This window comes from Mucilaginibacter sp. P2_D11 (assembly GCF_056404435.1).
Genome location: NZ_JBFUEA010000001.1, coordinates 115,344 through 173,014, shown reverse-complemented (window position 1 = coordinate 173,014; position 57,671 = coordinate 115,344). Strand labels below are relative to the sequence as shown.

At 47.0% G+C, this 57,671-nt stretch carries 52 protein-coding genes and 1 tRNA gene (2 of these 53 cut by a window edge); 31 read left to right on the top strand and 22 right to left on the bottom strand.

All coding sequences use genetic code 11. The features are described from left to right. Both AC1DXC_RS00690 and AC1DXC_RS00685 read right to left on the bottom strand, forming a co-directional pair. Positions 1-186, bottom strand: partial view of a TonB-dependent receptor gene (locus AC1DXC_RS00690; protein ID WP_477457197.1) — the beginning only. The gene continues 1,884 nt to the left of window position 1, outside the view; 186 of the gene's 2,070 nt are visible here — the first part of the coding sequence; the start codon lies at positions 184-186; its stop codon lies beyond the left edge, outside the window. Positions 187-433: 247 nt separating this feature from the next. Then, positions 434-1,750, bottom strand: a complete 1,317-nt coding sequence (locus AC1DXC_RS00685; RefSeq protein WP_477457196.1) for a PQQ-dependent sugar dehydrogenase — start codon at positions 1,748-1,750, stop codon at positions 434-436. A gap of 158 nt (positions 1,751-1,908) precedes the next feature. Here AC1DXC_RS00685 and AC1DXC_RS00680 point away from each other — a divergent pair, with 158 nt between their 5' ends. Next, positions 1,909-3,861 carry a gliding motility-associated C-terminal domain-containing protein gene (locus AC1DXC_RS00680; RefSeq protein WP_477457195.1) on the top strand — a complete coding sequence of 651 codons (1,953 nt, stop codon included), beginning with the start codon at positions 1,909-1,911 and terminating at the stop codon, positions 3,859-3,861. A gap of 17 nt (positions 3,862-3,878) precedes the next feature. On the opposite strand, the gene AC1DXC_RS00675 is transcribed toward AC1DXC_RS00680, so the two are convergent. Further along, positions 3,879-4,400 carry an NADPH-dependent FMN reductase gene (locus tag AC1DXC_RS00675; protein WP_477457194.1) on the bottom strand — a complete coding sequence of 174 codons (522 nt, stop codon included), beginning with the start codon at positions 4,398-4,400 and terminating at the stop codon, positions 3,879-3,881. A 344-nt stretch (positions 4,401-4,744) separates the two neighbouring features. On the opposite strand from AC1DXC_RS00675, the gene AC1DXC_RS00670 reads away from it, so the two are divergent. The 5 genes from AC1DXC_RS00670 to lepB are packed head-to-tail and all read left to right on the top strand — an operon-like array spanning position 4,745 to position 9,430. Next, on the top strand, positions 4,745-5,548 hold the full coding sequence (locus AC1DXC_RS00670; RefSeq protein ID WP_477457193.1) for a ParA family protein: 804 nt from the start codon (positions 4,745-4,747) through the stop codon (positions 5,546-5,548). 5 nt (positions 5,549-5,553) lie between these two features. Beyond that, on the top strand, positions 5,554-6,474 hold the full coding sequence (locus tag AC1DXC_RS00665) for a ParB/RepB/Spo0J family partition protein (RefSeq protein WP_477457192.1): 921 nt from the start codon (positions 5,554-5,556) through the stop codon (positions 6,472-6,474). A 3-nt stretch (positions 6,475-6,477) separates the two neighbouring features. Next, positions 6,478-7,179, top strand: coding sequence for a DUF5683 domain-containing protein (locus tag AC1DXC_RS00660; RefSeq protein ID WP_477457191.1), 702 nt, complete (start codon positions 6,478-6,480; stop codon positions 7,177-7,179). Positions 7,180-7,201: 22 nt separating this feature from the next. Further along, a complete protein-coding gene (gene dapB / locus AC1DXC_RS00655; RefSeq protein ID WP_477457190.1) occupies positions 7,202-7,951 on the top strand; it encodes a 4-hydroxy-tetrahydrodipicolinate reductase in 750 nt (249 codons plus the stop codon). 12 nt (positions 7,952-7,963) lie between these two features. Next, positions 7,964-9,430, top strand: coding sequence for a signal peptidase I (gene lepB / locus AC1DXC_RS00650; protein ID WP_477457189.1), 1,467 nt, complete (start codon positions 7,964-7,966; stop codon positions 9,428-9,430). A 209-nt stretch (positions 9,431-9,639) separates the two neighbouring features. On the opposite strand, the gene AC1DXC_RS00645 is transcribed toward lepB, so the two are convergent. The 3 genes from AC1DXC_RS00645 to AC1DXC_RS00635 form a co-directional block, all read right to left on the bottom strand. Beyond that, entirely contained in the window at positions 9,640-10,638 is a 999-nt protein-coding gene (locus AC1DXC_RS00645) for a Gfo/Idh/MocA family protein (RefSeq protein ID WP_477457188.1), read from the bottom strand. Between the two features lie 112 nt (positions 10,639-10,750). Further along, a complete protein-coding gene (locus tag AC1DXC_RS00640) occupies positions 10,751-11,812 on the bottom strand; it encodes a hypothetical protein (RefSeq protein WP_477457187.1) in 1,062 nt (353 codons plus the stop codon). A 96-nt stretch (positions 11,813-11,908) separates the two neighbouring features. Then, positions 11,909-12,799, bottom strand: a complete 891-nt coding sequence (locus AC1DXC_RS00635; protein WP_477457186.1) for a class I SAM-dependent methyltransferase — start codon at positions 12,797-12,799, stop codon at positions 11,909-11,911. Positions 12,800-13,243: 444 nt separating this feature from the next. Between AC1DXC_RS00635 and AC1DXC_RS00630 the strand changes: the two genes are divergently transcribed. Then, entirely contained in the window at positions 13,244-14,302 is a 1,059-nt protein-coding gene (locus AC1DXC_RS00630) for a DUF2157 domain-containing protein (protein WP_477457185.1), read from the top strand. A 21-nt stretch (positions 14,303-14,323) separates the two neighbouring features. On the opposite strand, the gene AC1DXC_RS00625 is transcribed toward AC1DXC_RS00630, so the two are convergent. Both AC1DXC_RS00625 and AC1DXC_RS00620 read right to left on the bottom strand, forming a co-directional pair. Further along, the gene (locus AC1DXC_RS00625; protein ID WP_477457184.1) at positions 14,324-14,650 is read right to left on the bottom strand and encodes a hypothetical protein; all 327 of its coding nucleotides are present in this window, start codon (positions 14,648-14,650) and stop codon (positions 14,324-14,326) included. Positions 14,651-14,756: 106 nt separating this feature from the next. Further along, positions 14,757-15,380: a LysE family translocator gene (locus AC1DXC_RS00620; protein WP_477457183.1), complete on the bottom strand. Its 624-nt coding sequence runs from the start codon at positions 15,378-15,380 to the stop codon at positions 14,757-14,759. 378 nt (positions 15,381-15,758) lie between these two features. Between AC1DXC_RS00620 and AC1DXC_RS00615 the strand changes: the two genes are divergently transcribed. Together AC1DXC_RS00615 and AC1DXC_RS00610 are read left to right on the top strand one after the other, a co-directional pair. Beyond that, positions 15,759-16,685, top strand: a complete 927-nt coding sequence (locus AC1DXC_RS00615) for a cobalamin-binding protein (RefSeq protein WP_477457182.1) — start codon at positions 15,759-15,761, stop codon at positions 16,683-16,685. A gap of 82 nt (positions 16,686-16,767) precedes the next feature. Further along, positions 16,768-19,326 (top strand): family 20 glycosylhydrolase, encoded by a 2,559-nt coding sequence (locus AC1DXC_RS00610; protein WP_477457181.1) that lies wholly within the window; start codon positions 16,768-16,770, stop codon positions 19,324-19,326. An 82-nt stretch (positions 19,327-19,408) separates the two neighbouring features. Here the strand turns inward: AC1DXC_RS00610 and AC1DXC_RS00605 are convergent, their stop codons facing one another. Further along, entirely contained in the window at positions 19,409-20,467 is a 1,059-nt protein-coding gene (locus AC1DXC_RS00605; protein ID WP_477457180.1) for a proline iminopeptidase-family hydrolase, read from the bottom strand. A 268-nt stretch (positions 20,468-20,735) separates the two neighbouring features. On the opposite strand from AC1DXC_RS00605, the gene AC1DXC_RS00600 reads away from it, so the two are divergent. The 4 genes from AC1DXC_RS00600 to AC1DXC_RS00585 all read left to right on the top strand — a co-directional run bounded on the left by AC1DXC_RS00600 (position 20,736) and on the right by AC1DXC_RS00585 (position 23,492). Next, positions 20,736-20,933 carry a hypothetical protein gene (locus tag AC1DXC_RS00600; protein ID WP_477457179.1) on the top strand — a complete coding sequence of 66 codons (198 nt, stop codon included), beginning with the start codon at positions 20,736-20,738 and terminating at the stop codon, positions 20,931-20,933. Positions 20,934-21,125: 192 nt separating this feature from the next. After that, the gene (nth, locus tag AC1DXC_RS00595; protein WP_477457178.1) at positions 21,126-21,884 is read left to right on the top strand and encodes an endonuclease III; all 759 of its coding nucleotides are present in this window, start codon (positions 21,126-21,128) and stop codon (positions 21,882-21,884) included. 216 nt (positions 21,885-22,100) lie between these two features. Continuing rightward, positions 22,101-23,108 (top strand): recombinase RecA, encoded by a 1,008-nt coding sequence (recA, locus tag AC1DXC_RS00590; protein ID WP_477457177.1) that lies wholly within the window; start codon positions 22,101-22,103, stop codon positions 23,106-23,108. Between the two features lie 135 nt (positions 23,109-23,243). Beyond that, entirely contained in the window at positions 23,244-23,492 is a 249-nt protein-coding gene (locus AC1DXC_RS00585) for a hypothetical protein (RefSeq protein ID WP_477457176.1), read from the top strand. Positions 23,493-23,550: 58 nt separating this feature from the next. Here the strand turns inward: AC1DXC_RS00585 and AC1DXC_RS00580 are convergent, their stop codons facing one another. Beyond that, a complete protein-coding gene (locus tag AC1DXC_RS00580) occupies positions 23,551-24,018 on the bottom strand; it encodes a DUF4293 domain-containing protein (protein ID WP_477457175.1) in 468 nt (155 codons plus the stop codon). A 367-nt stretch (positions 24,019-24,385) separates the two neighbouring features. On the opposite strand from AC1DXC_RS00580, the gene truA reads away from it, so the two are divergent. Next, complete coding sequence (truA, locus tag AC1DXC_RS00575; RefSeq protein ID WP_477457174.1) at positions 24,386-25,189, top strand: tRNA pseudouridine(38-40) synthase TruA; 804 nt, start codon at positions 24,386-24,388, stop codon at positions 25,187-25,189. A 133-nt stretch (positions 25,190-25,322) separates the two neighbouring features. Further along, positions 25,323-27,077 carry an ABC transporter ATP-binding protein gene (locus AC1DXC_RS00570; RefSeq protein WP_477457626.1) on the top strand — a complete coding sequence of 585 codons (1,755 nt, stop codon included), beginning with the start codon at positions 25,323-25,325 and terminating at the stop codon, positions 27,075-27,077. A gap of 2 nt (positions 27,078-27,079) precedes the next feature. Here AC1DXC_RS00570 and AC1DXC_RS00565 read toward each other — a convergent pair whose 3' ends face one another. Continuing rightward, positions 27,080-27,331, bottom strand: a complete 252-nt coding sequence (locus AC1DXC_RS00565) for a hypothetical protein (RefSeq protein ID WP_477457173.1) — start codon at positions 27,329-27,331, stop codon at positions 27,080-27,082. A gap of 349 nt (positions 27,332-27,680) precedes the next feature. On the opposite strand from AC1DXC_RS00565, the gene AC1DXC_RS00560 reads away from it, so the two are divergent. The 7 genes from AC1DXC_RS00560 (at position 27,681) to AC1DXC_RS00530 (ending at position 33,343) form a co-directional block, all read left to right on the top strand. Further along, positions 27,681-28,559, top strand: coding sequence for a cell division protein FtsX (locus tag AC1DXC_RS00560; RefSeq protein WP_477457172.1), 879 nt, complete (start codon positions 27,681-27,683; stop codon positions 28,557-28,559). 115 nt (positions 28,560-28,674) lie between these two features. Next, on the top strand, positions 28,675-28,953 hold the full coding sequence (locus tag AC1DXC_RS00555; RefSeq protein ID WP_477457171.1) for a DUF3098 domain-containing protein: 279 nt from the start codon (positions 28,675-28,677) through the stop codon (positions 28,951-28,953). Continuing rightward, a complete protein-coding gene (locus tag AC1DXC_RS00550) occupies positions 28,950-29,744 on the top strand; it encodes an undecaprenyl-diphosphate phosphatase (RefSeq protein ID WP_477457170.1) in 795 nt (264 codons plus the stop codon). The genes AC1DXC_RS00555 and AC1DXC_RS00550 overlap by 4 nt, the downstream gene beginning before the upstream one ends. Positions 29,745-29,956: 212 nt before the next feature. Beyond that, positions 29,957-30,697: a tRNA pseudouridine(55) synthase TruB gene (truB, locus tag AC1DXC_RS00545; protein ID WP_477457169.1), complete on the top strand. Its 741-nt coding sequence runs from the start codon at positions 29,957-29,959 to the stop codon at positions 30,695-30,697. Positions 30,698-30,762: 65 nt separating this feature from the next. Further along, complete coding sequence (locus tag AC1DXC_RS00540) at positions 30,763-31,713, top strand: bifunctional riboflavin kinase/FAD synthetase (RefSeq protein WP_477457168.1); 951 nt, start codon at positions 30,763-30,765, stop codon at positions 31,711-31,713. Between the two features lie 18 nt (positions 31,714-31,731). Next, on the top strand, positions 31,732-32,838 hold the full coding sequence (locus AC1DXC_RS00535) for an acyltransferase family protein (protein ID WP_477457167.1): 1,107 nt from the start codon (positions 31,732-31,734) through the stop codon (positions 32,836-32,838). Between the two features lie 103 nt (positions 32,839-32,941). Further along, positions 32,942-33,343 (top strand): hypothetical protein, encoded by a 402-nt coding sequence (locus tag AC1DXC_RS00530; protein ID WP_477457166.1) that lies wholly within the window; start codon positions 32,942-32,944, stop codon positions 33,341-33,343. Positions 33,344-33,455: 112 nt separating this feature from the next. Here the strand turns inward: AC1DXC_RS00530 and uvrA are convergent, their stop codons facing one another. Next, positions 33,456-36,407 carry an excinuclease ABC subunit UvrA gene (gene uvrA / locus AC1DXC_RS00525; RefSeq protein ID WP_477457165.1) on the bottom strand — a complete coding sequence of 984 codons (2,952 nt, stop codon included), beginning with the start codon at positions 36,405-36,407 and terminating at the stop codon, positions 33,456-33,458. A gap of 391 nt (positions 36,408-36,798) precedes the next feature. Between uvrA and AC1DXC_RS00520 the strand changes: the two genes are divergently transcribed. Continuing rightward, a complete protein-coding gene (locus AC1DXC_RS00520) occupies positions 36,799-37,383 on the top strand; it encodes an RNA polymerase sigma factor (RefSeq protein WP_133229196.1) in 585 nt (194 codons plus the stop codon). A 289-nt stretch (positions 37,384-37,672) separates the two neighbouring features. On the opposite strand, the gene AC1DXC_RS00515 is transcribed toward AC1DXC_RS00520, so the two are convergent. The 3 genes from AC1DXC_RS00515 to AC1DXC_RS00505 form a co-directional block, all read right to left on the bottom strand. Continuing rightward, positions 37,673-38,761, bottom strand: a complete 1,089-nt coding sequence (locus AC1DXC_RS00515; RefSeq protein WP_477457164.1) for an acyltransferase family protein — start codon at positions 38,759-38,761, stop codon at positions 37,673-37,675. 149 nt (positions 38,762-38,910) lie between these two features. Next, positions 38,911-39,177 (bottom strand): GIY-YIG nuclease family protein, encoded by a 267-nt coding sequence (locus AC1DXC_RS00510; protein WP_477457163.1) that lies wholly within the window; start codon positions 39,175-39,177, stop codon positions 38,911-38,913. 49 nt (positions 39,178-39,226) lie between these two features. Beyond that, a tRNA-Met gene (locus tag AC1DXC_RS00505) sits at positions 39,227-39,300 on the bottom strand. Positions 39,301-39,534: 234 nt separating this feature from the next. Here AC1DXC_RS00505 and AC1DXC_RS00500 point away from each other — a divergent pair. The 3 genes from AC1DXC_RS00500 (at position 39,535) to AC1DXC_RS00490 (ending at position 42,749) form a co-directional block, all read left to right on the top strand. Next, the gene (locus tag AC1DXC_RS00500; RefSeq protein WP_477457162.1) at positions 39,535-39,915 is read left to right on the top strand and encodes an START-like domain-containing protein; all 381 of its coding nucleotides are present in this window, start codon (positions 39,535-39,537) and stop codon (positions 39,913-39,915) included. Between the two features lie 99 nt (positions 39,916-40,014). Then, positions 40,015-41,439, top strand: a complete 1,425-nt coding sequence (locus AC1DXC_RS00495; RefSeq protein ID WP_477457161.1) for an LptF/LptG family permease — start codon at positions 40,015-40,017, stop codon at positions 41,437-41,439. Between the two features lie 95 nt (positions 41,440-41,534). Beyond that, a complete protein-coding gene (locus AC1DXC_RS00490; RefSeq protein WP_477457160.1) occupies positions 41,535-42,749 on the top strand; it encodes a bifunctional 3,4-dihydroxy-2-butanone-4-phosphate synthase/GTP cyclohydrolase II in 1,215 nt (404 codons plus the stop codon). Here the strand turns inward: AC1DXC_RS00490 and AC1DXC_RS00485 are convergent. Next, positions 42,746-47,227: a translocation/assembly module TamB domain-containing protein gene (locus tag AC1DXC_RS00485; protein WP_477457159.1), complete on the bottom strand. Its 4,482-nt coding sequence runs from the start codon at positions 47,225-47,227 to the stop codon at positions 42,746-42,748. The genes AC1DXC_RS00490 and AC1DXC_RS00485 overlap by 4 nt on opposite strands. 169 nt (positions 47,228-47,396) lie before the next feature. Between AC1DXC_RS00485 and tsaD the strand changes: the two genes are divergently transcribed. Further along, positions 47,397-48,446 (top strand): tRNA (adenosine(37)-N6)-threonylcarbamoyltransferase complex transferase subunit TsaD, encoded by a 1,050-nt coding sequence (gene tsaD / locus AC1DXC_RS00480; protein ID WP_477457158.1) that lies wholly within the window; start codon positions 47,397-47,399, stop codon positions 48,444-48,446. A gap of 62 nt (positions 48,447-48,508) precedes the next feature. Next, positions 48,509-48,712: a hypothetical protein gene (locus AC1DXC_RS00475; RefSeq protein ID WP_477457157.1), complete on the top strand. Its 204-nt coding sequence runs from the start codon at positions 48,509-48,511 to the stop codon at positions 48,710-48,712. A 95-nt stretch (positions 48,713-48,807) separates the two neighbouring features. Here the strand turns inward: AC1DXC_RS00475 and AC1DXC_RS00470 are convergent, their stop codons facing one another. Continuing rightward, positions 48,808-49,683, bottom strand: coding sequence for an alpha/beta fold hydrolase (locus AC1DXC_RS00470; RefSeq protein ID WP_477457156.1), 876 nt, complete (start codon positions 49,681-49,683; stop codon positions 48,808-48,810). A gap of 296 nt (positions 49,684-49,979) precedes the next feature. On the opposite strand from AC1DXC_RS00470, the gene AC1DXC_RS00465 reads away from it, so the two are divergent. Next, positions 49,980-51,830 carry a DEAD/DEAH box helicase gene (locus tag AC1DXC_RS00465; protein ID WP_477457155.1) on the top strand — a complete coding sequence of 617 codons (1,851 nt, stop codon included), beginning with the start codon at positions 49,980-49,982 and terminating at the stop codon, positions 51,828-51,830. Between the two features lie 115 nt (positions 51,831-51,945). Here the strand turns inward: AC1DXC_RS00465 and AC1DXC_RS00460 are convergent, their stop codons facing one another. The 5 genes from AC1DXC_RS00460 to AC1DXC_RS00440 form a co-directional block, all read right to left on the bottom strand. Beyond that, a complete protein-coding gene (locus AC1DXC_RS00460; protein ID WP_477457154.1) occupies positions 51,946-52,266 on the bottom strand; it encodes a hypothetical protein in 321 nt (106 codons plus the stop codon). A 65-nt stretch (positions 52,267-52,331) separates the two neighbouring features. After that, positions 52,332-52,670, bottom strand: a complete 339-nt coding sequence (locus AC1DXC_RS00455; protein WP_477457153.1) for a hypothetical protein — start codon at positions 52,668-52,670, stop codon at positions 52,332-52,334. 32 nt (positions 52,671-52,702) lie between these two features. Further along, on the bottom strand, positions 52,703-53,710 hold the full coding sequence (locus tag AC1DXC_RS00450) for an NAD(P)H-dependent glycerol-3-phosphate dehydrogenase (RefSeq protein ID WP_477457152.1): 1,008 nt from the start codon (positions 53,708-53,710) through the stop codon (positions 52,703-52,705). Between the two features lie 192 nt (positions 53,711-53,902). After that, the gene (locus tag AC1DXC_RS00445) at positions 53,903-55,246 is read right to left on the bottom strand and encodes an efflux RND transporter periplasmic adaptor subunit (protein WP_477457151.1); all 1,344 of its coding nucleotides are present in this window, start codon (positions 55,244-55,246) and stop codon (positions 53,903-53,905) included. A gap of 38 nt (positions 55,247-55,284) precedes the next feature. Continuing rightward, the gene (locus tag AC1DXC_RS00440) at positions 55,285-56,646 is read right to left on the bottom strand and encodes a TolC family protein (RefSeq protein WP_477457150.1); all 1,362 of its coding nucleotides are present in this window, start codon (positions 56,644-56,646) and stop codon (positions 55,285-55,287) included. Positions 56,647-56,736: 90 nt separating this feature from the next. On the opposite strand from AC1DXC_RS00440, the gene AC1DXC_RS00435 reads away from it, so the two are divergent. Both AC1DXC_RS00435 and AC1DXC_RS00430 read left to right on the top strand, forming a co-directional pair. After that, the gene (locus tag AC1DXC_RS00435) at positions 56,737-57,354 is read left to right on the top strand and encodes a polysaccharide deacetylase family protein (RefSeq protein WP_477457149.1); all 618 of its coding nucleotides are present in this window, start codon (positions 56,737-56,739) and stop codon (positions 57,352-57,354) included. A 159-nt stretch (positions 57,355-57,513) separates the two neighbouring features. After that, positions 57,514-57,671, top strand: partial view of a hypothetical protein gene (locus AC1DXC_RS00430; protein WP_477457148.1) — the 5' end (the start) only. The gene runs 493 nt beyond the window's last position; 158 of the gene's 651 nt are visible here — the first part of the coding sequence; the start codon lies at positions 57,514-57,516; its stop codon lies off the right edge, out of view.

Genomic DNA, 57,671 nt, shown 5'->3' with positions numbered 1-57,671 from the left:
TTTTAGCTGCTTTGCGGTTAATACGCTTACCGAGGCGGGTACGCTCAACACGGGCTGCTCGCTCAGGTAACCTTTTACGGTAACTGTTTGCAATTGCCGGGTGGTATCGGCTTTGGGCCTGGTTTGTGCGATGGCCTGGCCAGCTAAGAGGGAAAAGACAATTACGGCAGGGTAGATTTTCTTCATATCGATGCAAAACAAAAATGAGGCTCTATCATAAAACTGTTCAATAAAACCATTCGAAATAAAATTTGGCTTTGTGTTCTCTGTGTTTCTCCCTTTGCGTGCTTTGTGGTAAAAAAATTAACCACAAAGAGCACTAAGATTTTGCACAAAGGTCACAAAGATATGTCCTGCTCAAATTTTAATTTGTTGTCCAAAGTGGTTTTTATTTTTGATACAGCCTCATCTAAGCGCAACATTTACAAAAGTTTTACTTTGCTGCCACGCGCCATATTTTATTGCCGCTGTCATCGGCCACCAACAGGGAGCCATCGCGAGCGACCATTACCGCAACGGGGCGACCGTAAACTTCCTGTTTTACACTATCGGCAATAAAGCCGGTCAGGAAATCTTCCAGTTTATCGCCGGGCTTATTATTTGCGAAAGGTAGGAAAGCTACCTTATAGCCCGATAATTTAGAGCGGTTCCAGGAGCCGTGCTGACCTATGAAAGCGCCGCCCTTGTACCTGGCGGGGAATTTATCGCCACCATAAAATGTAACGCCAAGCGATGCTGTATGCGCGCCGAGAGCAAAATCGGGCGTGAGGGTCTTCTTTACCATATCGGGCCGTTTCACTTCGGGCCTTGGGTCTTCATGCTGCCCGAAATACGCCCAGGGCCAGCCATAAAAGCCGCCTTGCTTTACACTGCTCAGGTAATCGGGCACCAGTTCATCGCCCAGTTCGTCGCGCTCGTTCACTACGGTATATAGCGTGCCTGTGCCCGGCTGCAGGGCCATGCCCACGGGGTTGCGCAGGCCCGCACCGTAAATGCTTTCGCCGCTGCCGTCGGGGTTTATCAGCAGGATATTGGCGCGCCTGCGCTCGTTCTCCATGCCATGCTCAGCTATATTGGTACCCGAGCCTACCGACACGAATAGCTTATCGCCCGCTGCGTTGGCCAGCAGGTTACGCGTCCAATGGTTGTTATAACCGCCTGCGGGCAGGGACAGTATCATTTTGCCAGGTTGGTCAATCTTAGTCTGCCCGGTTTTATAAGGGTATTGCCATACGCCATCGGTATTGGCTACGTAAAAGTAATTACCCATAATAAGCATGCCGTAGGGCTGGTTCAGCTTATCCAGGAAAACGGTTTTGGTTTCGGGGATGCCATCGCCATTGGCATCGCGCAGCAAAGTAATGCGGTTGGCGCTTTTATTGAGGTTTTGCGCTGCCGCTGCGCCAATGATTTTGGCACCCAGTTTTTTGATGCCCTTCAGTTCGGTGTTAGCTTCGGAAACCAATATATCGCCATTGGGCGCGATGTATAAATTGCGCGGATTGCTGAGGCTATCGGTAAAAAGGGTCACGGTAAATCCCGCCGGGGCCAGGGGCGCTTTGCCCTTTGGCCAGCCAATTACCTTGCAAAAGTTTTGTACCGATTTGGTTTGAAAAGGAGCGGGGAGGGCAACCGTTTGGCTGTCGGGCGTTTGCAGGGTATCTTGTTTGCTCAGGTCGGCCTTTTTGTTTTGCCAGCATGCTGACAAAGCGATAGCCAATAGCGCAACAGGTGTTAATTTGATTTTCATTTTATATCTTATCCGGTAAATAAATTAATTCCTTAGCGTGCTCCCTTGTTTTGTTGATTGATGTTTTAGCTAATGTTAGCCAATATTGAGAATAAACATGTATCCTACCTTAAAAAGTTTATTTTTGGCGAATTAACTGTTTGTATAACAGTGCACCAATGCGACCAATAAAGCTACTTATATTTATTTTCCTGTTTAGTATCCTTAGTTTGCTCCATGCGCGCGCGCAAGTTTGCAAAGGCAGTTTGGGCGATGCCGTCATCAACCAGGATTTTGGCTCGGGCAACGGGCCGGGCGCGCCGCTGGGCACGCTGGTTACTAGTTATAACTACACAACCAATACCTGCCCCAACGATGGCAGTTACTCTATAGGGAGCGGTACCACAGGCTGTTTTAACAATAGCTGGCATACGGTATTGCAAGATCATACGGGTAACGCAAACGGGTATATGATGATCATCAACGCATCAAACAACCCCGGGCAGTTTTTTGAGCAGCGTACACCCGTGGGGGCTTTGTGCCAGAACACAACGTACGAGTTTTCGGCCTGGGTATTGAACCTCATCCTGCCATCGTCCTGCGGTGGGGCGTCGTCCCGGCCAAATATTACTTTCTCCATAGAAACCACTTCCGGGCAAATACTGAAGACCTATGATACCGGCGACATCCCGCCCACCAGTTCGCCCGAATGGCTAAAAAAAGGAACTTTCTTTACTACCCCGGCGGGCGTAACCGATGTTGTGGTGCGCATGGTAAACAATGCCCCCGGCGGTTGCGGCAACGATTTATTGCTGGACGATATCACCTTCAGGGCCTGCGGGCCGATAGTACAGGCGGGCTTTGCCGGCTCGGCATCGGTTACCACGCAGAATGCTTGCGAAGGCCAGCCTGCCGTTTATGATATCAGCGCTACGGCGGGCGAAGGCTACACCGACCCCGCCTACCAATGGCAGCGCAATTTTAATGATGGCCAGGGCTGGGTGGATATCGTGGGCCAAACCGGCTCGTCTATGCATATAACGTTTCCCAGCAGCCAGGTGGGCGATTACATGTACCGCCAGGGCGTTGCCGAAAGCAGCAATATAGCCTCATTGAACTGCCGCGTATATTCAAACCCGGTTACCATAACGGTTACCAAATACCCGGTGGTGCCTGCCATACCACCCACAGAAGTTTGCGAGGGCGATGTGCTCAGCATTACCGCAACAGGCGGCGTTTTATACAGCTGGACAGGCCCCAACCTGCCCGCCACCAGCCAGAACCCTTTGATTATACCCAACGTAACGGCTGCCGATGCCGGGCAATATAAGGTAACCGTAACCTCGGCACAGGGCTGCGAAACCATTGGCTTTACCGATGTTACCGTAAAGCCAAAACCTGTGATAACGGTGAGCCAAACTGCAACCATATGCCGCTCTGCAAGTACGGTGATTACCGCAAATGCGCCGGGCGCCGCAAGCTACAGCTGGGCACCTGCAACAGGCCTGTCAGATCCCAATGTGGCCAGCCCCATTGCCAGCCCCGATGCAACTACCGTTTACACTGTAACCGTTACCGGCAGCAATGGCTGCAGCAATACCGAGCAGGTTACCGTGAAAGTGATAGACCGGCCCACCGTAGATGCAGGGAAGGATAAGAAGATTTTCCAGGGGCAAACCGTTAAACTGGATGGCAGCAGCACGGGCGAGGTGTTGAGCTATAGCTGGTCGCCCACCGATTATTTGGACGACCCGCATTCGGCAACGCCCACGGCCTCACCGATGGAAGATATTACTTATACGCTCACCGTAACATCGGTTAATAACTGCTTCACCGCACAGGACCAGGTGTTTGTGCGGGTGTATAAGAAAATCGTAATACCCAATACCTTCTCGCCCAATAACGATGGCACAAACGATATCTGGAACATAGAGGCGCTGGAAACCTACGCGCAAAGCACCATCAAGATATTCAATAAGGCGGGTCAGCAGGTTTATGCCAACACGGGCTACGCCAAGCCCTGGAACGGTACGCTCAATGGCAAGCTACTCCCCGGCGGTACGTATTACTACATCATCGACCTGAAGAACGACTCGCCGCTGCTATCGGGCTGGGTGCTGTTGCTGCGGTAACGGGGTTTGCCGGCGTATTAAAACCTGATAAACTTATCTATCTGCTCGTCGGTAAATTTCAGGGTATCGGGTAAAAACAGGTTGCCCTCCGCATCGAATTCGGATTTGATGGCAGCTATATGAATCTTCAGCGGCATTACATGCAGATGGATATAATTGCAAATGCCAGTAAAGTGGTCTACGCCGCGGATGTTGCCGTACTTGCCCGAGGATAGCCCAACCAGCGCAGCTTTCTTCTCATAAAAACTCGCCGGGAAATCGCAGGCATCTATCAGTACTTTCAGCACGCCGGGGAAACTGCCGTTGTACTCGGGTATCACGAAGAGGAACTTATCGGTATCGGTAATCTGCTGCTGTATCTTAGCGAATTCCTCGCTGCGTTTGCCGTAAAGATCGGTACCGATGAGGGTTGCGGGTAAATCGGTAAGCGGCAGCAGATTAGCCTGCACGCCTTTTTCGGCCAGCCGCTTTTGGTAGTAAAGCGAGAGCTTGTAAGTAGAGCTATTGGGGCGGTTGGTGCCCGATATGATGGTGATCATCTGGCTTTTTAATGAATTTTTTAATGTGTGATTTAGCGTGTAACAGTATTATTGTACATCGTGAAATATCGTGGCTTCGCGGTTAGCCAAAAGCACTAAATAACTCATCTATCGATGAGCCGCAAAGTAACGCTCTATAAATCACTAAATCAACAAATAGCCCATGCAATTGGGGAATAAACAGCTAAACGGCCCCTAATTTGTTTGTAAGTTGACAAATGCTGTGGAATTCTGAATTGTTTTAATGCGTATCTTTATCGCGGATAAAAAACAGGGCAAACGAAAAAATTTCTGCTGTGTTTTTACGTTCAAATAAACCGCTTAATTAATTTTGGATATATATAATGGGTAAGATAATAGCTTTGGCCAATCAGAAAGGCGGCGTTGGTAAAACAACGTCATCCATAAACCTGGCAGCGAGTTTAGCAGTGCTTGATTACAAAACCTTGCTGCTCGATGCCGATCCGCAGGCCAATTCCACATCAGGTATAGGTTTCGATCCGCGTAATATCAAAAACAGCATCTACGAGTGTATCATTAATGATATCGATCCGCACGAGGCTATCCAGAAAACAGATACTCCCAACCTCGATCTGCTGCCTGCGCATATAGACCTGGTGGGTGCCGAGATAGAGATGATAAACCTCACCAACCGCGAGTTTAAGATGAAAGCGGTATTGGAGAGCATCCGCAACGAATACGATTTTATTATTATAGATTGCTCACCATCGTTGGGTTTAATTACCATTAACGCCCTTACCGCTGCAGATTCTGTGATCATACCCGTACAGTGCGAGTACTTTGCATTGGAGGGTTTGGGCAAATTGCTCAATACTATCAAAATTGTACAAACGCGCCTGAATACCGCCCTGCAGATAGAAGGTATTTTGCTGACCATGTATGATGTGCGCCTGCGCTTATCAAACCAGGTGGTTGATGAGGTAAAGACCCACTTTGAGGATATGGTTTTCGAAACCATCATACAGCGTAATACCCGCCTGAGCGAAGCTCCGAGCTTCGGGGTATCGGTAATTATGCACGATGCTAATTGCAAAGGCGCGGTAAATTACCTTAACCTGGCCCGCGAGATCATCCGCAAAAATGGCCTGGTGAAAGACGAAGAACTGGCTACTACCCAAACCGCATAAGCCCTATGAGTGTAGAGAAAAGAAACGCCCTGGGTAAGGGCCTAAGCGCGCTATTGAACGATTCGCCGAGCGTAAACACAGGCACAGTCACCGGCAGGCAAACAACGCCCGGCGGGCCCGTATCTGAAACGCAAAGCCTTGGTAACATAGGTGAAGTGAAGATAAGCGAGATTGAGGTAAACCCTTTTCAGCCCCGTACCGAATTCGACGATCAGGCCCTTGCCGACCTGAGCGCATCTATCAAGCTGCAGGGCCTTATACAGCCTATCACCGTTAGACGCATCAACGCGCACAGCTACCAGCTCATATCGGGCGAACGCAGGCTGCGCGCCAGCAAACTGGCCGGGCTTACACAGATACCCGCCTACATCCGCAGCGCCAACGACCAGCAGATGCTGGAAATGGCACTGATAGAAAATATACAGCGCGAAGACCTGAACGCCATTGAGGTGGCCCTGAGCTTTCAGCGGATGATAGACGAGCTGAAGCTGAAGCAAGAAGAACTTGGCGACCGAGTAAGCAAAAACCGCAGCACGGTGACCAACTACCTGCGCTTGCTTAAATTGCCGCCAACCATACAAATATCCCTGCGCGATGGCGAGATAAGCATGGGCCATGCCAAAGCTTTATTGGCGGTTGACGATGCCACCACGCAACTCTTTATACACCAGCAGATCGTAAAGCAGGGCCTATCCGTTCGCCGTGCCGAAGAGATGGCGCGCGATATACAGCAGGCACCCAATAAGCGCGAGGGCAAGCAGCCCGAGCCGCTACCTTTCCAGATGCAAAAGATACAGGACGAACTGGCTTCTAAATTCAGCACCAGGGTTAAGCTAAAAGTTAACACCCAGGGCAATGGATCAATAGAAATCCCGTTCCTATCAGAAGACGACCTGGGGCGCATACTGGAAATGCTGGACTGGTAAATTATGCTTAAACAAAGTTTCGTTATCTTGCTTTTCCTGACCATTGCGGGCATGTGCCGTGCGCAAACTGCCGATACGCTTGTTAGGGCAAAGGATACCGTTAAAGTTATTAAGCGCGATACCGTTGTGCATAGCACCTTCGCGCCCAAAATAAAAAAGGAAAAGGTTTACCACCCTGATAGTACGCATATACCCAGCCTGGCGGTAAAGCGGTCGCTCTTCGTACCCGGTTGGGGGCAGGTGTATAACAAAAAGTATTGGAAAGTGCCGCTGATATACGGTGGCCTTGGCCTTTTGGGTGCTGCCGTAATTTACAACCAACAGTATTTTAAGCAATTTTTGGCCCTGGCCAAACTGACCAAAGTGGGCACGGGCCAAATACCCGCCGAAACCAGCCCCCTATACCCGCTGTATGTTAAATACAAGGCGGAATACGATCAGTATAGCCGCTACGATTACCAAACCCTTGCCGATGCATCTGACAATTACCTGCGCAACCGCGATATAAGCATACTGGGCATACTGGCTGTTTGGGGCATACAGGCCATAGATGCCTACATCGATGCCAAGTTCATCAGCTCTTATACGGTAGATAACAACCTATCCATGCGGGTTACACCCGGTTTCATCAATCAGCCTGTTTATGCATCAAATTTTAATGGTGCGTATATTCCGGGTATAAAAATTACCTTTACGCTTAAATAGTAAGCCGCAATAAGATATAAGGATGAAAATCGCATTATTAGGGTACGGTAAAATGGGCAAGATTATCGAGAGCATAGCCCTGAGCCGTCAACACCAGATCGTACTGAAAATAGATAAAGACAACCAGCACGAACTTACCGTAGAGAACCTGCAACAGGCCGATGTGGCCATAGAGTTTAGCACGCCGGGCACGGTGCTGGATAATATAAATACCTGCCTCGAAGCGGGCGTGCCTGTAGTAGTAGGCACCACCGGCTGGCACAATATGCTGGCTTCGGTACAGCAAAAATGCGAAGACACCGAGGGCACCGTGCTGTATGGCACCAACTTTAGCGTTGGGGTGAATATCTTTTTTCACGTGAATAAGCTGCTGGCCAAACTGATGAACAACTACCCGTACTACGATGTGCAGGTGGAGGAGATACACCACATGCAGAAGCTCGATTCGCCCAGCGGAACAGCCATAACCATCGCCGAAGGCATCCTGGATAACCTGGATGCGAAGAAAGAATGGGTAAATATCCTAACAGGCGGCCCAACGCCCGAAGAAAGCGCCGTAGCTGCCGATCAGCTACTGATAGAAAGCCACCGCATAGATAGCGTGCCCGGCACCCACACCGTAATTTACGACTCGGAAGTAGATACCATCGAATTTAAGCACACCGCACACAACCGCAACGGTTTTGCCCTGGGTGCCGTTTTAGCCGCCGAATGGGTGCAGGATAAACAAGGTTTTTATTCGGTAGAGGATATGTTTAATTTTAATGTTTAACGCCATCATAAAGTGAATATCGTAGGATTTTTTGTTGCCTTTTTTATACTCATCGTATTACAGATTATTGGCCTTTGGAAATTATTCGAAAAAGCCGGCGTTCCCGGCTGGAAGGCTATCATACCGTTTTACAATGCGTACACCATGATAGAACTAAGCGGCAGGCCTGTTTGGTGGTGGTTTTTGCTATTGATACCGGGAATAAATTTTTTGGTTGTTATTGGTATCACTGTCGATTTTGTTAAATCGTACGGCAAACTTAGCCTTGGCCAGATAATTGGTGCAGTTGTATTGCCATTTGTATTCTTACCAAAATGGGGTTTCGACAAAGAAACTACCTATTGGGGGCCATCTGCTACCCAGGAGTTTAAAGACAAGCATCAAAAAAAACTTGCCAAATCATCGGGCCGCGAGTGGACGGAAGCTATCATCTTTGCGGTGGTTGCGGCTACGCTTATCCGTACATTATTCATTGAGGCCTATACCATCCCTACGCCTTCGATGGAGCGCTCGCTGCTGGTGGGCGATTTCTTGTTCGTGAGCAAGGTTAACTATGGCGCACGTACGCCCATGACGCCGGTAGCGTTCCCTTTTGCGCACCATACTATGCCGCTGCTGGGTACAAAAGCCTATTGGGACGGCCTTAAACTGCCTTACTATCGCCTACCTGGCCTTGGCGAAGTGAAGAAAGGCGACGTAGTTGTGTTTAACTACCCGATGGAGGCCGATGCACCATTTAACCGCCCGGTAGATAAACGCGAAAACTACATTAAACGCTGCCAGGGTGCCCCCGGCGATACCATTGCCCTGCTGCATGCCCAGGTGTACGTAAACGGCAAAGCCATGCCTAACCCGCCGGGCGAGCAAACCGATTACACCATCGTAAATAACGGTACCGACCTTAACCCCGAGATAACCGACGACCTGAAGATAACCCAATACGATAACGGTGCTGGCCCAACCATGACCAAGGCATCTGCCGATAAGGTACGGGCCTTTTCAAACATCAAATCTATCACGGCAAACATCAAACAACCCGGTGCTGCCGACCCATCTAACCCGGTGTTCCCCGCTGCTACGCCGCAATACAAGCTGCACGCCAGCGACAAAGATTTTAACTGGAACGTAGATAACTTCGGCCCTATTATCATTCCCCAAAAAGGATGGACCGTAAAGCTGGATAGCCTTACCTTGCCGGTTTACGGCCGAGCCATTGAAGTTTACGAGGGCAACAAGCTAGAGATACAAAACGGCGAAATAAAGATAAACGGTCAAAAAACCACCACCTACACCTTTAAGATGAATTATTACTGGATGATGGGCGATAACCGCCACGATTCTGCCGATTCGCGTTTCTGGGGTTTCGTACCCGAGGACCATATCGTAGGTAAAGCCCTCTTCATCTGGATGAGTTGGGATGATAACGCCTCCTTCCTCGGCAAAATCCGCTGGAGCAGGTTGTTTAGGGGGATTGATTAAGAAACAAAGAAATCCGGTTCAACGAGCCGGATTTCTTTGTTTAACCACCTCGTCCTTGCGAGCGATAGCGTGGCAATCATCGGGTGGAAGGTCCGGTAAGCCGAGAGGCTATGCAAGCCAGACTTGCAAAGTGCCTTTGCTTGCCGAGGGTTGCCACGCTGCGCTCGCAATGACGCGGTGGTTAGGTATGACGGGTAGGGATGATCTTACTACTCCCCCAAAAACTTCAACCCCACCTGCTTTCTTGCTTCATCTATCATCCCAATCATCCCGCGCGACATTTCATAAGGAATAATTGGGCTCTCCACCTCGCCTGCGCGAAGCAGCTCCACAAAGTGCGCTATTTCGTAGTTGAGGCCGCCATCGGTAAAGGGTTCATCAAGCATAACGGTGCGGCCATCGAGGTAGTTGATGGTGGCTTTGGCGGGGTTCCACCAATTTTTGTGGATGGTGATATGGCCCAGGGTGCCGCAAATCAAGGCATCGCCCTTGCCGTGCAAATCGAAGCCGCAGTACACCTGCGCATAACCATGCTCGTGCCTGCTTTGAAATATGCTGAACATATCTATCCGGGTATCATCAATATAACCCATTGCTTGTATCTCTTTTGCCTCGCCCAGCCAGGCGATAGCCAGGTAGGCCTCGTAAATGGCGATGCCCATCAGGCTGCCGCCGGCCAGTTCGTAGCTAAAGTTGGGGTGGTTGCGGTCTATATCTGCCACGGAGGAGCCCGCGCGCACATACGCCACACGGCCTATCGGGTACTGTGCTACGTATTCTATAAGTTTACGGTACAAGGGGAAGAAGGGCGGTTTCATACCTTCCATAAACAGCAGCTTCTTTTCGCGTGCTACGGCAAGCACCTTATCCAGTTCGGGCAGGTTAAGGGTGGCGGGTTTCTCGCAAAGCACCGGCTTGCCGGCATTTAAGGCTTTGATGCAGTATTCGGCATGGCTGTTGGGTAGGGTGGCAATGTACACGGCATCTATATCGCCGGCAAGCAACTCATCTACACTAGTGCAGGCCAAGCCGCCATATTGGGCTACAAAGGCATCCACCGTCTCCGCCCTGCGCGACCATGAAGCCGCCAGCTCATTACCGGGCAAAGAATTAAGGCCCAGCATAAAGCGATGCGCAATGCGCCCGCAACCGATGATACCCCATTTAATGGTTGATTGGTGAGCAGAGAGTGGTGAATGGTTAAGCATAGTGCGAAATAAAGCCTATTTTAAATAATTCGCTAATTCCATAAAATAAAAATGGTGAGTAGTAATGGTATTACAACCATTCACTACTCACCATTCTCTATTCACCAACTATTTACTGGTACTGTATATAAATAGGGTACGGTTTGTAATTATTCAATACCTCAGTTGGGGTAAGCATGTGGAATGGTTTTTTCTTGATATCGTTTTTGTAAAACAATTTAAAACCGGTGAACTGTACCGGCTCACGATCGATAAAGTAGCGGTAAGTGCCGGTTTTCAGGTCGGGTTCGCCCCAGCCGTCCATATCCATTACTACCTGTACCTCGGGGCGCAATTTGATATTTTTGTAATTGGTCACCATTTTTTTAGTGAAACGATGCACCACCAGGATTTTTGGCGGCAGGCCGTTCTTCTTAACGATTTTGGCAAGGTAATCAGATACAAAGTTGATATCTGCAGCATCATATGTACCTATTTTTTTACCGGGCTTGCTGCCGTCTTTCATAGAAAATTCCGGGTCCATGCCAAAGTGTACTTGTGGCATTTTCAGGTATGGCTCAAATAACGGTAACTCCTGTTGTATAGTGCTTAAAGACACCTGCACATCAAGGAAAACAATCGCGTGCGCCGTTTTTGCCATGGCTAAAACGCTGTCTATTTGTTTAAACGGCATGCGGTAACGGTATTTGCCGTCTTTTCCGGCTGCGCCCTGGGCCACAACGGCTATGTAATGCAGTGCCGGCTGTACAGGCGTTTTGGGGTCGGCTTTTTCCCAGGCTTTCACCTCGCCTTTTAGTTTAGCAAGCATTTCTTTTGGCGGCAGTTCGCCAAGGATTCCCATTTTTTTAGAGTACAGGTTGCCGTAATAGGCCACCACGCGCTTAAATGGCAAAATGGCGCCGCCAAGTGGGGTAGGCTGGTTTTTAACCGGCCAGCGGCCGCTGGTATCGCCGTGGGCGTTGAATTTCAGCAACGAATCGTACAGTACTTTATCTGTTGGTGGGTAGCTCGATTTTACCACGCTCAGCGTATCGGGGCTATCAGCAGTATTTTTGGCTGTTGTATCGCCTTTTTTATCTTTAGCCTTTTCGCCCGTACCCGAGGTGCAGTTAGTGAAAAATACAACCGTGCACAGCACAAGCATAGCCGGGAAGAACAGTTTTCTTAATTTCATAGATATAGTAATGTTTTTACGTTGCGTAGCTTAGCGGGGGCTATTTTATTAATATTTAGATAAATATAATTCGTGTAAAGATATAGAATCGGCGGGCTATCGGGCTATATTTTTATAAAATTTCCCAAATACGCCCAGGGGCAATTTGGGGCCTGCAGTTGCCTGCAGGTAAAGCTCGCCTATCTCTAAATTAGCTACCTTGGGGAAGGCATTTTTGATGAGATTTTCGATGATTACGGATGAAAAGCCCAGTGAATAAGTGTTGAGGATAAGGAAATGCTCCTCCGGATCAAGCAGCTGTATCACATCGCTCATCATTTCGTTGATGTTATCTTCCAACTTCCATTTTTCGCCGTTGGGGCCGTTGCCATATGCCGGCGGATCCAGTATAATACCGTTATAGGTTTTGCCACGCTTCACCTCGCGCTTAACAAATTTCAGCGCATCCTCTACCATCCAGCGAATATCTTTGATACCCGATAGTTCCTGGTTTTCGTTGGCCCAGGTAACTACCTGCTTTATGGAATCTACGTGGGTGGTATCGGCACCGGCTGCTTTGGCTATGAGCGATGCACCGCCGGTGTAGGCGAACAGGTTAAGCACCTTAGGCGTTGGCGTTTTGAACCGCTTGATATTATCAGAGATATAATCCCAGTTTACAGCCTGCTCCGGGAAGATGCCGAGGTGTTTAAACGAAGTTAAACCCAAGCGGAATTTGATGGCAACATCGTCGTTTTTGTATTCTATGTGCCAGCGGTCGGGTGTTTTAGGGTCTTTCTTTACCCAGTCGCCCGCGGTGGCAGATCGGCCCTTGAATTTGATATGGTGTATCTTTTGCCACTGATCGGCACTGAGGGTTTTGCTCCAAACGGCTTGCGGCTCGGGGCGTATGAGTACGATATTGCCAAACCGTTCCAGTTTTTCAAAGTCGCCGCAATCAATCAGCTCGTAATCTTTCCAGTGGGTTGGTGTAAGGAGTTGGATCATTTATTCAGTTTGCAGTTTTCAGCTAGCAGTGGGCAGTTATCAATTCAGTTTGCTTTATCAGCTACGCAGTTTGCGTACTGATAAAGTCTGCAAATATAAGTATTACAAATTAATGCGAGTGCCAACTGCCAACTGCTATCAGGGCAATCGCTTTTAAATAGGAGGCACCTACGGAGCCAAAGATCCTACAACAAATTCCTGGCTCGGGAGGTGCCTCCTAATCATCGACTAGTTTAAACGCGATTTCCCTGTTACCTTGCGGCCTTGGCGGCTTTGCGAGATAAAAAAGCTCAACCTGGCGACATTGCGCCCTGGGATGTTTCATGGGTGGAAAAAATATCTCTCTGCTTTAAAGTTTTAACCTACGCGCATTTGTATTAATCAGGATTAATTACTGAAATTCGTGTCGGTTCAAATTATTATCATTGCTGCAATCAGCATAACATGGCCAAACTCAACCTAGATAAGCAGGAAAGCGAATTCCTGGACAGCACCATCGCCCATTGGGAAAAGAACCATTTGGTAGATGCGGAGCAGGCTGCCAAACTGCGCGATTCCTACGATATAAAAGGATTCGACTGGATGCGGCTGGCCAAATACTCGTTTTGGGTGGCGCTACTGTGTGGGGCGGTAGCCGTGGGTTCGCTTATCGTAGATGATGCCGTTATTAACTGGCTTAAAAAGCTGTACGATACACCGGATATCGTTATCGCCATCCTATCGGCCGTTGCCGCCGTGGGCCTGTTTTACCTTGGCCGCCGACGTGAAAAACTTTATCCACAAACGGTGTTTAGCAATGAGGCCATTATCTTCATGGGCGTTTTTGCCACTGCATGCTGTATTGCCTATTTGGGCAAAACATTTGATAACGGCTCGGGGCATTATTCGCTGCTGTTCCTGTTTTCGGTATTGGTGTATGGTTTTTTAGCCTGGCACCTGAATTCGCGGCTCATTTGGCTGTTCGCGCTGGTATCGCTCGGTAGCTGGTTCGGCACCGAAACTGGTTACCAAACCAATTGGGCGCTTTACTTCTTCGGTATGAACTACCCCCTGCGATTCATTGTATTCGGCTTGTTACTTGTTGCCGCCTGCCATATCCTCAAGAAGCAAAAATGGTTCACTTTTTTTTGGGAACTTACCTATGTGGTGGGCATGCTGTATTTGTTTATGTCGCTTTGGCTGTTCAGCATATTCGGCAATTACGGCAGTTTAGATACCTGGTGGCGTATCAAGCAACTTAACCTGTTTTACTGGGGCATCATTTCGGCGGTAGTGGCCGGGGGCTTTTTGCTGTACGGCTTAAAAAGTAAGGATGCTATAGCGCGCGAGTTCGGCATTACGTTCCTTATCATATTCCTGTACACCAAATACTTCGAATACTTTTGGGATGGCACCAATAAAACGCTGTTCTTTTCTATCCTGGCCCTATCCTTTTGGCTGGTTGGCCGCAAAGCGGAGAAGATATGGAATGTGGGTACTAAGCCAAGCCCCCCGGCCCCCTGAAGGGGGAGCAGGAAAACCTCACTATTTTGGTGGGCCGCTAAGATAATATTCTTCTCGTTGCGCAGAATCTGAAATTACAACTATCCTATCATTACCGTTCTTCTGTTCTTTGAATGCATATTTGCCATTCTCTATAAACAAATTTCCGATTTTGTTCCTGATGTAAAGCGTATCGCCGGCTACACGCCAATCGAAGTGTAAGGTGGCTTCTTCCAAGCCCACAAAACCGCAATGGTTTGCCTGAAAAAGCCACCTGATGCATGAGTTCCTGGTAATCATCATGTCGCCGGATTTGCTTTCGCAGGTTGTCCATCCGCCTAGGAAAATGCTGTCCTGGTGTGTAATCAAACTAGCTTTTTTAATCGGGGTATTAGTGTTTTTAAAGTTGCACCCCAACAAGATGATGGCCATTAATAAAAAAAATCCTGCTTTCATATTACATCCCTCCATAACCTTAATGTTTAAAAAACACCAGATACACCTGCTTAAAAACATGGTAAAGCGCAAAGCCGAAGAACAGGATGGCGATGCTGGTATCGATAATTTTGGTACTCAGTTCAAATTTGCGTTGCAGGAAGCGGGCAAAGCGGGCGTATAAAAACAGCGCGAGAAAAGACCCGACAGCAGAGCCGATGCTGAAGAACACCAGGTCGAGCGGTTTATCGTCTATCCATTCGTGGGTGATGAGGTAGGTGCCGGTCACCATCCAGAAGGGGATTTGCATGGGGTTTAAAAAGCCCAGCAATATGCCATATTTGATGCTGGCGTGCTGCGAATAGGTGGTTTTGGGTGGCTTGTTGCGGTTGGCCCAGGTAATGGCAGCCAGCGTGCCGAACAGCACCGTCATTATCCAGTCGATAATGGTATCCAGCCTTACTTCTTCTGAGAGCCATTTGGCGCCCAGCATCACCACGTAGGTAAAAATAAATTCCACGCAGGAGAAAGCTATGATAAACTGCATGGCCTGCTTAAGGCCCCGGTTTATGGTTATCTGTACCAGCGTAAGGTTGATATTGCCCGGCGGTATGTAACCTATAAAGTTGGCTATTACCCCGGCAAGTAAGGTTAGGAATATCATTGGCGGTAAAGATAGCAATTAAGCAAACATTTGCAGTGGCAACGCTGATGCCGAAAAATCCTGTGATAGCTTTACACAAGTGTTCCAGCGCCGAACACCGGCATTAATTTACCTGTTTTTATCAACTTATTGCAAACAAGCCTATTACATCGGTTACTTAAACAACCGGGGTGTTCCAAAGTGTCCCGCAAAATAATGTAAAACACTGATAATCAATGCACATTTAAAAATTAGTGTTCCACGCAAAAAAGTGGAACACCCTTAAAAAGCCAAGGGCAGGTGCTGGTCGGCCATGTATAAATTTCGCATATTTGCAGCTTAAATATTGGCAAGGCAGTTTCCTGCAAACTGAAGACTGCCAGGTACAAACTGAATAATATGTCCGCTCATAAAATAGTCTCCCTTTTACCTGCCGCTACCGAAATCGTATGCGCCCTGGGCCTCGAAAGCAGCCTGGTGGGCCGCTCGCATGAGTGCGACTACCCCGAAGCCGTAAAAGCCCTGCCCGTATGTTCGGAAGCCAACTTCCCCGATGGCCTGAGCAGTGCTGCTATCGACGTAAAAGTAAAAGAGTTGCTGGCCGATGCTTTATCCGTGTACACCGTAAAACGCGAGGTAATCAAAGAATTGCAGCCTGATGTGGTCATCACCCAGGCGCAATGCGAAGTATGCGCCGTTTCCTTGCCGGAAGTGGAGCTGGCTTTGACGGACTATCTGGATAACCCAGCCCGAATCATCTCCCTGCAACCCAATAGCCTGGAGGATATCTTTAATGATATAAGCACAGTAGCCGCCGCGCTGGATGCCTCCGACGCCGGCGAAACGCTCATAGAGGATTTGCAGGAACGGGTAGATATCATTCGCCATAAGCTGAAATTCCTGGAAAATCAACCAACCGTAGCCTGCATTGAATGGCTGGAACCGATGATGGTATCAGGCAATTGGGTGCCCGAGCTGGTGACAATTGCCGGCGGCGTACCCGTATTAGCGCAGCAAGGCAAGCACTCACCTTATGTAAATTGGGCCGATATACAAGCTGCCGACCCGGATGTAATCATCCTGATGCCCTGCGGGTTCTCCATCGAGCGCACCATGCGCGAAATCGACATTTTGTTGCATCAAACCTGTTTCGCGGATTTAAAAGCCGTGAAAAACAACCGCATCTACATCGCCGATGGCAACCAATACTTTAACCGCCCCGGCCCGCGCATAGTAGATTCGGTAGAGATACTGGCCGAAATACTGCACCCTAAGCAATTCATCTTCGGCAATGAGGGTGAGGGATGGATAAAATTCGTACTTTAAAAAATATTTTAAAAAGTTAAGCCAACATTGTAAATCGATATTTTGATTATATTTACGGTTCTCAACCTAATATAATTAACGTATGCGCCGTATTATTATCCTGCTGCTTGTTGCTGCTGTCCACCTACATGCTTTCGCCGCAACCGGCGACGAGCCGAAGTTCCATGCCAAAGATTTGTACATCAGTTGGCAGGTGGTAGATAATAACTACAAAAACAAGCAGGAGGCGCTCACGGCCATCATCATCACCAACAAAGGTAAAACCAGCCTGCCCGCCGGCGGCTGGAAGTTCTACTTCAACTCCTCGCGCAATTTCCTTCCGGATGCTACCAGTGGCAACGCCACCATCGCGCAGGTAAACGGCGACTTGTACAGCATCACCCCCAACGCCAAATTCCAGGAGATAAAACCCGGCGAAACCGGCCGTATAGAGTACGTTTGCGAATCGCCGGTGGTGAATTTTACTGATGCCATCGAAGGCCCCTACCTGGTTTGGGATGCCGAACCTGCAAAAGGCTACGCCCTCGGCGGGTTCACCGTTGCCCCTTTCAACCCGACTTACCAGGGCCTCATTACCCCCGAAATTCTTTACAACCAAAACAAAACTATACTGGATATCCCCGCTGCCGACTTGCAGAAAATCATCCCTACGCCGGTAAGCTATCAGGAAAATGCGGGCAGTTTCATCATCACCAATGCGGTCAGCATCATCAGCGACCCACTCTTCGACAATGAGAAGCGCTACTTTATAACGGGTATAGAAAAACTCTTGGGTAGCAAGCTAAAAGGCACATCGACCACCAAAAAAATAACCTTTAAAAAGGATGTCAGTCTGGGTGCCGAAGCTTACAAGCTCAGCATAACACCCGATGGCATGACGATAACTGCCGCTACCCCCGCCGGGTTGTTCTACGGCATCCAGTCGTTCAAAACCGCCATCAGCGCAGCGCCATGGATAAAACCACAGGCGGCTATCACCGTACCTTGCCTGGAAGTGAGCGACGCCCCGCGTTTCCCCTACCGCGCCGTGATGTTGGATGTAGCACGTAATTTCCAAAGTAAGCAACAGGTATTGAAGCTGATAAACCTGATGGCCGTGTACAAGCTGAACACCCTGCACCTGCACCTTACCGATGACGAAGGCTGGCGGATTGAGATACCCTCCCTGCCCGAACTGACGGCCATTGGCTCTAAACGCGGCCATACGCTGGATAGCAAAACCAACCTGCCCGCCTCGCATGGCTCAGGTCCCGATTTTAGCAATACCGCCGGCACCGGCTTTTACACCCGGGCCGAATACATAGAAATATTGAAATACGCCACCGAGCGCCATGTGACCGTTATCCCCGAGATAGAAACCCCCGGCCATGCCCGCGCCTCTATCAAAGCTATGGACGTGCGCTACGAGCATTTACTGGCTGCCGGCGATAAAGCAGGCGCAGAACGTTACCTGCTGCGCGATTTGAACGACAAGTCGGACTATCGCTCGGTACAGTACTGGAACGATAACGTGATTGATGTATCGCTGCCATCCACCTATAACTACATAGAAACCGTGGTAGGCGATTTGGTAAACATCTACAAAGATGCCAACGCCCCACTGCCTGCTATCCATTTTGGTGGCGATGAGGTACCTGCTCATGTTTGGGAAAAATCGCCTGCGTACCTGACCCTGAAAGCCAGTCATCCCGAGATACAAAGCACCGGCGACCTGTGGTACTATTTCTATGGCCGCGTAAACGATATCCTCAAAAAACGCAATATCAAACTTTCCGGCTGGGAAGAGATGGCCCTGCGCAAAACGCTGGTAGACGGGCAAGGTACCTACGTATCCAACCCCCAGTTTGTGGGCGAGGGTATGCAGGTAGATGTTTGGAACAACGTACTGGGCGACGGGCAGGAAGACCTGGCCTACAAATTGGCGAATGGCGGCTACAAGGTAGTGCTTACCTGCGTTACCAATCTCTACTTCGATATGGCCAACTATAAATCCTTCGACGAGCCTGGTTACTACTGGGGCGCGTTTTTAGGTATAGATAAGTTCTTCTCTTTTATTCCGTACGATTATTTCAAAAATGCCGATGTGGATAAGAACGGCCTCCCCATAAACCGCAACCTGTTTGTAGGCAAACAGCGCCTTACCGATTACGGCAAGGGCAACATCATAGGCCTGCAAGGTGCCCTGTGGACGGAAACTGTTAAAACCGCCGACCGGATGGATTATATGATATTCCCAAAACTGATCGGCTTGGCCGAACGGGCCTGGGCGAAAGACCCGGCATGGGCCATAGAAAGAGATACCGCTAAAGCCCGGGAACTTTATAATCAGGATTGGAGCAAATTCCTGAATATATTGGGCAAACGCGAATTGCCGCGTTTGGCTTACTACAACAGCGGTTACAGCTTCAGGATACCCAAACCGGGTGTAATCGTTCAGGATGGTAAATACCAAAGTAATATCCAATATCCGGGCCTAACCATCCGCTACACTACAGATGGCAGTGAACCTACTGCAAAAAGCAAGGTTTACACCAACCCTGTAGATGCTAAAGGCACCGTGAAATTCCGCGCCTTTGATGAAAAGGGCCGCGGTGGCAACACCGCTGAAGGGCCAGCGTTTGAGCAGAAACCGGTTTTGTAGAATAGTTCATAGGTGATGGTTCATGGCAGATGTGTTTTTGGAACTATTATCCATGAACTATCATCTATAAACCATGAACTCCTTATAATTCCACCTTCTTCAGGCCCTTATTTACGCCGGTGATGAATCTGGCCAGGCCGCGCATGTAGGTGCGCTGGTCATCGTACATGCTCATGTGGCTGCCGTTTTTGCAATAGAGGTAGCTGCCGTTTTGCACCTGGGTGGCTATCCAGGCCATGTGTTTGGGGTCCATAGTATCGTATTCCCCGCCAATGCTAAGGGTTGGTACGATAAGGCTTTTTATCTCTTTTTTACGGTCCCAATTGGTCAGTTTGCCTGCAATACCAAACTCGCTTGGGCCCTGCATGGTAACGTATAAGGATTGATTGGTTTTTCCGAGGGAACGGGTTACCGTCTCGGGCCATTCGGCGCCTGGCATCCTCAGGATGTGCTTTTCGTAAAAATTGGGTTGCAGGAGGCCCATATAATTAGGATTGGCAAAGTCTTTTTTAGCTTCTATATCGCGTATCTGGGCCAATACTTTCGGGTCCATCTGTTTAGCCAGCACTTCCGAATATCTGCCGTAATCCGGGCAGCTCACCATCATGTTAGAGATAATAAGGCCTTTGAGGTGTGCCTGGTATTTCAGCGCGTGCTCTGTAGCCAAAATGCCGCCCCAGGAGTGGCCAAGCAGGTAAAAATTATCCTTATCCAGGTGCAGGGCCTGGCGCACCTGCTCTACCTCTTCCACGTACCGGGCCAAATCCCACATGGTGGTGTCTTTGGGGTTATCGGAGTTGCCGCAGCCCAACTGGTCGTAATAAATCAGCTCGATGCCTTTTGCAGGCAAAAAGCTCTCCATGCATTCGAAATATTCGTGCGTTGCGCCCGGGCCGCCGTTCAGCAGCAGCAGTTTCATGGTGGGGCTGTTGCCCAGCTTTTTCGTCCACACCCTAAACTTGCCTTTGGGCGTATTGATGGTTATCATTTGCACACCGCCGGTTTTAACGCCCGAGGTGGTGTCTTTAAAATAATCGCCTAAAGCAGGGGCCTCGTAGGGTTTAGCAGCCGGACTAACGCAGGCAGATACGCACGCGGCCGCAACAATTACCGCCGAAAGGATAAGGGTTCTTAATTTCATGATGGGGACAGGTGATTTTGCCATAAAGCTAATTAAAAATATGCGATCGCAATTGGCGCAAAGGGCATTTGCAGGTGCATTTTTGTGGGGTAATCCGGGGCGCAAATAAAGCGTAACCAGATGCGTCTATTAGACACAATGAGTATCGGTTTAGCCAAACATTATCAGCCGGTTAACAAGATGAAAAAAATTTCATTAAATTTTCATCTTTATAAAATATTCGTGTTTAACAATCGTTATCTTTCTAAATAAAAAAAACAGATAGCTTATGGGTGAAACCTTTACAACAAATTTTTACGCGGTCACTAACAAAGCTCAGATGAAAGAATCAGGATCAATGGAAAATCTGGACGCGGACTCAGTGATATTCTATCACTCTATCCATGCCGAGCTTGACCTTCTGAAAAAGAAGCCGAAGCTGCAAACCATCCACCACATCCTCGATTATTCGAAGAGCCTGCGCTAAGCACCGCATCCCCCGACACTGGTTCATGAATCCTACTAATTGGCAAGGCCGATAGTTAGATTTGTGAACCTTTCTATTTTAGTTCAGTGGTTCATTAGTTCACTTGTTCATTGGTGCAAAGTTTGATATAATTGCATTCGTAATCGCCGGTTCAAACACCAATGAACTAATGAACCAGTGAACTAATGAACCATGTTAAAAGCCGAACGTTACCGCCATTTCGTAGGATACTTTTCAAAGAACCAACCCGACGCGGTTACCGAGCTGCATTACGAAAACCCTTACCAACTGCTGGTAGCCGTAATTTTATCCGCCCAGTGTACCGATAAGCGCATCAACCAGGTAACGCCCAAACTTTTCGAACGCTTCCCCGACGCTGCTGCGCTTGCCGCTTCGGATGCCGACGAGATATTCACTTATATCCGCAGCGTAAGCTATCCCAATAACAAGGCCAAGCACCTGGCCGGCATGGGTAAAATGCTGATGGAAAGGTTCGGCGGGGTGGTACCTTCGGGACTGGATGAATTGCAGATGATGCCCGGCGTGGGCCGCAAAACCGCCAATGTAATTGCATCGGTAGTGTTTGATGCGCCTGCGATAGCGGTGGATACGCACGTGTTTAGGGTGGCTAATAGGCTTGGGCTTGTTCGCGCCAGCACGCCACTGGCAGTAGAAAAGCAATTGGTACAAAACCTACCCGAAAACACGCTGGCCATAGCCCACCACTGGCTGATACTACACGGGCGGTATATATGCGTGGCCCGCAGCCCCAAATGCGAGATATGCCCCCTAACCTGGTTTTGCAAGTATTACGCCCAGCACAATACCGAAACTGCCTTGCTGAAAGCCGAGGCCCTGAAACTCCGTAAAGCAAAAGATACCAAAAAGAAGAAAATTCAAAATGCTATTGTAAAGGAGCTGAAGAAGCGCAGTGTTGATAAAGATATTTGATGAGGCGCGGCCTGTTGATTAATTTCATGCACCAATCACATCGTCGTTATTACGGGGAAAGCACCTTAAGCATAGCGGATTTGCAAGGCGGCAATGCATGCCGATGATTGCCGCGCTTCGCTAGCAAAGACGTGTTGTGATAAATAAAAATAATTACTAAAAAAATTAGCAAATATCAAAAACACTTTTTATATTTGTTTCACGAAAAAAATAGAGATGAGCAATACAGATAAAATGAAGGCATTACAGCTTACCCTTGATAAGCTGGAAAAATCGTACGGAAAAGGGACTATCATGAAGCTGGGCGAACAAGCCATAGAGCCTACTGAAGTAATATCTACCGGCTCGCTGGGCCTGGATATCGCATTAGGCGTAGGCGGTTTGCCAAAAGGCAGGGTGATAGAAATCTACGGCCCCGAATCGTCCGGTAAAACCACCCTTGCCATACATGCCATCGCCGAATCGCAGAAGAAAGGCGGTATTGCTGCCTTTATAGATGCGGAGCACGCTTTCGACAGGTTTTATGCCAAGAAACTGGGTGTAGACGTAGAGAACTTGCTTATCTCACAGCCCGATAACGGCGAGCAGGCTTTAGAGATTGCCGATAACCTTATCCGCTCGGGCGCTATCGATATCCTGGTTATAGACTCTGTTGCGGCATTAGTGCCAAAGGCGGAAATTGAAGGCGAAATGGGCGACTCTAAAATGGGCCTCCATGCACGTTTAATGTCGCAAGCCTTGCGTAAGCTTACCGGCACCATCAGCAAAACCGGCTGCTGCTGTATATTCATCAACCAGTTGCGTGATAAGATCGGCGTAATGTTCGGTAACCCCGAAACTACCACGGGCGGTAACGCTTTGAAGTTTTATGCTTCGGTACGTTTGGATGTGCGCCGTATATCACAGATAAAAGATACCGACGAGGTATCTGGTAACCGCGTTAAGGTGAAAATTGTTAAGAATAAAGTGGCTCCGCCATTCCGTATAGCCGAGTTCGACATTATGTTTGGCGAGGGTATTTCTAAAGCCGGCGAAATTATCGATCTGGGCGTAGAGTACAACATCATCAAGAAAGCAGGTTCATGGTTTAGCTACGGCGATACCCGCCTGGGCCAGGGCCGCGATGCCGTTAAACAATTGATATTGGATAACCCCGAACTGATGGAAGAACTGGAAAAGAAGATAAAAGCAACCGTAACCGGCGACAGCCTGGCGGAAGTTTAATTCAGGATTACACCGATTTATCAAGTGAGTATCCCGGCAGCTAGGAACGATTACAAAGCTGCTTATAAAAGCGAAAGCCATCTCAATAAGGTGGCTTTCGTTGGTTTTAATAATACTTTAATAATTTGATTTGGGATGGACGCGGATAACTTACGATTTGAGCTTTTCCATAAGATTTTACAGGCAAACGAAAGGCAGCTAAAGGAGTTGAATAAAATGGTGACAGATTATTTAATATCTGAAGATGGCGACGAAGAATGGGATTCTTTACCCGAATTTCAAAAACAGCAACTAAACGCCTCAATGGCACAAGCAGATGCCGGCTTAGGCACGCCTGTTAATGAGGTTATGGATAATATCCGCAAAAAATACGGGCTTGATTAAACGGCCAGGCAAACCTTAAGGCAGTAAAAATCCGAAATCGCAAATCCGTATTCCGAAATTACCTCAGCCTATCTGCCGATTTCACCAACTTCTCGTCGCGTTGTATGGCTTTGAATGCAAAGATAATCAGGATGATGCTAAGCGAGGTAAGGAACAAGCCAATCCCCATATTCTTGTACTCGAGGGTAATATCGCCAACCACCTTCTTTACGGTTTGTGCCATCCAGAAGCTGTAGCCGATGAGCACCAGTATAGCGCTATAGCATAAGGCAATCTGCTGCTTGCGGTTCTTATAAAGGAAGATGATAACGAGAGGGACCAGCGCCGCAATTACGGTAACTACCGATAAGGCGGTAAAAACTTCGGTATGTTTTTCTTGTCCGTTCACTATTTCGTAAACACCCGTAACCGTTACGTTAACCAGTTTGCTATCCACATAAATATTATGTGCCAGCGGGAAAACAAACAGCCCGAACATCACAATAGAGGCAGCAAGGAGGTATATACTTTGTATTCGTTGTAGCATTTTTTTAGTTTAAGAGCAGCAAAGATAATTGTTTTAATAATTGATAATGCCAATTTGTTATTGCCGCATAAAAGATGAAATAAGGATGTATATTTATGTCGAATTTCAAAATGGGGATAATAGCAATCATCATCTTTCTTGGGTACGCCCACCTGGGCTATAAGCTTAAGCGTAACCCTGTAGCCTGGGGATTTATTGGATTAGGTGTACTAATCTCTCTCCCTTTGGCGGGTAGCCCTTTTTTACTACTAACAAATTCACCCGACACCAATCTGGTTTATTGGACGACCGTAAATTTGCTGACCATCCATAGCAGTTAATCACTTCGGGCACTGCCTACATAACAGTAGTTTACTACCTTTGCCCCGTGGCAGATACTCAGCGTTATTTTATCGAACTGGCTTACGATGGTACTAATTACCATGGCTGGCAGGTACAGCAAAATGCGGTAAGCGTACAGGAGCTATTGAACAAAGCCTTATCCACTCTGCTGCGCCTACCTATAGAAACTACCGGCTGTGGCCGCACCGATACCGGCGTGCATGCGACAGAGTATTTTGCGCATTTTGATGAGCCCCCCCGGCCTCCGCTGGCTAGCGGAGGAGCAGAAAATGCTGTTCAAAAGTTCCCTCTTCAGGGGGTTAGGGGGTTAAACTCCCTCCTCCCCTATGATATTGCCATTAAAAACATCATTCCCGTAGCCCCCGAAGCGCATGCCCGTTTCGACGCCACGCTGCGGAGTTACGAATACCATATCCATTTTGAGAAAGACCCTTTCAGGCACGGTTACTCCTGGTTGCTGCGCGACAGACCCGACCTGGATTTGATGAACCAGGCAGCGGCAATCGTCATGGAATACACAGATTTTAGCTGTTTCAGCAAATCTAATACGCAGGTTAAAACCAATAATTGTAAAATTGTAAAAGCAGTATGGGAGACCACCGAAAAAGGTATCGTATTCAAAATATCTGCCGACCGTTTTTTACGTAATATGGTGAGGGCCATAGTAGGCACGCTGATCATGGTCGGCCGCGGTGAGATACCCCCGGAGGGCATCCGTGATATTATCGAAAGCAAGAACCGCAGCAAAGCCGGCACCAGCGTACCCGCCTGCGGCTTGTATTTAACGGAAGTAAAGTATCCGTATTTGCCCCGGCCGCTAAATGGTTAGTAAACTATTAAGAATGAGTACAGAAAAAGGAAATAAAGAAACTGCTCAAAAAACGGCCCCTTCTGCTACAGGGAACACGGGGAAACCTGTTGTTACCGGCAAAGCCTTCGATTGGCAATTGCTCAAGCGCGTTATGCGTTACGTAAAACCCTATATGGGCGTGTTCGTGCTGTCAGGTTTCCTCACTGTTTTTTTGGCGGTGGTCGCGCTTATCCAGCCCATACTCATCCAGCGCACACTCGATAAATATATCCTCGCCAACAACTACCACGGGCTGGTTTTTATGGTAGAACTGATGGTGGGGCAGCTCGTTATCCAAACCCTTGCACAGTATTACCAAACATACCTCACCAACTCACTTGGCCAATCCGTCATCCGCGATTTGCGTATCGATGTATTCAACCACATCATCAGCTTGCGGCTCAAATATTTCGACCGCACGCCAATCGGTATGCTCATTACCCGTACGGTGTCCGACCTGGAAACCATAGCCGATATCTTCTCCGAAGGGCTTATCTCCATTATGGGCGATATGCTGCTGGTGATTGCTGTAATAGGCTACATGCTTGCCGAAGATTGGAAACTGGCACTGATCACGCTCATTCCCATGCCATTCCTGTTCGCATCCACTTATGTGTTCAAGGAGGCCATCAAATCATCGTTCCAGGAAGTACGCACGCAGGTGGCGCAGCTGAATACGTTTTTGGCCGAGCATATCAGCGGCATCAGCATTATCCAATACTTTGCCCGCGAGGAGCAGGAGATGCGCAAGTTTCGCGCTGTTAACCAAAAATACCGCGATGCTAACATTCGCTCCAACTGGTACTACTCTATCTTTTTCCCGGTGGTAGAAATTTTGTTTGCCATTTGTATGGCCCTGCTGGTTTGGTACGGCTGCAAAAGGATACTTACAGATCAGCAGCTGAACATGCTATCGGCAGATGCAAAGGGCGTAACCATCGGCAAGATAACCGCCTTTATTGCCTTGCTGAATATGCTCTTCCGCCCTATACGCCAGCTGGCCGATAAATTCAACACCCTGCAAATGGGCATGGTAGGTGCCGACAGGATATTCAAAGTGCTGGATACCGATGAGGTAGCAGCCGATAACGGCAAACTTGCACCACCGGTATTGCAGGGCGATATCCAATTTAAGGATGTATGGTTTGCTTATAACGACGAGAACTGGGTGCTCAAAAATATCAATTTCCACATCAAACCCGGCGAGACACTGGCTTTGGTGGGGGCAACCGGCGCAGGCAAATCATCTACCATCAATATCCTCAACCGGTTTTACGAGATAGGCAAAGGCCGGGTAACGGTAGATGGCCTGGATATAAGGGATTACAAGGTAGATTACCTGCGCTCAAAAATTGCGACCGTAATACAGGATGTATTTTTGTTTACCGATACCATCGGCAATAACATCAGCCTGAACAATAGGCAGATAACGCGCGAAGAAATCATCGCAGCAGCCAAAGATGTGGGCGCGCATGAGTTTATTGAACGCTTGCCCGGCGGCTACGACTATAACGTGATGGAACGCGGCGCAACCCTATCGGCAGGCCAGGCGCAGTTGATTTCGTTTATACGCGCTCTGGTGTACAACCCGGCCATATTGGTGCTGGATGAAGCTACTTCTTCCGTTGATACCGAAACTGAATTACTGATACAAAACGCTATCAACAAACTGATGCAGGGCCGCACGGCCATCGTAATAGCACACCGGCTTTCTACCATTCAAAATGCCGATAAGATTATCGTTTTAGACCATGGCGAGATTATGGAGAGCGGCACCCACCAGGAACTGCTGCGCATAGAAAACGGCTACTACCGCAAACTTTACGATCTGCAATTCAATTCGGCGGGTATAGCCAAGTCCGTTTAGCCTTACTTAGATTCCAATCGGCGGGCATCATCATCAGATGCGTCGGGCTGGTCGCTCTTCGGCGCTTTCTTTATGGGGGCAACGGGTTGCTCCTCGTTCTCGTGCTTTTTGGCTACATCGTGCTGTTCGGGTTCGTCGGCATGGTATTGCTTATCGCGTTGTTTCACTACGCTTTTGTGTCCCTCGTCGTTCGGCCTGTCGGTAGGCGTATCAGATGGCGATGGTTTATCGTGGTCGTTTGCGGGTGTTGTCATATATGGGATAACATTGGGGTTTAGGTATTTGTTTAAAAAAGCGTCATTGCGAGGAACGAAGCAATCTCCCTATGAGCAGAGCACCTTGCAAATCCGCCTGTAGAACGTAGAGATTATTGATGTGCTAATTTTTCTTTATGGAATCAATGAGCTTCCTTCGGTCGGTTGTCTTCGTTCCTCGCAATGACGATGTGGTGATGTGCGGAGATGTTGCGTTAATTATTGTTAATTATCCCGCATAAACTTTTACCTTTAGGGCAGGTTTGTTATTTTCGCAAACTATGGTGATAGCTGTGGGCTAAGCTTTCTTAGTCTCATATCTAAAAACTTACATCTCATATCTAAAAATATGGAAGAATTCGAAACAAGCGCATCGGCCAGGAAAACCAAAACGATATACATCTCTACCGTTTTTGGTATTGCCATGGTTTTATTGATGATCGGGCTGCTGGGGCTGATATTGGTGAAAGCGAATAACCTCTCGCGCTACGTGAAAGAGAACATCGTGGTAAATATTTTTATGGACGATGCCGCCCACGAAACCGATGTGCTACAATTTCAGAAACAGCTGGAAGGCAATCCCATGGTGAAGCAAACCCAGTACGTAAGCAAGGAGCTTGCCGCGCGCAACCTGCAGAAGGACCTTGGCGAAGACTTCGTGAAATTCCTGGGCTACAACCCGCTATCGCAATCGCTGGATGTGTACCTCAAGGCCGATTACGCCAACAACGCCGGCATCGAGAAATTCAAAGCCGAGCTGATGAAAAACCCTTTGGTGAAAGAAGTAAAATATCAGCAAAGTTTGGTAGACCAAATGAACCAGAACTTAAAATCGATTATCCTGGTGATATTGGCATTCGCCAGTATATTCGTGGTGCTATCGGTAGCACTCATCAATAACACCATCAGGCTGGCTATCTATTCGCAAAGGTTTCTGATTAAATCGATGCAGTTAGTGGGCGCAACAAAAGGGTTCATCCGCAAGCCGTTTTTGCTCTATGGTATATGGCATGGCCTTTTGGGCGGCTTGATCGCTATATTGATCCTTATCGGTACGCTTTACCTGGCTTACCAGCAAATACCCGATCTGGTTATCCTGCGCAACTATACCGAGTTTGGCATCGTGTTCCTGGGGATTATCGGCATCGGTGTTATCATGTCGGCCGTGAGCACTTACCTGGCGGTAAACAAATTCCTGCGCCTAAAAATATACGACCTTTACAGGTAGTTTATTAGTTCACTGGTTCATTAGTCATTAGTTCATTGGTGTAGCTGAATCAACAAATCACTCACTAATTCAATAATTCATTAATTCAAAAATTGCTCATTCACTAATTAATAAAATGGCACAAGTATCAAAACCGGTTGCCCCGGCTAAAACAACCGCTCCGGCTAAAACACAGCCGGTAAGTACCGCCCCGCAGGCGCAATTCGTGTTCGGTAAGGAGAACTACCTATGGCTCATTATCAGCATTGCTGTAGTAACCTTCGGTTTCGTACTGATGAGCGGCAAAACAGATATTTACAGCACCACTAAAATTGTGATTGCCCCCGTGGTAGTGCTGGCAGGCTTTGGTTTAGGTTTTTACGCGATCCTAAAAAAACCGGCCGCTAAAGCATGAATTTAATACATGTAATTGTACTGGCGATAGTTGAAGGCATTACCGAGTTTTTGCCTATATCGTCAACCGGGCATATGATTATCGCCTCCTCTATAATGGGTATCCAAAGCAACGAATTCGTAAAGTTGTTTACGGTAGCCATACAGTTAGGCGCTATACTTTCGGTAGTGGTACTGTACTGGAAACGCTTTTTCCAAACCCTCGATTTTTATTACAAACTATTCGTCGCCTTCCTTCCGGCCGCGGTATTCGGCTTGTTGTTCAGCAAAAAAATAGACCAATTGATGGAGAGCGCCCTAACCGTAGGCATCACTTTATTTATCGGCGGTATTATATTGCTGTTTGTTGATAAATGGTTTAACCAGCCCGATGTTAAGGAAGAAAAGGAAATAAGCTATTTAACCGCACTTAAGATCGGTTTCTTCCAGTGTTTATCTATGATACCCGGCACCTCGCGCTCTGCAGCTACCATCGTAGGTGGCATGAGCCAAAAGTTGAGCCGTAAGGCTGCTGCCGAGTTTTCGTTCTTTTTGGCGGTGCCTACTATGTTTGCAGCAACTGCCAAAAAACTATTCGATTTCATTCACGACGGCCATGTTTTTACCGGCGAAGAAATAAAGCTGCTGGCCATTGGCAACGTAATCGCCTTTATCGTGGCTTTGTTGGCTATCAAAACATTCATCACATTCCTCGAGAAACGCGGCTTCCAATTATTTGGCTGGTACCGTATTTTGGTAGGTGGGGTTATCATTATCCTGATCCTTACCAAACACGACCTGCAAGTTATATAAAGGATTTTTCTACAATATATCATTGATAGCGATGCGCCAAAAGCCATCGCTATTTTTGTTTGGTGGCTATTGGTCTGAACTCGAATTTTATGAAATCTATAGAACTTTACAGAATTAATGAATAACAGCAATGTGAGCACAAATTCTGGCTATTCTCAAAATTCCTTAAAATTCGAGTTCAGACACTTACCTTTGCCGCTTAAATTCTTACATTGAGCACTACTTCTTTCACCAATATACAGCAATTTGCCGATGGCCAGCTTTTGCTGGTAAACAAACCCTACAAATGGACCAGCTTTGATGTAGTTGGCAAACTGCGCAATGCCTTTAAGCCCTTAAAGCTAAAGGTGGGCCACGCCGGCACGCTGGATCCCCTGGCTACCGGCCTGCTCATCATCTGCACCGGCAAAATGACTAAGCAGATAGATACCTTCCAGGCCGAGGAAAAGGAATACACCGGCACCATGGTATTAGGCGCCACCACCCCCACTTACGATTTGGAGAGCGAACCGGAGATTAAATTCGATACCGCACACCTTACCGAAGAACAAATAAAAGCCGCCTGTGCGCAGTTTACGGGCGATATACAGCAGTACCCGCCGGCTCACTCTGCTATAAAAATTGATGGCGAGCGCCTGTACGAAAAGGCCCGCCGCGGCGAGGAAGTGGAACTGCGCCTGCGCAACGTTACCATTACTGAATTTGAGATAACCCGCATAGAGCTGCCCGAAGTTGATTTTAGGGTAGTGTGCAGCAAGGGCACTTACATCCGCTCGCTGGCGAACGATTTTGGCGCAGCCCTTAACAATGGTGCCTACCTATCGCGCTTACGCCGCACCCGCAGCGGTAATTACCGTATAGAAGATGCGCACGAAGTATTGGAATTGGTAAATACAATTAGGGAATTAAAAAGTGTTGGCACTGTAGGTGATTCGTCAATAATCGGCCATTAATTTGTAGCGATAGTAAAAAGCTTCTCAATTATGCTTTCTGCGGTTACCTTTGTGCTAATACTACTATGAAGATTTACCATCACATCGATGAGTTCGTTCCCGTAAAAAATGCCGTGGTTACCATTGGCACGTTTGACGGCGTGCATATTGGGCACCGCAAAATTATTTCGCGCTTAAAGGAATTAGCCACAGCATCTGATGCGGAAACGGTTATCCTTACTTTTTTTCCGCATCCGCGGATGATACTGCACCCCGAGGATGAAAACATCAAGCTCATCACCACCATTGCCGAAAAAGCATCGCTGATGGAGCAACTGGGGGTTGACCATTTGATCATCACCCCTTTTTCGAGGGACTTCAGCAACCAAAGTGCCGAGGAATACATCCGCGATGTACTGGTGAAGAAAATCGGCACTAAAACTATCGTCATAGGTTACGACCACCGCTTCGGCAAAGACCGCAAAGGAGGGCTGGAAGATTTGCTGCGCCTTGCGCCCGAATACGGTTTCGAGGTATTGGAAATACCCGAGCAGGATATCAACGATGTGGCTATCAGCTCTACCCGCATCCGCACTGCCCTGCTCGATGGGGAGATTGATATCGCTAACGAATGCCTGGGCTACCCTTTCTTCATCACCGGTAAGGTTATCCGCGGCGACCAATTGGGCCGGCAGCTAGGCTACCCTACCGCCAACCTCATGTTGGAAGAAAAGTATAAACTTATCCCATCAGATGGCATCTATGCCGTACGCGTAAATGTAGAGGGAAAAGATTACAACGGCATGGCCTATATAGGCCACCGCCCCACCGTTAACGGCATGACGCGCAACATCGAGGTGAATATCTTCGATTTCAATCAGGAAATTTACAACAAGCAGCTCCGTATGGAGTTTCTTCACTTCGTCCGCGAGGATATCCACTTCGCATCGCTGGATGAACTGGTGGTGCAGTTGGGTAAAGATAAAGAAGATGTACTGGCCCTGCTGATTATGGATAACCCGCAGTTTAATACCTAGGGCAAGGGCTACAAATAAATGGATAACGACAAATCTGCCCCGGCAATACTGCAAACAAAACAACACTTCCACATCCTCGACGGTTTAAGGGGCGTAGCAGCCTTATCTGTAGTTACCTTCCATTTTATGGAATGGGCCTATAGTGATTACAGTAAGGATTTCATAGGGCACGGTTTCCTGGCCGTAGATTTCTTTTTCTGCCTATCGGGCTTTGTTATCGGGTACGCGTATGACGATCGTATAGGAAAAATGGGCGTGCTGGAATTTTTCAAATCGCGCATCATCAGGCTGCACCCGCTGGTTATATTAGGATCGGTATTAGGCCTGCTGGCCTTCCTCTTCGATCCCTTTGGCGGCCACCCCGAATTATACAGTGCAGGCAAAGTTGCGCTTACCTTTATCTGTTCCCTGTTGCTTATTCCCCTCCCCGTAATAGCCGATCGTGGCTTTAACCTGTTCAGTTTCAATGCACCGGCGTGGTCGCTCTTTTGGGAATATATTGCCAATGTTGCATATGCCTTCGTGCTTTGTAAAATAAACCGACGCTACCTGCTGCTTCTAGCCATTTTGGCGGCCCTGGGTATTTGCCTTGTGGCCTACCGTTCGGGTAATTTAATGGGTGGATGGAGCGGCCCAACCTTTTGGGATGGTAGCGCCCGTATAACTTATTCCTTTTTAGCAGGGCTGCTTATTTACCGCGCCAACTGGATCATCAAAAACAAGTTGGGATTTATCGGCATAGCCATATTGTTGTTCCTGGCTTTTGTGATGCCCTTTTCTAAGTGGAACTGGTTGTCCGAACCTTTGGTAGTACTCTTCTACTTCCCTTTGTTGATAGCCCTGGGCGCAGGGGCTACGTTAACGCCCGGCTTAAAAAAGATATGCATCTTCTCGGGGGAAATATCCTACCCCTTGTACATGACGCATTACGCTGTGCTGTGGATGTTTGGCAACTATTATGGCAGCCATAAACCGGGCACCGGGCAATTGGCGCTTATCATCATCGCCTCATTGATACTGTTAGTGGGCGCAGCTTACCTGGTAATGATAATTTACGATATCCCCGTTAGAAAGTATTTAAGCCGGAAACGTAACGAGAAGCTTGCCGGATTAAAAGCAGGCTAAATTTATACCACCCCAGGGGCAGGAAGGATCCGAAACCAATATCTGTAATCGATTCTTCGGAAAGAAATATTTAAATTTACACGCCTTATCAACGTCTTAAAGCATGAAAAAATTTATCCTAACGCTATTTATCTGTTCTGTAGGCCATATACTGCTAGCGCAGGATAAAACCGCAGCGGCAATTACACCCGCCTTTACCGATTCGCTAAAGCAACAGATACTGCGCATTAAACCGACCGACCTCAACATCACAAAATTGGTATATACCAGCACCATATCTGCGGAGGGGAAACTGCTGAAGCCATTTATCATGAGGCAGTTTGGGGGTGGCAGTGTAGGCGACAATGATTTCGTAGTAAAGCTTAGGCTGCTGATTATGGCCGCTCCTGCATGGCAGCCAGCCTTCGATAAAACGCAGAATAAAGCGGTGGATGATTCGGTATTTTTTGCTATTACGATAAAAAGGGACGGAGTCGTTATCAAAAGAATAGACAGCATCGAGTAATCAAAAACCGATAATAAAAATAGCGATGGTAAATCCTATCGCTATTAAAACTTCTGCTCCCCCTTGCGCCACCGCTATAGCTAAGGCGACACGCGGTTAGGGGGCTATGCCTCTAGGCCCTCACCTCAAACCGCTCTTTTAAAAACTCCCCGGTAAAGCTATCTTCTTTTTTAATCAAATCTTCGGGTACGCCCTCGAATACCACGTTACCGCCGCGGTTGCCGCCGCCAGGGCCGATGTCTATCACCCAGTCGGCGCATTTTATCACGTCCATATTGTGTTCTATCACAATGATGGTGTTGCCATGATCCAGCAGAGCATCAAATGATTTCAGCAGTTTTTTGATATCGGCAAAATGCAGGCCGGTGGTTGGCTCATCAAAAATAAAGAGCGTTTTATGCGTATTGTTGCCTTTCACCAGGAACGATGCCAGCTTGATACGCTGCGCCTCGCCGCCTGATAATGTATTGCTCGATTGCCCTAATTGTACATAACCCAAGCCAACATCAACCAGTGGTTTTATCTTGGCCAGTATTTTAGGCTCTTTTCCGAAAAACTCCAGTGCTTCATCAATAGTGAGCTCCAATACCTCGGATACGTTCTTTTCATTATAAGTAACATCCAGGATGTGTTGCTTAAAGCGTTTGCCGCCGCAGGCTTCGCAGGTTAAAAAGATATCGGCCATAAACTGCATTTCTATCTTCACTTCGCCTTCGCCCTGGCAAACATCGCAACGGCCACCTTCTACATTGAACGAAAAAGCCGATGGCTTTAGCCCTGCCGCTTTGGCCACAGGTAGCGCTGCGTACAGGTTACGTATCTCATCCCAGGCTTTTACATACGTAACCGGGTTTGAGCGCGACGAGCGGCCTATGGGGTTCTGGTCTACCAGTTCTACCTGTTCTATTTTGGCGATGTCACCGTCGAGGCCATCGAAACTCCCGGTTTGCTCGCCGTTGTAATTGCCCAATGCCTTCTGCAGTGCAGGGGCCAGCACGCGCTTTACCAAACTTGTTTTACCGGATCCCGATACGCCGGTAACCACCGTAAGCACGCCCAAAGGGAACTTCGCATCCACATGGTTCAGGTTGTTTTCGCGTGCGCCTTTTATCTCAATGTAATCGTTCCATTTGCGACGATGGGCAGGTATGGCAATCGCTTCGCGGCCACTCAGGTATTTACCCGTAAGGCTGTTATCATCTACGATGATCTGCTCGTAAGTGCCGGTGAAGATGAGGTTGCCGCCATGCGTACCGGCTTCGGGGCCGATATCGATGATATGGTCCGCGGCCTTCATTATTTCCTCTTCGTGCTCTACTACCAATACCGTGTTGCCTACATCGCGCAGCGATTTTAACACCCCAACCAAACGCTGGGTATCGCGGGGGTGCAAGCCTATGCTTGGTTCATCTAACACGTAAACCGATCCTACCAGGCTACTGCCCAAAGAGGTTGCCAGGTTGATGCGTTGAGATTCACCACCCGATAAGGTATTAGAAAGACGGTTAAGGGTGAGGTAGCTGAGGCCTACGTCATTTAAAAATTGCAGGCGGTTGTTAATTTCCAGCAGCAGGCGTTTGCCTATCTTAACATCGGTAGGGCTGAGGTTAAGGCTGCTGAAGAATGCCAGGGCGGTATCTAAAGGCATCAATACGATATCCGTGATAGATTTGCTATCGATCTTCACGTAAGATGCATCCTTGCGCAGGCGGCTGCCCTTGCATTCGGGACAGGTGGTTTTGCCCCGGTATCGCGATAGCAGCACCCGGTATTGGATTTTATAGGTCTGCTCTTCCATCTCCTTAAAAAAGTCATCCAACCCACGGAAGTATTGGTTACCGCTCCATAGCAGTTGTTGCTGCTCGGGTGTAAGTTGGTTGTATTGGCGGTGGATAGGGAAGTCGAATTTTATAGAACTTTTCACCAGCCTGTCGTTCCACTCGCGCATCTTTTCGCCTCGCCAGGGGGCAATGGCGCCTTCGTAAACGGTTTTGCTTTTATCGGGGATAACCAGATCCTCGTCTATACCGATAACCTTGCCGTAGCCTTCGCAACGCTTACAGGCCCCATAAGGATTATTGAAGCTAAAGAAGTTTGGCGATGGCTCCTCGAAACGGATGCCGTCGAGTTCAAAGCGGTCGCAGAAGAAACGCTCCTGCTCTACAGCCCCACCTAAATCCTCCCCGATAGAGAGGACTTCAGAGGATTCGGGCAATTTATATCTTACATAGCAATCGCCCTTGCCTTCGAAAAACGCAGTCTGGATACTATCGCCAAGGCGGCTGACGGTTTCGTCCTCGTCGTTTTTAATCACACGGTCTATAACGATGCGCAATGCATCGTAGGTAGTAGTTTGCGAGTGGTCGGCTTCGGACTCTGCGGCAACTTTTTTGGTTTTTGTTTTCCCTATTACCTGTTCCACTTCGCCTTTTGCGCCGAAAGCGGTATTATCGATACTGTCATCTTCCAGCATGCTTTCTATGCGGTTCAGCTGACCATTGTACTCCACGCGGATAAAGCCTTTTTGCATCAGTACCGCAAGCTCCTCTTTAAGGCTGCGGTTATTATGCGGATGCAGCGGGCAAAGGATGGTTACCTGTGTTTCTGTAGGCAAGCCCATGATAAAGTTGATAACATCGGTAACGCTATCTTTTTTTACCACACCGCCCGATACCGGCGAAATAGTTTTGCCAATGCGCGAGAACAACAGCTTAAGGTAATCGTATATCTCGGTACTGGTGCCCACCGTAGAGCGCGGGTTGCTGGTGATTACTTTTTGCTCAATTGCTATGGCAGGTGCTATGCCTTTGATATAATCTACATCTGGCTTGTTCATACGGCCCAAAAACTGGCGCGCATAGCTGCTCAGGCTTTCTACATACCTGCGCTGCCCTTCGGCGTAAAGGGTATCGAATGCCAGCGACGATTTGCCCGAACCCGACATGCCGGTGATAACCACCAGCTTATTCTTGGGGATGGCCACATCCATATTCTTGAGGTTGTGCACCCTGGCCCCTTTTATGATGATGTGTTTCTGCGGGTCTTTTTCGGCTTCTTCGATCATTGCTTGTTTAAAATATCTATGGTCCATAGTCGTTAGACCATGGTAATAAACGTTTTATAATTAATATGGTGTTAAACTTTCGCTATGGACCATGGTCTAAAGAACATGGACGCTTGGAGCCGCAAAAATCCTAAAATATTTAGCTTTTTCCAAATGGGTTGTACATCATTATAGCGATAATGTAGTGTTTGGGTGAATACTTGCAATGGGCTGACATGGGTTTAAAATGATGATGGCATGACATTGCACCCCCTTAAAAAATATTTGTTTTTATTTCTAAGATTATTATATTTGAGGGTAACATTTTTTAACCCCTAAAAGAAACGCTATAGACACAACTCTACTCAATAAATAACGATAAAGATTTTAATTTAGTTTATTAGTAGTTTCTATGGATTTTCAATTGAAAAGTGATCAGGATCTAATCCATCTATATGTCGGCGGTGACGAAGCAGGGCTTGTAGAGCTCATCCGCAGATACCAAGCCAAAATTTATACTTCTATTTACTTGCTCGTAAAAGACGAAGCACTGGCCGAAGATATTTTCCAGGATACGTTCATAAAAGTTATTAATACGCTAAAAGCCGGCAAATACAACGAGGAGGGCAAGTTTTTGCCTTGGGTAACCCGTATTGGCCATAACCTGGTGATTGACCATTTCCGCCGCGAAAAACGTGCGCCGATGGTTAGCAATGGCGACGACTTCGATATATTCGAGGTACTGGGTAATTACGACGAAAGCGCCGAGGACCGCCTGGTGCGCGAGCAAACCCATAAGGACCTGAAATCGTTGATTCAACTGCTGCCATCAGAGCAGAAGGAAGTGCTGATTATGCGCCACTTCGGCGATATGAGCTTCAAAGAAATTGCCGACGTTACCGACGTAAGCATCAATACCGCCCTTGGCCGTATGCGCTATGCATTGAACAACCTGCGCAAGATGATGCAGACCAAGGAGTTGAGTTTAAAGAACTAAGGATTAGCCATTTGGCGAAACGATAAAACGCGATGGAGACACCTGTGGTGGTGTTTTCGTCGCGTTTTTGTTTAAGTAGCTGGAGCAACTCTAGCTGCCGATCTTGTAATTAAAAAACCGACGATATCCTGCCATATTGTGTGGCTTTAATTTGGAACGGTGCACCTAAAAGGAAATCATGACCAATAGAATTGAAATAAAAAATATTGACTTCTGCCAGTTTTGGGTTTTCTAAATAGCAAACTTTAATTCCCTAACGCATTCACCATATACTGTTAATTGCGATAGCCTAATTGCTTGCATAAAAGCGTTCGCGCATTTTTTTCAAATACTTTGCAGCCGGTTTTTCTATTACATAATAAGTTATTGTACTAAACGCTAATGTTCCAATAGCTACGTAGCAAAAGCTAATAATTAGGTAGTTGTTAAGGTCAATGCCCAGTACCTTTGATATTTTATCAAAGGATTCAATAAACAAAAAGTGATTTACATATAACGAATAGGATATAAGGCCTAAAAAGTAAACAGCTTTACTGGATAAAAACCGATTGATCGTATTTCTTTCTGTTATATAAACGATAAAAAAGGGCATCGAAAGGATGATCAAAATGTCCGTCCTCTTAAAAAAAAGCAAAACAAATAGTGGAATGGCTAAGTATTTTACAAACACAACTTGTTGTTTTATCCTTTCAAAACTCAAATAGGCAAAAATACCTAATAGGTATGCTGCAATAGTCCGTAAAAAGCTAGCCGGACCACGGGTGAATGAAATTACCGGATAAAAACCTTTATTTTTATATAAATAATAATAATTACCCCAGTTTAAAAAAGCACTTCTAAAAGTGCATATCGCTATAAATATGATAATTGACGCCATTAATAGCATCCAGGCTTTGTTCCTAATTTTCCATATAAAATAAAACGCTACCGGAAAGAAAAAATAAACAACCCATTCGTTTGTTAATGACCACCCTGGTGAAATCAGGGAGTCGTTTGAAAAATGAAATATCCCCTGTAATAAAGTTAAATTTACAATAAGGCTTTTAAAATCACCTGAATGAAAAAGGAGAAAATACAATAGCGTTACAACGATATATAAGGGAAATATCCTGGAAAATCGCTTATACATAAACGCTTTATAATCATTTTTAAATAGATGATTATTAAAGTTGGCTGATGATGTTAAACTTAATAAAAAGCCACTTAGCACGAAAAATAAATCGACCGATAAATAACCATGACCAATAAAAACCGCCAAATAATCGTTAATCGGCTGCGGTTTTTTATGAAAAAACACCCCATACCAATGGAAAACCATTACATAAACAGCAGCCAAGCCACGTACACCTGTTAAACTCTTTATTTCATTTGTGCTCATAGGTGTTGAACGTTGGCGAGTATAGCGCGTAAACGGTAAACATAATCATAATAACAATAAAAGCCTTTTTTTTCAAGGGGCCTTCTGCCAATGTAGCGGGGAGCATGATCGAACTGGCGTCCGCTTACCAGCGGATATGAACCTGCGCGCTAAACATCTGAGCTATCAAATTTTGATTTAACGATACCCCATATAAACTGCCTTCCATTAGCAGTTTTAAGTTGTTTTTCGCGTTTCATCGCTTCGGCTTTTGTTGGGTACTCTTCGATATGAGCAATCACCCATGGGCGATATTTTATCGTATGCCCTTTAGTGGCTAACTCGTTATGAGAAAGGAATCGGTTAGTCATATCGGATGTACTGCCGATGTAAATTTGGTTGAAAGTTGGCGAGTATAGCGCGTAAACGGTAAACATAATGGTAATAACGAGAAAAGCCCCTTTTTCAAGGGGCCTTCTACTAATGTAGCGGGGAGCAGGATCGAACTGCCGACCTTAGGGTTATGAATCCTACGCTCTAACCATCTGAGCTACCCCGCCATAAATATTTTCCAGGACTGCCGTCCGCTTGCCAGCGGATATGAATCCTACGCTCTAACCATCTGAGCTACCCCGCCGGGTGGTTATTTTAAGCACTCGTTTCAGCGAGTACTACTTTTCGGAATATATTTCGATGCTTCCCGAAAAAGGTTTGCAAATATAGCAGAAATTAGTTTTCTTTAGAAAAAATGTTAACATTTACATTTCCACCGGTTGCTAACGATTAACCCGCCCATGTCCGAGAAGAAGAAATTCAATTTAGAATACGAGATAAAATCCTCTCCCAGAATACTGTACACCTTCCTGAACGAGGCTAACGGTTTATCGCAATGGTTTGCCGACGATGTTACCGTGCGCGACCAGATTTACACTTTTACCTGGGACGATGAGAAGCAAAACGCCAAACTCGTTGCCATTAAAGAGAACAAACTGGTGCGTTTTAAATGGGTAGACGATGAACCGCAAACCTATTTCGAGATGGAAATTATCCAGGATGAGCTTACTAACGACGTGGCCCTGGCTGTTACTGATTTTGCTACGCCCGATACCCTTACCGAGCGCAAGCAGATATGGGATAACCAGGTAGATTACCTCATAAGCGTGCTGGGCGCATAACCCCTCCGTAATTTTCTGTATTTTTGCGGCCTTAATAACAATATGCACCGATAATTGCAGTTATGCATATGCAGTTGCCGTGCTGCCGAATTTGCCCCGATGAAGAAAATACACCTCCTGCTGCTCAAATCATTCATAAGGCCGTTTATCGTTACCTTGTTCATTGTGATGTTTGTGCTGCTGATGTTGTTTTTGTTCAAATACATCGATGACCTCATCGGCAAGGGCTTCCAATGGTATATCATCCTGGAGCTGATGATGTACAACTCTGCTACCAACGTGGCTATGGCGCTACCCTTATCGGTATTGCTATCTTCTATCATGACCTACGGCAGCCTGGGCGAAAACTACGAACTGGTGGCCATCAAATCGGCAGGCATTTCTTTGCGCCGCGCTATGTACCCTATGATGTTTGTGGTGGTTATTTTAAGTATCGCCGCTTTCGCCTTTTCCGATTGGATGCTGCCGCGGGCCAACCTCAAGTACTACTCGCTGCTGTACGATGTACGCAAGCAAAAATCGGCCGATCTGCTGCCCGAGAACATATTCACCAATCGTTTCCAGGGCTACGCTATCCGTGTGAAAAAGAAAGACCCGGACGGGCAAACCCTGCATGATATCATGATATACCAGCGTGGTGCCTTGCAGATAAACCACATCGTAACCTTCGCCAAATCGGGGTTAATGTACCGCACCAAAGATGACAAGTTCCTGGTGTTAAGGCTTAAAGATGGCGTGCGCTATGAAGAAACCCCAAGCGACAATAACTACTTCCAGCGCCAGAAACTTACGCGTTTCCGGTTTAAAGAAACCGAGCAAAAATTTAGCTTAGACGGAATGGGGATACAACGCACCAACCAGAACGAGTTCAGGAGCGCATCTATGATGATGAACCTGAAGCAATTAGATCACTACGTAGATTCGGCAAGCCGTTACGTAGATAGTACCATAAACACGAACTATACGCTCATCAGGCCCTACATAAAGTATTTTGCGCTGCCCGATAAATGGGCAGCTATCAAACATGTTGCCCCTGCCGATAGCAATCTATTGAACGGCATAAATGAAAAGCTCAATTCTTACAACAACGCTGCTATTGAGGTAAAACAGCTGCAGGATGTGCTTCGGAACCGTACCGATAGTTATAAGGATTCGTCCAAGAGCATCCGCCGCTATATCATGGAATACCAGCGGAAGTTCACGCTCGGCGCGGCCTGTATCGTGTTATTTTTGATTGGCGCGCCGCTTGGGGCCATCATACGCAAAGGGGGGCTTGGCCTGCCGGTGGTGGTATCGGTTATCTTCTTTTTAATTTATTACATCATCGGTACCATAGGCGAAAAATCGGCCAAGGAGGGCGACCTCTCCCCTATTGTTGGCGCCTGGATAGCCATTGCGGTATTGTTCCCGATAGGGCTTTTCCTCAGTTATAAGGCCGCTACCGATTCCGCAGTATTCGATATGGATCTGTACAAACGCTTCTTTAAACGTTTCCGTTTGCGCAAGGCAAAGCAGCCCATATAGTTTTACAAATTACCGACTGTATTCCTTCAATTATCATCTAACTTTGTTGCGCCCCCCCGTTTATAGTTTTTAAGCACTTCGGGGCATTCATAAATATGCATACTTTGCTCAACACCATACCCGAAGCGATTGAGGCTATAAAGGCCGGCAAAACCATCATCGTAGTTGATGATGAGGATCGCGAAAACGAGGGCGATTTTTTAACCGCTGCCCGCAACGCAACGCCCGAAACCATCAATTTTATGGTACGCCAGGGCCGCGGGCTGGTTTGCGCGCCCATCACCACCCGGCGCGCCCGCGAGCTTGAGCTGGAGCCGATGGTGAGCCACAACACCACCTCGCACGAAACGGCCTTCACCGTTTCGGTAGATTTGCTGGGCCATGGCTGCACCACAGGCATATCTGCTACCGACCGCTCAAAAACAACCCTCGCACTGATTGATCCGGCCACCAGGCCCGAAGATTTGGGTCGCCCCGGGCATATATTCCCTTTGATTGCTAAAGACGGCGGCGTGCTGCGCCGTTCGGGCCATACCGAGGCGGCTATAGATCTTTCTGTTTTGGCAGGGTTTGAGCCAGCCGGCGTTATCTGCGAAATAATGAAGGAAGACGGCGATATGGCCCGCCTGCCCGAGTTGCTGGAGATTGCCAAAGAATTTAACCTGGTTATTGTATCTATAAAAGATTTGATTGCTTACCGCCTGGACACCGAATCGTTGGTGCGTAAGGAGGTATCGGTAAAAATGCCCACCCAATGGGGCGATTTCGACATGATTGCCTATACCCAGCTGGATACCGGCGAGAATCACCTTGCCCTTGTAAAAGGCGAATGGCAGGTTGGCGAGCCTATAATGGTGCGCGTACACAGCAGCTGCGTTACCGGCGATATCTTCGGCTCCTGCCGTTGCGATTGCGGGCCGCAATTGCACAAAGCCATGGAAATCATCAGCAAAGAGGGTAAAGGAGTTATTATTTACATGAACCAGGAAGGCCGCGGCATTGGCCTGGTAAACAAGCTTAAAGCCTACCACCTGCAAGAGAACGGGCTGGATACAGTTGAAGCCAACATAAAGCTGGGTTTCGGCATGGATCAGCGCGATTATGGCATCGGCGCGCAGATATTGCGTAGCCTGGGTATATCTAAAATGCGCCTGCTTACCAATAACCCAAAGAAACGTGCGGGGCTAATTGGTTATGGTTTAGAGGTGGTAGAGAACCTGCCGATAGAAATCCCTTCTAACCCGCATAACGAGGCCTACCTGCGTACCAAGCGCGATAAGATGGACCACGCCATCATGCGCGAGCATTAATCATCTGCGCCGTCGTCTGAGTCTTTATCATCAGGGGCGGTATTGGTAACTGTTGGCGCCATGGTTGCGGCAGGTACGGGCAACGGCGTTGTTGGTGTTTTATTCCTCCGGCTCTGCCTGAAAATATTGCGGAAAAATTCGCCGATGGTATCAAAATCGCGTTGGTAAACCAAACCAATACCGTTTACGTATTGTACCCCCAGTTGGTCGTTTATGGAATTGAGCGTAGTGCTGTTGAGCGCGCGGTACGAGTACCTTGCGCGCAGGTTGCCGTCTTTCCGTATCAGGTACTGTATCTCAAAATCTTTATTCAACGTGCGGAAATCTGAATTGAACAGGCTGGTACTGCTGTTAAAGATATCGCTGGTGCCTGTGTTAGAGTAAAAGCTGCCGTTCAGCAATAACCGTTCGTTCAAAAACCTGAAGCCTAAGCTGGCATCGTTAAGCGAACGTATGTTCAAATCGAAATTTTTGATGTTTGATTGCGATATGAAGTTATTGAGCTTATTGAACGCAAACTCGCTTACGGCCTGGGTTGCTGTGCCCACCACCTGGTTGGTTAGGTTATTGCCCGTGCCCGATGCAAAATTGCGCCGCACAATAATGCTTAGCGCCTGCTGGCTGCGATTATTATTATCGGCCAGGTAAGTACTCAGGTCGTCTTTTATAGAGGGGTCTACCGGGAAGTTGAAGTTGAAATCGATAGTAGGTTGTATCAGCGATTTGCTTATGAGCAATTCTGCCTGCACCAATACCTGTTTTGCGCCATAGGGCGAGGTTAAGCCCGCCGCGTTATACAAGGGGGCAATATCGGTACGTACCTCGTACAAAGCCTTTAAATTAATTTCGGCATTGGCGGGGTTGCCTGTCCATCTGATGGTACCGCCCTGGCTCACCACGAAGTTCTTGCTGATAAAATCCTTGGCCGTAAATTCGAATTTACCCGAGGTGATGAGGAAATCGCCAAACATCTCGAAATCGCCGAGGCTGTTGATCTTCAACTGTAAGTTTTTTGCCTGCCCGGTGCCTTCCAGCACGCCGTAATCGGTACTGATGCGCACAATTGTCTTCTCATCCACCGTAAGGTCGAAGTTGAGGGTAACGCCATTAAAAGCGTTTACTTTGGCAACTACTTTACGGGTGGTATCGTTATGGTCTACAAATTTGATGAAGTCGTAATCGGCCGCGGTAGAAGAGGTGTTTAGCGGAATGTTGAAAATGGTACCAGCCTCGGTACTGGCCGTTATATCAATTTTCATGTTATCCACCGGGCCTTTGAAACTGAAGGTACCCGAGCCATACGCAGTACCATAATACAGGTGGTTATCTTTAAAGGTTGTATTAAGCGCCAACAGGTTTCGGGCTTCCAGCGTAATATCTATAGTGGGGTTTTTGATGTTATTTAGGTCTACCTTTCCGTTGGCTGTACCTGTTCCGCCTTTAAAATCTTTCAGCACCATGTTATCTATGTTGATAACGCTATTGGCCATGCTTAGCTTATGGGTTACCGTATAGGCTGTTTTAAGGTAATCAACCGTAACGCCTGTGTTGTTGAGGGTAAGGTCTCCATTCAGCTCGGGGCTGGATGGCGAACCGGACAGCTTGAGGTTGGCAGATACCGTTCCCTTGAGATCGGATACGAGCCCTTTTACGAACGGCTCGAAGATGATGGCCTCGGTATGATCCATTTTTACGTCGAAATCGAGGTTGTCGCCCGCATCGTGCCCAAGCGTATATACGCCCGAAAGGTTAAGCGTTTCTAAACCATGGTGGGTAATGTTTACCTTAACATCGGCTTGTTCGCGCTCGTTATCCAGTTTCGACTTTATCTTTACATCACCCACCAGCGTTTTGTTCATAATGAGCGAATCGATAGTGAGGTTAGCATCCACACCCGGTTTTTTAATAACCGACGATAACACCACATCGCCATTCAATGCGCCCTGCAGCAACACACCCGATGGCTTGGTAAGCTGGTTAAGGGTGGCCATGCTGAATTTTTGGAAGGTTACCTTAAGCTCATCTGCCGGGTTATCGGATATAAATCCGTTTATCTTCACTTTTTGCACGCCGTTGGAAAGCTCGAATCCCGACACCTGTGTTTTGCCATCAAGCAGGCGGATGCGAACCTGGTCTTGTATTTTCCAGTTCTGGCGTTCAAGCACCACATCCGATGGCAGCAATTTTAGTTTAGCAGTGGTATCGCGCCCAAACTCAACCAGGCCGTAAAGGTCCAGCTGGTTGGTTGCATCTTTATCAGATAGCTTAATGTTGAAGTTGAGGCTATCGTTTTTCAGAAAGTTGGCAATGTTTATGTTTTTGATGTAGAGGCTATCCGTAAGGTCTATCCTGTTCAAGGATACGTTGAGGCTCAGCATATCATCGCTGGTGCTTTCATCTATGATGAAATCGTGAAAAACAATTTTGCCCAGCTTTATCGTCTTTATCAACCCGCTCAGGGTGGCTGTCTTGTCGTTTGAATTGAACTTGCCCACAAACGTACCCTGGTCGGGTATCTTTAGGTCAGGCCTGAAGATGGCCAACACCGGATCGAGGTTTTTCAAAGTCAGGTTAAAATCGAAATTCTGCGGCTTGGGCTGGGTAATATCTGTTTTTAATGACGGGACGTACTTTTTGGCGATGGTTTTGAAATACGATGGCAGGGTAGCCAGGTTAAAGCTGCCTTTGATACTGCCGTCGGCCACGTCCGAGTGTAAGGAAATGGTGCGGGCATCACCCTTTCCGCTTGCGTTTATGGCAACCGTGTCCACCACATAACTCTGCCGCGGGTCGGTAATTCTGATGCAGGTAAGCAATATGTGTCCGTCTAAATTCTCGAGGTTGTTGCCCGAAAAGTTAGTATTCAGTTGCGATGTAACCGTAACGGTATCTTTTATCAGTTTCAGCTCGCGCAGGCGGGCATTATCTACGTTGCCCGTAAAATCAAAAATTGGCAGGGTGGGGTTCAGGTTAACACTGCCGGCAATGTCCAGCTTTACGTTCTTGTCTTTGATAGATAGCTTACCTGCGGCTATCTTTTTGATAAAGGTGCCGCTGGTTACCAAATTGCTATAATTATAGCCTTTATAGCCAATGTATTTTATTTTGGCGTTGCCCTTTACGTTAAGGGTTTTCAAATCGTCGCCACTGCCGCTTAGGTTGCCTGAGAGGGTAGTGCGGCCGAGATCCTTATTATCCAGCAAACTGCCGAGGTTAAAATCGGTAGCGGTTATCTTGCCGCTGTAACTTGGGTCGCCCTTTTTATTTATTTTAAGGTTGATGTCCGGGTCGAAACGGCCCAGGGCGGTCTTGAACGTGCCGAAAGCAACAAAGTCATTTTGCAAACCGGTGAACCTGCCGGTAAAGTTTACGTTGCCGAATTTGCCTACTATAGCCGGTATCTTTGCCGTGGGCTTGCCGGTGAAGTGGCTATACAGGTAATCCAGATCTTTCTTGTTGGTAGCCACCTGGTCGAATTTCAACTGCAGGAAAGTGTTCTCCCAATCGGGCAGGCCGGTGAGGTTAAAATCGCCTTTTACAAAGGTGGCCTGGCCAGCCGTTACAGTAAGGTTTTTTGCCCGCAGGTTATTCACCATGCCCTTTACGCGCCCATCAACCCCCAGTTCAAAGTTTATCTTGCCGAGGGAGGTAGTGAAATAAGTAATATCTTTTGATGACAGGTGAGAACGCTTGATATCGGCATCCATGGTAATCTTGTTCTCGAAATCGTCGAAATCATCGAATGATTTGAACCTCATCTTAAAAAAGTTGCTGAATTTGGAGTTCGGGGTTACGATAGCCAGGTTCTGCAACAGTATTTGTGTGGTATCTATCGTAGTATTAGCGCTGAAGTGGTTTACCTTAAAACCGCTTTTCTCCTGTAAGGTAAGCCCGGCAACATCGGCTTTAAAAAGGTGGTTCTTCAAATCCATGTTGTTTACCACTACGCTGAAGTGCTTTACGTCCAGGTCATCAAAGTTAACGCCGTTTATTACCTTGCTCCGTAAATTATTCTTGTACCTGAAATGGAAGTTGTTGAGGGCAATCTTCTGGAAGGTTAATGACCAGGGTTTGCTCACCGGTTTTTTGGTGGTATCGCCGCCTGAGTTGAAATAATCTATAATGAATTTCAGGTTGGTGGTGCTGTCTCTTTGTTTTTTGAGGTTGATGCTACCATTATCCAGTTGGATGGATTTAAAATCGATAACCCGCCTTTTGATGCTATTGAATACAGAGAAGCCGCTAAGCTCTACAGATAATTTTGGCGTGCTAAGCAGGGTGTCCTGTTGCTTATCCAATACGTAAAAACCCTCCAGCACTACCGATTTAAATGGTACTACGTACAGGCTTTTAATATCAACCTTGGTATTGAGCTCTTTGGACAAATAAGCGGTCGCCTTTTTTGCTGCCCAGGTTTGCACCGGCTTATATTGGAATAGTATTAACACTATGCTGACAAACAGCAATAGGATCAGCACGATGCTTAACGCTATTTTGAGTAGTTTTTTAATAACTTTGTATTTAATTAAAAGTTCAAAAGTAAAAATTCAAAAACGGATAAAGTGTTTTACTTCTGAATCGATTTATTAACCCAGAAGCAGGTCGCTCTTTTTTTGACTTTTGACTTTTGATTTTCTACTTTGTAAAGTGCCTGTAATATTAGCAATTGAATCTTCTTGTGACGAAACCTCCGCATCCATTTGCGTAGACGGCCGGATACTGAGCAATGTTATTGCCAACCAAACCATACACGAAGCTTACGGAGGCGTTGTGCCTGAGCTTGCCTCTAGGGTTCATCAGCAAAACATTGTACCCGCTGTGCAACAAGCCCTATTAAACGCAAAAGTAAACAAAAATGATATTGATGCGGTAGCTTTTACGCGCGGGCCGGGGCTTTTAGGTTCTTTATTGGTTGGGGTATCGTTCGCCAAGGCTTTTGCGCTGGCAAAAAACCTGCCGCTGATAGATATAAACCACATGCAAGCGCACATACTGGCGCATTTTATTGCCGATGAAAAGCCTAAGTTCCCATTTCTGTGCCTCACGGTATCGGGCGGGCATACGCAGATTGTTCTAGTGAAGGATTACTTCGATATGGAGATAATAGGCCAAACGCTTGATGATGCCGCCGGCGAGGCCATGGATAAAACCAGCAAGATATTGGGCCTGCCCTATCCCGGCGGCCCGCTGATAGATAAAAATGCCCGCAGCGGCAATCCCGATGCTTATAAATTCCCCGAGCCGCAGATACCCGGATATAACTTCAGTTTTAGCGGACTTAAAACGGCCATCCTGTATTTCATCAGGGATAACGTGGCCAAAAACCCAAACTTTATAGAGGAGAATATGGCGGATATCTGTGCATCGGTAGAAAAGCGCATAGCCACCATCCTGCTCAATAAACTAAAACGCGCCGCCCAGGAATACGGCATCAAAGATATTGCTTTAGCGGGCGGGGTATCTGCCAATACCGGCCTGCGCCAGGGGCTAACTAACCTCTGCGCCGAAAAAGGCTGGAACTGCTTTATCCCCAAATTCGAATACTGTACAGACAATGCCGCTATGATAGCCATTGCCGGTTATTATAAATACCTGCAAGGCGAGTTTATAGGGCAGGAAGTAGCGCCGATGGCGAGGATGCCGTTTGCCCCCCAGCCTCCGCTGGTTAGCGGAGGAGCAGGAGTCATAAGGGCTTAGGATTTATTTAATACTTTTACAAACACAATTTTATTCCCCCTTTAGGGGGTTAGGGGGCCAACATGACTGCAGCATCGTATATTTTTTGGGCAATATTCGTATTGCCGTTTATCGCATTTTTAGTATGGGTTTTGCGCCAGGACAAGCGCAACGGCAAAATCGGCTTATACGTTTTGGCCGCCATAGTTATCGGCGTAATTATTTATATGAACTGGCGCCACATGTTTGAGGCGGGTACTAACGCCGGGGACGCTAGCAGCCAATAATACGTCTTGTAAAAATTACGGTCGCATAAAAAAGCCTCCTGTCGGTGGGAGGCTCTTCTTTGTATGGACTTCCAAATTCAATAAAACATTCCTTTCTATTTCAACACATCCCATTTCTCTATCTTTCTGTACGGTTTGCTAAAGAAGTCGCTTATTACCTGGTTAAACATGTCGCGGTAGTATATTGGGGTAGAGTGCCCGGAATTAGGCAATATCCATAAATAGGATTTCGGGATGTTTTTAGCGATCAGCAGGGTATGCTCGGGTTGGATAACATCATGATCGCCGCCTATCACTAATGTAGGGCAGGCAATTTTATGCAGCGCTTCGGCTTTGATATGCGGCTCGTAGCTAAGCAGGTGCAACAGCAACACCTGGTCTTTTATCTGCCTGGTGGGGTTTTTCATCCTCTTTAACGAGTCGGCCGCAAACACGTTCTGTTTCAGTATATAATCTTGTAAATATGGGCTTACGGCTGTAGTATCAGGCCAGAGGTTGGCACCGGTTACGGCCAGCATTTTTACTTTATCGGGGTTGCGCATAGCTAATAGCAGGCCCTCTATGCCGCCATCGCTCCATCCTATCACATTGGCATTTTTGATGTTTAGTTTATCCATCAGCGCGTTCAGGTCGTCGCTCAGCATTTCATAGCTTAACGAATCCTTGTCGTTGTTGGATTTGCCTTGCGCGCGGCTATCGGCCAATATTACCTGGTATTTTTTGGCGAAGTAGGGTATCTGGTACCTAAAGTCTTTTATAGAACCGCCATTGCCGTGGATGATGAGCAAGGGTTCGCCCTTGCCATACACCTCATAGTACATCTTCATACCGCGTATATCGGCATATTTGCCTACTGCTTTATTGTTGCCGTAGGTTACGGTATCTAATTTAATGGTTTCTTTTTGCTGCGCAAACGCAGCGATAGTGGATAGCGTCAATAAAACGACGGAGAAGAGTTTAAAGGTTTTCATGTGAGTGGTTGTGTTGGCATAAAGTTATAAATTTATGCTGATTGCGCATTATTTTTTGATGGTTCATTTATGATAGCATCGCCTTTTTGCGGAGGAAATGCAGCCGTGTTTTTAGAGGCAATTGCAAAAATGAAATATCCTTCATAAAAAACGCCTTGATTTTTAAGCTTTTACGGGTAAACCGGCGCTAAAAATTGCCATAATACTAAATTAATAAAACAGCATTGCAATTTTAGAATATTAAACGTACTTTTGCGCTCGATTTGGCGATGTAGCCAAATACGTTATTTAAATTCATGAACCCATTTATCAATCTGGGAATCCGTCATGATATTGTTAATGCCATCTCTGAGTTAGGATTTGAAAATCCAACACCAATCCAGGAACAGTCAATTCCGGTATTGTTAACAGGCAGCAACGATTTTGTCGGATTAGCCCAAACAGGGACCGGTAAAACAGCTGCTTTTGGACTGCCGCTATTAGAACTGCTCGATTTCGAAGTAAATCATCCGCAGGCGCTTGTTTTATGCCCAACACGTGAACTTTGTTTACAAATCACGAACGACATTAAGAACTACGCCAAAAAAATGAACAACGTTAATGTTGTTGCCGTTTATGGCGGTGCAAGCATTCAAGATCAACTTCGCGTTATCAAACGCGGCGTACAGATCGTGGTGGCCACGCCTGGCCGTATGCTCGACATTATTAACCGTAAAGCGATAGATTTTTCGCAGGTTAGGTTTGTAGTATTGGATGAGGCTGATGAGATGCTCAACATGGGCTTCCAGGAAGACATTGACAGTATTTTATCAACCACGCCCGACGAGAAAAAAACCTGGCTGTTCTCAGCCACCATGCCTTCTGAGGTTAGAAGGATTGCTAAGAAATACATGACCGACCCTTTCGAGCTTACTATGGGCGAGAAAAATACAGGTAATGTTAATATCGACCACGAGTACTACGTAGTACGTGCCCGTGATAAATATGCAGCATTCAAACGCATTGTAGATAACAACCCCGAAATCTTCGGTATCGTATTTTGCCGTACCAAGATAGAAACACAGGAAATTGCCGAAGCGCTGATCAAAGATGGCTACAACGCCGATTCTTTACATGGTGATTTATCACAGCAGCAACGCGATAAGGTGATGAAACGCTACCGCGAACGCAGCTTGCAATTATTAATTGCTACTGATGTTGCAGCCCGCGGTATTGATGTTAACGATGTTACGCACGTTATTAACTATAGCTTGCCAGATGAGATAGAGAATTACACCCACCGTAGCGGCCGTACAGCCCGTGCAGGTAAAACAGGTGTATCTATCGCTATCATCAACAGCAAAGAGCTTGGCAAAATACGCCAGATAGAACGCACCATCGGTAAAAAGTTTGTTAAGGGTGAAATACCTACAGGCTTTGATGTTTGTGAAAAACAACTTTTTGCATTGGTACATAAAGTACACAACGTTGAGGTTAACGAGCAGCAGATAGAGCAATACATCCCACGTATTATGCTTGAGTTTGCCGAGCTAACCAAAGAAGAAGTTATCAAACGTTTTGCATCTTTAGAGTTTAACCGCTTTTTAGATTATTATAAAAACGCACCAGACCTTAACGCACCTGCGGATGATTTCCGCACCAGGGATGGCGAAAGAGGCGAACGCGCACCACGCGATAATGGTGGAAAAAGCGAATACACACGCCTGTTTATCAACTTAGGTAGTGTTGACGAATTTAACCGCGGCGATTTGCTGGGTTACATTTGCAACAACGCCAAAATAAGCGGCCGTACCGTTGGCAAAATAGATGTTAAAGGTGTTTTCTCGTTTTTTGAAGTAAACAATGCTGATGTTGAAATGGTAACCAACAACTTTAAAGGCGTTGAATTCAAAGGCCGCGAAGTGAGGATAGAAGTATCCGGCGAAGGTACCAGCACCACCCGTACAGGTGGCGGCGACAGGCGCGAAGGCGGTTACCAAAGGCGCGAAGGCGGCGGCGGTTACAACCGAGAAAGAAGTTTTGGTGGTGGTGAAAGACGTGAAGGTGGATTTAACAGAGACAGGAACAAAGGCGCCGCTGGCGGTGGTTTCCGTGATTTCTCTGGCAAACCACGCGAAGAACGCCCGGAACGCCGCAGAAGGTTCTAATTAGTTTTAGTTTTCATAATAGCTTTTGGGGGGGTAGTTTACCCGAAAGCATAGTTTTAGTTTAGTTTTGTTTACAAAGCCTCTCGTTTGCACCAGCATCCGGGAGGTTTTTGTTTTAACGGCTAAATTCTACCGCAACCGAATCGGGGAACATCAGGTTAAGCTGCTTCTCGTCCAGCTTTTGTATCAGGAATTTGGTGTAGGGCAGGTTGCCCTCAAACGAAGTGAAGATGGTATCGCCTTTGGTAAAATAGTCCTCAGGCTCATTATCAAGCGTAAACTGCTTATCAGTTATCTTAAGGTTGATTAGCCCGTCTTTAGATTTCCAGGTGCCCTGAAGTTTTTTATCGGGTTGGGCTTTTTTTTGGCTGCATGCGGCGGTTGATAATATCAGCGCACAGGCAGCAGTCGTAAATATTAAAGGATAGCTTTTCATGATGTTGATAAGGTAGTAAAAAAGCGCCTGTTTTGCAACAAGCGCTCCTGTTTATATTTCTAATATTATGGCTTGGCCACCAGTGCCGATTCTTTTACATAAACGTGACGGCCCTTCCTGTTTACGTAATAATAGTAGGAGTTTTTATCTATGTAGATGGTTTGGCCCTGCGGGCCCACCTTGCTGTCGTATTTTTTATCTACTACGGCAGCGGCCCCCGTAGAGGCTATCTGGGCGGTTTTGTTGCCCACTTTGCTGGCTGTTTTTTTGGTAGCTTTCCAGCCCTTTTTAACGGTGGTACCTACTTTTTGCCCAACAGTTGTATCTCTATGGGTTTGGGCAAAGCTTTGCGAGGCTGCAAATAATGCAACCGCAACTAATGCTGTACTGAATAACTTTTTCATGGTAGCACTTAAATTAAGTTTAACTACCTAGCTTAACTCAATTTCTCTGCCAGTTTGCGCATTTCGGCCGCGGGCGATGCTTTTTTGTATAAAATAGCGTAAACGGCCTCGCATATGGGCATCTCTACTTTATACTGCAGGTTTACCTGGTGTAGGCAATTTACTGCATAATAGCCCTCCGCAATCATATTCATCTCCAACTGGGCCGAGGTTACGGTGTAGCCCTTCCCTATCATATTGCCGAAGGTGCGGTTGCGACTAAACTGCGAATAGGCGGTAACCAGCAAATCGCCGAGGTAGGCCGACTCCTTGATGTCGCGGTCTATGGGGTGCACCTGATCTACAAAGCGTTCCAGCTCGCGTATGGCATTAGATATCAGTACCGCCTGGAAATTATCTCCGTAGCCCACGCCATGACATATGCCGCTGGCTATGGCATAAACGTTCTTGAGCACTGCACCATATTCGGTACCATAGATATCATCCGATACGATGGTTTTGATGTAACGGGTGTTCAGCATGGCGGCAAATTCGGTAGCCAGCTCTACATCTTGTGAGGCAATGGTGAGGTACGATAATTTCTCCAACGCAACCTCCTCGGCATGGCAGGGGCCGCTTATCACCATAAAATCGCTAAAGGACACCTTGTATTTATCGTGCATAAACTCGCCGATAATCTGGTTCTCATCGGGCACAATACCTTTTACGGCAGATACGATCTTCTTACCCGCCAGGTCTTCGGGCGTTATTCCTTTTAATGCTTCCTTCAAAAAGGCGGCGGGCACGTTCAATAATATGCAGTCGGCTGTCTGTATCAACGGCTTCAAATCGGCTGAGATATTTGCAGCCGGCACTTTTATTTCTACCGAACTTAAATAGTTGGGGTTGTGGCGGAATTTGCTGATATGCTCTACGGCCTGCTCGTTCCGCATCCACCAAAAAATTTCTTTTTCTTCGGTGTTATCAGTAAGCATCTTAATATTGGCTGTTGCCCAGCTGCCGCCGCCAACAACGGTAATCTTATGTATTTGCTTAAGCATTACAGCGTATAATGTACTGCAGGGCTAATTGGTTTTCCCTTGCGGTACAAAGAAATGAATTTTTAGGGAGAAAAGATAAGCAGAGAAAAGACAAATGATAAAAGGCGAGGAATGAACAGGATTTGATGAAAATCAAAAAGGACAAAGGTTTTATCCCTTGTCCTTATATCTTTTATCCTTTTTCTCTAAAACTTAGTTCTTCTTATCGCCGGTGAATAGTTTGGCTTTATCCACTTTCTCTACCAGCATGCCATCGTTAAGCTCTTTAGAAATAGCTGCGAACGGTGCCGATACTACTTCTTCGCCGCCTTTCAGGCCGCTTAATATCTGTATGTAAGCATCATCCTGTATGCCGGTGGTTACCTGCACTTGTTTTACCTTATTGGTTTTAGCATCGAAAACGTACACATATTCTTTGGCTGCCGGTGTGCTGGCGGTTTTCTTTTTATCATCCGTGCCGTTAGTGGTGGTGGCGCTGGCTTTCTTATCCTCGCGGGTGGTAACCGATTGTATAGGCACCGATAGGGCCTTTACATGGTTGGTTTGGATATCAACCGTTGCGGTTAATCCCGGGCGGAAGGGTGAGTGGTTTGCTGCGTTCTTCTTTAACAGATCCATGTACGATTGTGCCGTAATCCTCACCTTTACGGTAAAGTTGGTCACCTGGTCGGCATTGGTGCCTACCACGTTGGCCGAGCTGCCAATCTCAATTACTTCACCCTCGAATTTCTTGCCCAAAAAGGCATCAATCTCTATTTGTGCCGGGTTGCCTATGCCTATGCGGTTGATGTCGTTCTCGTTCACATCAACGTTTACATCCATTTTGTTCAGGTCGGATATCGTCATGATCTCGGTACCTGCAAATTGCTGGGTTCCTAAAACACGCTCGCCAATTTCAATGGATAATTTTGATACCACGCCATCAACAGGTGCATAGATAGTTGTTTTGGCAAGGTTATCCTGTGCTTCTTTAACAGATGCAGATGACTGGGCCAGGCCGTAGGTAGACCCGATAACGTTTTGCTTAGCTGCTTCTAAAGAAGCCTTCGCGCCTTCATAATTAGCTTTTGCCTGCTCGAATTCGGCAGTGGTAAGCACTTTATTTTTGTAAAGCTCCTGGCTGCGTTTGTATATAGAAAGCTGGTTGGCAAAGGTAGCTTCAGATTGTTTCAGCATCTGCGATGAATTACCCACGCTTGCTCTTTGCGAGTTGTAAGATGCCACGGCGCGGTCGTAGCCCGATTTTAAGATATCCGGGCGGATCTTACAAAGCAACTGGCCTTTCTTAACCACGTCGCCCTCTTTTATAGGCAGTTCAACTACCTCGCCGCTCACCTCGGGGCTTATCTTTACCTCGATGTGGGGTTTTATCTTGCCGCTGGCAGATACGGTTTCGTTTATATCGCGTGTATCGGCTTTCTCTGTGGCAACCTGCGTTACCTTTGGCTTGCCTATAACGCCGGCAACTTTAAGTATTATCAGCAAAGCAATCAGCGAGCCTAAACCGATGAGGATATATTTAGTAGTCTTTCCCATGATGTTTTATATTCAGGATTTTTTTTGTGAGTTAACGTTTATAATGTGATAGGGTTGCCAAGGTAATAATCGATTATTTTGCTGCGGAACACCAGTTCGTAGCGTGCCTGTATCAAATCGAACTGCGATTTATTGAGGTTGGTAAGCGAGGTATTGTAATCCAGCGAGTTTACCAGCCCAACGTTGTAGCGTTGCTGTATAATGTTAAAGGCATCTTTGTTGGCCTGGTAAGTTTGCGTGGTGCTGGCCAGTTTTTTATTGGCTGCGCGCAAATCAAACACAGCTTGGATGATTACCTTGCTCAGGCTGTTCTTTGCCGACTGGGTGTTCAACTCGGCGCCCTGGTAATTGATGCGTGCTTTACGTACCGATGTACGGGTTGCGAAACGGCTAAAAATAGGTATTTGTAATGATAGCCCTATCGATTGGTTGAAGTTATCTTTAAACTGATCGAAAAACGGATAGTTGGCAGTAGGGTTATCGAACCTGATGCTGGCATCTGAATAACGCGAGTTGCCCGAGCCGAATAACACCAGGCTTGGGTAATAGGCACCCATGGCTACTTTTATACTTTGCTGCGCTGCAAGTTGCCTGGTTTCGGCCAGTTTTACATCGGGGTTTATTTCTAAAGCGGTTTTCAATACGGTTGCTTCATCGTACAGGGTGCGGATATCGGTAAGCTTGCTGATGTCTGGCTTCTCCACGGTAATTTGTTCCAGCGGGCCCATTTCCATATATTGCTTCAATACCAGTATCGATAAGTCCAGCTGGTTTTGGGCGGTGGTAAGGTTAAGATCGGCAGTGTACTGTTGTGCCTTGGCCTGCGAAAGGTCGGCAAGGGTTTGGTTGCCCACGTCGAAGTTTTTCTGCGCACGGTCTAAAGCAATTTTGGCGACATCTATCTGTTGTTGGGCTGCGGTTACCAGATCCTGGTTGGTTAATATGGCCAGGTATTGGATAACAACGTTCAGGATAAGGTCGTTCTTTATTTTCGCGGTGTTGCTTTTATCCACATCTACCAAAATACGGTTCTGTATGATCTGGTTGCGCAGTTGCCCGCCCTGGAAAAGCGTTACCTGTGCATTTATGCCGGCATTTACGGTAAACGTGCGCTGGTTGATGAACTGGTTGGTGGTTGGGTCGATGTTACGGCCAAAGTTGTAGCCAGCCTGCGGGTTTGCGCTTACGCTGGGCAGTTTGTTGTAACGGCTTTGGTTGTAATCTTCGGTACTTAGGGCTTCGTTAAGTAGCGCCTGTTTTATAGTTAGGTTGCGTTCCAGTGCGCGGTCTACCGCTTTTTGCAGGGTAATCAATTCCTGCGCTTTAGCAGATATATTGGTTACCGAAATTAATATGAAGCAAGCAATAGTTACTTTTGTTAATGGTAATTTTAGTTTCATAATAAGTATTGTACAATCGTAATAAGCTAAAAGCTATGCAAGCCTCAATTTCTTTGTTTAAAAATATGGAACAAATAACCTCTTTTTAGCATGTACCTGGTAAAAACTCCCCGCCTGCTTAAATGGCTGTATCCCGATTTGTTATGGGACGCTGCGCCTGGTACCCGCTGTATTTATTTGACTTTTGACGACGGCCCTATACCCATTGTTACACCGTTCGTATTAAATATTTTAAAGCGATACCAGGCTAAGGCAACTTTCTTTTGCATCGGCGACAATATTGGCAAGCATCCCGACGTATTTGCGCAGGTAAAAGAGCAGGGCCACGCCGTAGGCAGCCATACGTACAATCACCTTAAAGGATGGGCCACAGAAAACGAAGAATACCTACTGAATTTTTTGAAAGCCGATGAATTGACGGGCACAAACCTTTTCCGCCCGCCATACGGGCGTATAAAACGGCAGCAGATTAAACTGCTTAAACAGGCCCGGCCGGACTTAAATATTGTGATGTGGGATGTGTTGAGCGGCGATTTCGATACCAACCTCGCCCCTGCCGATTGCCTGAAGAATGTGCTGAAACATACCGAAGCAGGATCGATAGTGGTATTTCACGATAGCCAGAAAGCCTTTGAGCGGCTGGAGTACGTGCTTCCGCGGGCATTGGAAGAGTGGAGCAGGCAAGGGTATAGCTTCGAAACGCTTTAGGCTAAATTGCGGATAATTTGTTATTTTCGTGCTGATCTATTCCTTATCGTTATGCAATTCGTTACTCTAAAAGGCAGCATCAAAGTCCCATATTTTATTTGGCTGCCTTTCGTGTTGTTATTAGCCAGCTGCAAAAAGAACAATACCCCCGATATTGTTATGCTTGGCGGTACTTATACTGCCATCGATACTTTATCTTTTTCGAATGGGCAGTTGTTCACAAAGGATGGGGAAATTACCGATCAGGGTATTGTAAAAAGTTATATTGCACGGGTTAATCACACCAATTTAGTAAACCTTTTTTCTGAAGAAGTTAA

Excerpts from the sequence above, each read along its gene's own strand:
- AC1DXC_RS00560 (WP_477457172.1), top strand. The coding sequence starts at position 27,681 with ATGGAAGAATTCGAAACAAGCGCATCGGCCAGGAAAACCAAAACGATA.
- AC1DXC_RS00665 (WP_477457192.1), top strand. The coding sequence starts at position 5,554 with ATGAGTGTAGAGAAAAGAAACGCCCTGGGTAAGGGCCTAAGCGCGCTA.
- AC1DXC_RS00685 (WP_477457196.1), bottom strand. The coding sequence starts at position 1,750 with ATGAAAATCAAATTAACACCTGTTGCGCTATTGGCTATCGCTTTGTCA.
- AC1DXC_RS00460 (WP_477457154.1), bottom strand. The coding sequence starts at position 52,266 with ATGAAAAGCTATCCTTTAATATTTACGACTGCTGCCTGTGCGCTGATA.
- recA (WP_477457177.1), top strand. The coding sequence starts at position 22,101 with ATGAGCAATACAGATAAAATGAAGGCATTACAGCTTACCCTTGATAAG.
- AC1DXC_RS00570 (WP_477457626.1), top strand. The coding sequence starts at position 25,323 with ATGCGTTACGTAAAACCCTATATGGGCGTGTTCGTGCTGTCAGGTTTC.
- AC1DXC_RS00605 (WP_477457180.1), bottom strand. The coding sequence starts at position 20,467 with ATGAAATTAAGAACCCTTATCCTTTCGGCGGTAATTGTTGCGGCCGCG.
- AC1DXC_RS00635 (WP_477457186.1), bottom strand. The coding sequence starts at position 12,799 with ATGATCCAACTCCTTACACCAACCCACTGGAAAGATTACGAGCTGATT.
- AC1DXC_RS00550 (WP_477457170.1), top strand. The coding sequence starts at position 28,950 with ATGAATTTAATACATGTAATTGTACTGGCGATAGTTGAAGGCATTACC.
- nth (WP_477457178.1), top strand. The coding sequence starts at position 21,126 with ATGTTAAAAGCCGAACGTTACCGCCATTTCGTAGGATACTTTTCAAAG.
- AC1DXC_RS00465 (WP_477457155.1), top strand. The coding sequence starts at position 49,980 with ATGAACCCATTTATCAATCTGGGAATCCGTCATGATATTGTTAATGCC.
- AC1DXC_RS00670 (WP_477457193.1), top strand. The coding sequence starts at position 4,745 with ATGGGTAAGATAATAGCTTTGGCCAATCAGAAAGGCGGCGTTGGTAAA.
- AC1DXC_RS00445 (WP_477457151.1), bottom strand. The coding sequence starts at position 55,246 with ATGGGAAAGACTACTAAATATATCCTCATCGGTTTAGGCTCGCTGATT.
- AC1DXC_RS00675 (WP_477457194.1), bottom strand. The coding sequence starts at position 4,400 with ATGATCACCATCATATCGGGCACCAACCGCCCCAATAGCTCTACTTAC.
- AC1DXC_RS00495 (WP_477457161.1), top strand. The coding sequence starts at position 40,015 with ATGAAGAAAATACACCTCCTGCTGCTCAAATCATTCATAAGGCCGTTT.
- AC1DXC_RS00630 (WP_477457185.1), top strand. The coding sequence starts at position 13,244 with ATGGCCAAACTCAACCTAGATAAGCAGGAAAGCGAATTCCTGGACAGC.
- AC1DXC_RS00555 (WP_477457171.1), top strand. The coding sequence starts at position 28,675 with ATGGCACAAGTATCAAAACCGGTTGCCCCGGCTAAAACAACCGCTCCG.
- AC1DXC_RS00645 (WP_477457188.1), bottom strand. The coding sequence starts at position 10,638 with ATGCTTAACCATTCACCACTCTCTGCTCACCAATCAACCATTAAATGG.
- AC1DXC_RS00615 (WP_477457182.1), top strand. The coding sequence starts at position 15,759 with ATGTCCGCTCATAAAATAGTCTCCCTTTTACCTGCCGCTACCGAAATC.
- AC1DXC_RS00620 (WP_477457183.1), bottom strand. The coding sequence starts at position 15,380 with ATGATATTCCTAACCTTACTTGCCGGGGTAATAGCCAACTTTATAGGT.
- AC1DXC_RS00440 (WP_477457150.1), bottom strand. The coding sequence starts at position 56,646 with ATGAAACTAAAATTACCATTAACAAAAGTAACTATTGCTTGCTTCATA.
- AC1DXC_RS00585 (WP_477457176.1), top strand. The coding sequence starts at position 23,244 with ATGGACGCGGATAACTTACGATTTGAGCTTTTCCATAAGATTTTACAG.
- AC1DXC_RS00450 (WP_477457152.1), bottom strand. The coding sequence starts at position 53,710 with ATGCTTAAGCAAATACATAAGATTACCGTTGTTGGCGGCGGCAGCTGG.
- AC1DXC_RS00610 (WP_477457181.1), top strand. The coding sequence starts at position 16,768 with ATGCGCCGTATTATTATCCTGCTGCTTGTTGCTGCTGTCCACCTACAT.
- AC1DXC_RS00535 (WP_477457167.1), top strand. The coding sequence starts at position 31,732 with ATGGATAACGACAAATCTGCCCCGGCAATACTGCAAACAAAACAACAC.
- AC1DXC_RS00455 (WP_477457153.1), bottom strand. The coding sequence starts at position 52,670 with ATGAAAAAGTTATTCAGTACAGCATTAGTTGCGGTTGCATTATTTGCA.
- AC1DXC_RS00515 (WP_477457164.1), bottom strand. The coding sequence starts at position 38,761 with ATGAGCACAAATGAAATAAAGAGTTTAACAGGTGTACGTGGCTTGGCT.
- AC1DXC_RS00490 (WP_477457160.1), top strand. The coding sequence starts at position 41,535 with ATGCATACTTTGCTCAACACCATACCCGAAGCGATTGAGGCTATAAAG.
- AC1DXC_RS00470 (WP_477457156.1), bottom strand. The coding sequence starts at position 49,683 with ATGAAAACCTTTAAACTCTTCTCCGTCGTTTTATTGACGCTATCCACT.
- AC1DXC_RS00500 (WP_477457162.1), top strand. The coding sequence starts at position 39,535 with ATGTCCGAGAAGAAGAAATTCAATTTAGAATACGAGATAAAATCCTCT.
- dapB (WP_477457190.1), top strand. The coding sequence starts at position 7,202 with ATGAAAATCGCATTATTAGGGTACGGTAAAATGGGCAAGATTATCGAG.
- AC1DXC_RS00565 (WP_477457173.1), bottom strand. The coding sequence starts at position 27,331 with ATGACAACACCCGCAAACGACCACGATAAACCATCGCCATCTGATACG.
- AC1DXC_RS00510 (WP_477457163.1), bottom strand. The coding sequence starts at position 39,177 with ATGTTTACCGTTTACGCGCTATACTCGCCAACTTTCAACCAAATTTAC.
- AC1DXC_RS00540 (WP_477457168.1), top strand. The coding sequence starts at position 30,763 with ATGAAGATTTACCATCACATCGATGAGTTCGTTCCCGTAAAAAATGCC.
- AC1DXC_RS00435 (WP_477457149.1), top strand. The coding sequence starts at position 56,737 with ATGTACCTGGTAAAAACTCCCCGCCTGCTTAAATGGCTGTATCCCGAT.
- AC1DXC_RS00660 (WP_477457191.1), top strand. The coding sequence starts at position 6,478 with ATGCTTAAACAAAGTTTCGTTATCTTGCTTTTCCTGACCATTGCGGGC.
- AC1DXC_RS00520 (WP_133229196.1), top strand. The coding sequence starts at position 36,799 with ATGGATTTTCAATTGAAAAGTGATCAGGATCTAATCCATCTATATGTC.
- AC1DXC_RS00530 (WP_477457166.1), top strand. The coding sequence starts at position 32,942 with ATGAAAAAATTTATCCTAACGCTATTTATCTGTTCTGTAGGCCATATA.
- AC1DXC_RS00600 (WP_477457179.1), top strand. The coding sequence starts at position 20,736 with ATGGGTGAAACCTTTACAACAAATTTTTACGCGGTCACTAACAAAGCT.
- AC1DXC_RS00680 (WP_477457195.1), top strand. The coding sequence starts at position 1,909 with ATGCGACCAATAAAGCTACTTATATTTATTTTCCTGTTTAGTATCCTT.
- AC1DXC_RS00580 (WP_477457175.1), bottom strand. The coding sequence starts at position 24,018 with ATGCTACAACGAATACAAAGTATATACCTCCTTGCTGCCTCTATTGTG.
- AC1DXC_RS00640 (WP_477457187.1), bottom strand. The coding sequence starts at position 11,812 with ATGAAATTAAGAAAACTGTTCTTCCCGGCTATGCTTGTGCTGTGCACG.
- uvrA (WP_477457165.1), bottom strand. The coding sequence starts at position 36,407 with ATGATCGAAGAAGCCGAAAAAGACCCGCAGAAACACATCATCATAAAA.
- AC1DXC_RS00475 (WP_477457157.1), top strand. The coding sequence starts at position 48,509 with ATGACTGCAGCATCGTATATTTTTTGGGCAATATTCGTATTGCCGTTT.